General features: G+C 58.6%; 52 protein-coding genes and 1 pseudogene (1 of these 53 cut by a window edge). 24 read left to right on the top strand and 29 right to left on the bottom strand.

Translation table 11 applies throughout. The annotated features are described in order from the left end of the window. The 6 genes from ptsP to J3P75_RS22650 form a co-directional block, all read right to left on the bottom strand. Positions 1-1,124, bottom strand: the 5' portion of a protein-coding gene (ptsP, locus tag J3P75_RS22675; protein ID WP_434708253.1) for a phosphoenolpyruvate--protein phosphotransferase. Its footprint begins 1,390 nt before the window's first position; 1,124 of the gene's 2,514 nt are visible here — the first part of the coding sequence; the start codon lies at positions 1,122-1,124; its stop codon lies off the left edge, out of view. Positions 1,125-1,158: 34 nt separating this feature from the next. Continuing rightward, the gene (locus J3P75_RS22670; RefSeq protein ID WP_434708252.1) at positions 1,159-2,181 is read right to left on the bottom strand and encodes an SIS domain-containing protein; all 1,023 of its coding nucleotides are present in this window, start codon (positions 2,179-2,181) and stop codon (positions 1,159-1,161) included. Beyond that, entirely contained in the window at positions 2,162-3,268 is a 1,107-nt protein-coding gene (nagA, locus tag J3P75_RS22665; protein WP_434708251.1) for an N-acetylglucosamine-6-phosphate deacetylase, read from the bottom strand. The genes J3P75_RS22670 and nagA overlap by 20 nt, the downstream gene beginning before the upstream one ends. 28 nt (positions 3,269-3,296) lie before the next feature. Then, complete coding sequence (locus tag J3P75_RS22660; RefSeq protein WP_434708250.1) at positions 3,297-4,028, bottom strand: GntR family transcriptional regulator; 732 nt, start codon at positions 4,026-4,028, stop codon at positions 3,297-3,299. A 285-nt stretch (positions 4,029-4,313) separates the two neighbouring features. Next, a complete protein-coding gene (locus tag J3P75_RS22655) occupies positions 4,314-4,829 on the bottom strand; it encodes a L,D-transpeptidase family protein (RefSeq protein WP_090281908.1) in 516 nt (171 codons plus the stop codon). Positions 4,830-4,906: 77 nt separating this feature from the next. Beyond that, positions 4,907-5,458 (bottom strand): NUDIX hydrolase, encoded by a 552-nt coding sequence (locus tag J3P75_RS22650; protein ID WP_090281909.1) that lies wholly within the window; start codon positions 5,456-5,458, stop codon positions 4,907-4,909. 147 nt (positions 5,459-5,605) lie between these two features. Between J3P75_RS22650 and J3P75_RS22645 the strand changes: the two genes are divergently transcribed. From J3P75_RS22645 to purT, 5 genes are all read left to right on the top strand, one after another. Next, complete coding sequence (locus J3P75_RS22645; protein ID WP_434708249.1) at positions 5,606-6,205, top strand: CoA pyrophosphatase; 600 nt, start codon at positions 5,606-5,608, stop codon at positions 6,203-6,205. 45 nt (positions 6,206-6,250) lie between these two features. Then, the gene (locus tag J3P75_RS22640) at positions 6,251-6,775 is read left to right on the top strand and encodes a gamma carbonic anhydrase family protein (protein ID WP_434708248.1); all 525 of its coding nucleotides are present in this window, start codon (positions 6,251-6,253) and stop codon (positions 6,773-6,775) included. Further along, positions 6,772-6,981 (top strand): DUF1289 domain-containing protein, encoded by a 210-nt coding sequence (locus J3P75_RS22635; RefSeq protein ID WP_434708247.1) that lies wholly within the window; start codon positions 6,772-6,774, stop codon positions 6,979-6,981. Before J3P75_RS22640 ends, J3P75_RS22635 begins: the two co-directional genes overlap by 4 nt. A 226-nt stretch (positions 6,982-7,207) precedes the next feature. Beyond that, positions 7,208-7,675, top strand: coding sequence for a VUT family protein (locus J3P75_RS22630; protein WP_090281913.1), 468 nt, complete (start codon positions 7,208-7,210; stop codon positions 7,673-7,675). Between the two features lie 100 nt (positions 7,676-7,775). Next, positions 7,776-8,957: a formate-dependent phosphoribosylglycinamide formyltransferase gene (gene purT, locus J3P75_RS22625; RefSeq protein WP_434708246.1), complete on the top strand. Its 1,182-nt coding sequence runs from the start codon at positions 7,776-7,778 to the stop codon at positions 8,955-8,957. Positions 8,958-9,071: 114 nt separating this feature from the next. On the opposite strand, the gene J3P75_RS22620 is transcribed toward purT, so the two are convergent. From J3P75_RS22620 to J3P75_RS22610, 3 genes are all read right to left on the bottom strand, one after another. Next, positions 9,072-10,388, bottom strand: coding sequence for an MFS transporter (locus J3P75_RS22620; RefSeq protein WP_434708245.1), 1,317 nt, complete (start codon positions 10,386-10,388; stop codon positions 9,072-9,074). Between the two features lie 223 nt (positions 10,389-10,611). Further along, on the bottom strand, positions 10,612-11,853 hold the full coding sequence (locus tag J3P75_RS22615; protein WP_434708244.1) for a transporter associated domain-containing protein: 1,242 nt from the start codon (positions 11,851-11,853) through the stop codon (positions 10,612-10,614). Positions 11,854-11,864: 11 nt separating this feature from the next. Then, positions 11,865-12,677 (bottom strand): cytochrome C assembly family protein, encoded by an 813-nt coding sequence (locus J3P75_RS22610; protein ID WP_090281917.1) that lies wholly within the window; start codon positions 12,675-12,677, stop codon positions 11,865-11,867. A 210-nt stretch (positions 12,678-12,887) separates the two neighbouring features. On the opposite strand from J3P75_RS22610, the gene ffh reads away from it, so the two are divergent. The 5 genes from ffh to rplS all read left to right on the top strand — a co-directional run bounded on the left by ffh (position 12,888) and on the right by rplS (position 16,468). Then, the gene (gene ffh / locus J3P75_RS22605; RefSeq protein WP_090281918.1) at positions 12,888-14,264 is read left to right on the top strand and encodes a signal recognition particle protein; all 1,377 of its coding nucleotides are present in this window, start codon (positions 12,888-12,890) and stop codon (positions 14,262-14,264) included. A gap of 260 nt (positions 14,265-14,524) precedes the next feature. Beyond that, positions 14,525-14,776: a 30S ribosomal protein S16 gene (gene rpsP / locus J3P75_RS22600; protein WP_003185073.1), complete on the top strand. Its 252-nt coding sequence runs from the start codon at positions 14,525-14,527 to the stop codon at positions 14,774-14,776. 5 nt (positions 14,777-14,781) lie between these two features. Continuing rightward, positions 14,782-15,318, top strand: coding sequence for a ribosome maturation factor RimM (gene rimM, locus J3P75_RS22595; RefSeq protein ID WP_090281919.1), 537 nt, complete (start codon positions 14,782-14,784; stop codon positions 15,316-15,318). Between the two features lie 43 nt (positions 15,319-15,361). Beyond that, positions 15,362-16,072: a tRNA (guanosine(37)-N1)-methyltransferase TrmD gene (trmD, locus tag J3P75_RS22590; RefSeq protein ID WP_231988031.1), complete on the top strand. Its 711-nt coding sequence runs from the start codon at positions 15,362-15,364 to the stop codon at positions 16,070-16,072. A 45-nt stretch (positions 16,073-16,117) separates the two neighbouring features. Beyond that, positions 16,118-16,468, top strand: a complete 351-nt coding sequence (rplS, locus tag J3P75_RS22585; protein ID WP_003175895.1) for a 50S ribosomal protein L19 — start codon at positions 16,118-16,120, stop codon at positions 16,466-16,468. Positions 16,469-16,682: 214 nt separating this feature from the next. Here rplS and J3P75_RS22580 read toward each other — a convergent pair whose 3' ends face one another. Then, entirely contained in the window at positions 16,683-18,491 is a 1,809-nt protein-coding gene (locus tag J3P75_RS22580; protein WP_434708243.1) for a cation:proton antiporter, read from the bottom strand. Positions 18,492-18,599: 108 nt separating this feature from the next. Here J3P75_RS22580 and xerD point away from each other — a divergent pair, with 108 nt between their 5' ends. From xerD to J3P75_RS22545, 7 genes are all read left to right on the top strand, one after another. Further along, a complete protein-coding gene (gene xerD, locus J3P75_RS22575) occupies positions 18,600-19,496 on the top strand; it encodes a site-specific tyrosine recombinase XerD (RefSeq protein WP_394508521.1) in 897 nt (298 codons plus the stop codon). Positions 19,497-19,665: 169 nt separating this feature from the next. Beyond that, on the top strand, positions 19,666-20,397 hold the full coding sequence (gene dsbC / locus J3P75_RS22570; protein WP_203420873.1) for a bifunctional protein-disulfide isomerase/oxidoreductase DsbC: 732 nt from the start codon (positions 19,666-19,668) through the stop codon (positions 20,395-20,397). 131 nt (positions 20,398-20,528) lie between these two features. Next, positions 20,529-21,833 (top strand): homoserine dehydrogenase, encoded by a 1,305-nt coding sequence (locus tag J3P75_RS22565; RefSeq protein WP_090281924.1) that lies wholly within the window; start codon positions 20,529-20,531, stop codon positions 21,831-21,833. 107 nt (positions 21,834-21,940) lie between these two features. Further along, on the top strand, positions 21,941-23,350 hold the full coding sequence (gene thrC / locus J3P75_RS22560; RefSeq protein WP_090281925.1) for a threonine synthase: 1,410 nt from the start codon (positions 21,941-21,943) through the stop codon (positions 23,348-23,350). Between the two features lie 120 nt (positions 23,351-23,470). Beyond that, positions 23,471-24,844 carry a transporter substrate-binding domain-containing protein gene (locus J3P75_RS22555; protein WP_434708242.1) on the top strand — a complete coding sequence of 458 codons (1,374 nt, stop codon included), beginning with the start codon at positions 23,471-23,473 and terminating at the stop codon, positions 24,842-24,844. Between the two features lie 116 nt (positions 24,845-24,960). Then, positions 24,961-25,368: a response regulator gene (locus J3P75_RS22550; RefSeq protein ID WP_434708240.1), complete on the top strand. Its 408-nt coding sequence runs from the start codon at positions 24,961-24,963 to the stop codon at positions 25,366-25,368. 166 nt (positions 25,369-25,534) lie between these two features. After that, positions 25,535-25,816, top strand: coding sequence for a DUF3509 domain-containing protein (locus tag J3P75_RS22545; protein WP_203420876.1), 282 nt, complete (start codon positions 25,535-25,537; stop codon positions 25,814-25,816). Between the two features lie 176 nt (positions 25,817-25,992). Here J3P75_RS22545 and J3P75_RS22540 read toward each other — a convergent pair whose 3' ends face one another. Together J3P75_RS22540 and J3P75_RS22535 are read right to left on the bottom strand one after the other, a co-directional pair. Then, positions 25,993-26,973, bottom strand: a complete 981-nt coding sequence (locus J3P75_RS22540; protein ID WP_434708239.1) for a TIGR02285 family protein — start codon at positions 26,971-26,973, stop codon at positions 25,993-25,995. Continuing rightward, on the bottom strand, positions 26,900-28,099 hold the full coding sequence (locus J3P75_RS22535) for a CaiB/BaiF CoA transferase family protein (protein WP_434708238.1): 1,200 nt from the start codon (positions 28,097-28,099) through the stop codon (positions 26,900-26,902). The genes J3P75_RS22540 and J3P75_RS22535 overlap by 74 nt, the downstream gene beginning before the upstream one ends. A gap of 146 nt (positions 28,100-28,245) precedes the next feature. On the opposite strand from J3P75_RS22535, the gene J3P75_RS22530 reads away from it, so the two are divergent. The 3 genes from J3P75_RS22530 (at position 28,246) to J3P75_RS22520 (ending at position 31,925) form a co-directional block, all read left to right on the top strand. Beyond that, on the top strand, positions 28,246-28,788 hold the full coding sequence (locus J3P75_RS22530; protein ID WP_434591968.1) for a YaeQ family protein: 543 nt from the start codon (positions 28,246-28,248) through the stop codon (positions 28,786-28,788). A gap of 55 nt (positions 28,789-28,843) precedes the next feature. Further along, positions 28,844-30,553 (top strand): single-stranded-DNA-specific exonuclease RecJ, encoded by a 1,710-nt coding sequence (gene recJ / locus J3P75_RS22525; RefSeq protein ID WP_434708237.1) that lies wholly within the window; start codon positions 28,844-28,846, stop codon positions 30,551-30,553. Positions 30,554-30,818: 265 nt separating this feature from the next. After that, positions 30,819-31,925 carry an NADH:flavin oxidoreductase/NADH oxidase gene (locus tag J3P75_RS22520; protein ID WP_434708236.1) on the top strand — a complete coding sequence of 369 codons (1,107 nt, stop codon included), beginning with the start codon at positions 30,819-30,821 and terminating at the stop codon, positions 31,923-31,925. A gap of 181 nt (positions 31,926-32,106) precedes the next feature. Here J3P75_RS22520 and J3P75_RS22515 read toward each other — a convergent pair whose 3' ends face one another. Beyond that, on the bottom strand, positions 32,107-33,735 hold the full coding sequence (locus tag J3P75_RS22515; protein ID WP_434708235.1) for a glucan biosynthesis protein D: 1,629 nt from the start codon (positions 33,733-33,735) through the stop codon (positions 32,107-32,109). Positions 33,736-34,139: 404 nt separating this feature from the next. On the opposite strand from J3P75_RS22515, the gene J3P75_RS22510 reads away from it, so the two are divergent. From J3P75_RS22510 to J3P75_RS22500, 3 genes are all read left to right on the top strand, one after another. Continuing rightward, positions 34,140-34,325 (top strand): hypothetical protein, encoded by a 186-nt coding sequence (locus J3P75_RS22510; RefSeq protein WP_208938597.1) that lies wholly within the window; start codon positions 34,140-34,142, stop codon positions 34,323-34,325. Between the two features lie 217 nt (positions 34,326-34,542). Next, positions 34,543-34,788, top strand: coding sequence for an AbrB/MazE/SpoVT family DNA-binding domain-containing protein (locus J3P75_RS22505; protein ID WP_093106915.1), 246 nt, complete (start codon positions 34,543-34,545; stop codon positions 34,786-34,788). Continuing rightward, entirely contained in the window at positions 34,788-35,189 is a 402-nt protein-coding gene (locus J3P75_RS22500; RefSeq protein WP_332762742.1) for a type II toxin-antitoxin system VapC family toxin, read from the top strand. Before J3P75_RS22505 ends, J3P75_RS22500 begins: the two co-directional genes overlap by 1 nt. 97 nt (positions 35,190-35,286) lie before the next feature. Here the strand turns inward: J3P75_RS22500 and J3P75_RS22495 are convergent, their stop codons facing one another. The 5 genes from J3P75_RS22495 to ydcS all read right to left on the bottom strand — a co-directional run bounded on the left by J3P75_RS22495 (position 35,287) and on the right by ydcS (position 41,025). After that, positions 35,287-36,711 (bottom strand): gamma-aminobutyraldehyde dehydrogenase, encoded by a 1,425-nt coding sequence (locus J3P75_RS22495; RefSeq protein WP_434708234.1) that lies wholly within the window; start codon positions 36,709-36,711, stop codon positions 35,287-35,289. A gap of 140 nt (positions 36,712-36,851) precedes the next feature. Then, complete coding sequence (locus J3P75_RS22490; RefSeq protein WP_434708233.1) at positions 36,852-37,676, bottom strand: ABC transporter permease; 825 nt, start codon at positions 37,674-37,676, stop codon at positions 36,852-36,854. Beyond that, positions 37,666-38,586 (bottom strand): ABC transporter permease, encoded by a 921-nt coding sequence (locus J3P75_RS22485; protein WP_434711357.1) that lies wholly within the window; start codon positions 38,584-38,586, stop codon positions 37,666-37,668. Before J3P75_RS22485 ends, J3P75_RS22490 begins: the two co-directional genes overlap by 11 nt. A gap of 16 nt (positions 38,587-38,602) precedes the next feature. After that, entirely contained in the window at positions 38,603-39,640 is a 1,038-nt protein-coding gene (locus J3P75_RS22480; RefSeq protein WP_434708232.1) for an ABC transporter ATP-binding protein, read from the bottom strand. A gap of 233 nt (positions 39,641-39,873) precedes the next feature. Then, on the bottom strand, positions 39,874-41,025 hold the full coding sequence (gene ydcS, locus J3P75_RS22475; protein WP_434708231.1) for a putative ABC transporter substrate-binding protein YdcS: 1,152 nt from the start codon (positions 41,023-41,025) through the stop codon (positions 39,874-39,876). Positions 41,026-41,323: 298 nt separating this feature from the next. On the opposite strand from ydcS, the gene J3P75_RS22470 reads away from it, so the two are divergent. Beyond that, the gene (locus J3P75_RS22470; protein ID WP_434708230.1) at positions 41,324-42,046 is read left to right on the top strand and encodes a tellurite resistance TerB family protein; all 723 of its coding nucleotides are present in this window, start codon (positions 41,324-41,326) and stop codon (positions 42,044-42,046) included. A gap of 711 nt (positions 42,047-42,757) precedes the next feature. Here the strand turns inward: J3P75_RS22470 and J3P75_RS22465 are convergent. The 11 genes and pseudogenes from J3P75_RS22465 to J3P75_RS22415 all read right to left on the bottom strand — a co-directional run bounded on the left by J3P75_RS22465 (position 42,758) and on the right by J3P75_RS22415 (position 56,943). Beyond that, complete coding sequence (locus J3P75_RS22465) at positions 42,758-43,069, bottom strand: hypothetical protein (protein ID WP_434708229.1); 312 nt, start codon at positions 43,067-43,069, stop codon at positions 42,758-42,760. Positions 43,070-43,254: 185 nt separating this feature from the next. Further along, positions 43,255-43,806: a hypothetical protein gene (locus J3P75_RS22460; RefSeq protein WP_434708228.1), complete on the bottom strand. Its 552-nt coding sequence runs from the start codon at positions 43,804-43,806 to the stop codon at positions 43,255-43,257. A 211-nt stretch (positions 43,807-44,017) separates the two neighbouring features. Next, complete coding sequence (locus J3P75_RS22455; protein WP_434708227.1) at positions 44,018-44,281, bottom strand: hypothetical protein; 264 nt, start codon at positions 44,279-44,281, stop codon at positions 44,018-44,020. Between the two features lie 485 nt (positions 44,282-44,766). Beyond that, positions 44,767-45,195: an SMI1/KNR4 family protein gene (locus tag J3P75_RS22450; RefSeq protein ID WP_434708226.1), complete on the bottom strand. Its 429-nt coding sequence runs from the start codon at positions 45,193-45,195 to the stop codon at positions 44,767-44,769. A gap of 15 nt (positions 45,196-45,210) precedes the next feature. Next, positions 45,211-47,369: pseudogene (locus J3P75_RS22445) on the bottom strand (RHS repeat-associated core domain-containing protein); the annotation flags it as partial. Between the two features lie 88 nt (positions 47,370-47,457). Further along, the gene (locus J3P75_RS22440; protein ID WP_434708225.1) at positions 47,458-47,850 is read right to left on the bottom strand and encodes an Imm50 family immunity protein; all 393 of its coding nucleotides are present in this window, start codon (positions 47,848-47,850) and stop codon (positions 47,458-47,460) included. A 336-nt stretch (positions 47,851-48,186) separates the two neighbouring features. Further along, entirely contained in the window at positions 48,187-48,696 is a 510-nt protein-coding gene (locus J3P75_RS22435) for a DUF2247 family protein (RefSeq protein ID WP_434708224.1), read from the bottom strand. A gap of 3 nt (positions 48,697-48,699) precedes the next feature. Further along, positions 48,700-53,523: an RHS repeat-associated core domain-containing protein gene (locus J3P75_RS22430; protein ID WP_434708223.1), complete on the bottom strand. Its 4,824-nt coding sequence runs from the start codon at positions 53,521-53,523 to the stop codon at positions 48,700-48,702. Next, a complete protein-coding gene (locus tag J3P75_RS22425) occupies positions 53,520-54,263 on the bottom strand; it encodes a DUF4123 domain-containing protein (RefSeq protein ID WP_434708222.1) in 744 nt (247 codons plus the stop codon). The genes J3P75_RS22430 and J3P75_RS22425 overlap by 4 nt, the downstream gene beginning before the upstream one ends. Beyond that, on the bottom strand, positions 54,253-56,295 hold the full coding sequence (tssI, locus tag J3P75_RS22420) for a type VI secretion system tip protein TssI/VgrG (protein WP_434708221.1): 2,043 nt from the start codon (positions 56,293-56,295) through the stop codon (positions 54,253-54,255). The genes J3P75_RS22425 and tssI overlap by 11 nt, the downstream gene beginning before the upstream one ends. Before the next feature lie 132 nt (positions 56,296-56,427). After that, entirely contained in the window at positions 56,428-56,943 is a 516-nt protein-coding gene (locus J3P75_RS22415; protein WP_007949952.1) for an Hcp family type VI secretion system effector, read from the bottom strand. Positions 56,944-57,493 lie beyond the last annotated feature (550 nt).

Here is a 57,493-nt window from a genome sequence, read left to right as displayed (position 1 = left end):
GCGTGAGTCGCCGCGCGGCCTTGCTGGATCAATTGCTCTGCGGCGTCGAGCAGTGCCGGGTCTTCAAGCAGGGCCATGTGCGCGGCGAAGATCGCTTCTTCGTCGGCATTCCTATGCTTTTTCGCCTGGGCGAGGGTGGCGGCGATGTCGCTGCGCACCGCATCCAATGCCGCATCGAGAGCCGGTTGTTGCTGCGCCGGATCGTGGTTGCCCGCATCCGCCGGCAAGCTGATCGCGTTCAAGCGAAACAACGGCCCGGCGACCAGCCCCGGCGCCGCGCAGACACCGTGCAACACACCCGCCTCGGCCGGGCGTTTCGGTGGCGCTGTGCGCACTGGCGCTGGCGCGTGATGATCGTCGGGCAGCGCGGTTGCCAATGCGCTGAGCAAGGCTTGCAGCGCCGCTTCGGCATCCGCGCCCTGACAGCTGACCTGGACCTCGTCCTGCTCGCCAATCGCCAGACCCATCAGGCCGATCAGGCTGTTGCACGGCGCCGATTTACCGGCGAAGTGCAGCTGAGACTGACTGTTGAAACCCTGCGCAGTCTGGCGGATCAGCGCCGCCGGACGCGCATGCAGTCCACCGCGATGGGCCACGCGCACCTGTCCGCGAACCTCGGGGCCAGCGCTGGCTTCAACATTTGCCACCGAACCGTTGCGCGCGACGATGTGCAGCAACTGCTCGCCGACCTTCACCGCTTTGAGCGTGATCGGCCGCACCTGAAAGTCGTGGCTGTTGGTCAGGATCAGCAGGCTGACCAGACTTTTGCAGCGCTGGCCGACCTGGTCCTGATCGTAGCGCAACAACGGCTGGCCGAGGCTGACCCGCTGATTTTCGCTGACCAGCATCGAGAAGCCGGCACCGTTCAACTCAACGGTATCGAGGCCCAGGTGCAGAAGAATCTCGGCACCGTTGTCAGCGCGTACAGTAACGGCGTGAGCGGTGCGCGCGACGTGGATGATCTCTCCGGCGCACGGCGAGTACAGCGTGTCGTTGAGCGGATCGATGGCGATGCCGTCGCCCATCGCGCCGCTGGCGAACACCGCGTCCGGGACTTTGGCGAGCGTCAGCACCGGGCCGCTGAGCGGGGCGCTGAGGGTCAGCTCTTTATTGTTGTTGTGCATGGCTCGGTCTCATCAGGTGTGCAGTCAGGGGCATTCAGTGGGTGCGGGTCACTTTGCTCAAGTGGCGCGGCTGATCCGGGTCCATGCCTCGGGCCACGGCGAGGCCAGCGGCCATAACGTAGAAGCTCTGGATCGCCAGGATCGGATCAAGGGCCGGGTGTTCTGCGCGGCTCAGGGTCAGGTCACGCTCGGCCACGTCAACCGGGGCGGCCAGCAACACGCGGGCGCCGCGCTGGCGCATTTCTGCCGCGAGGCTCAACAGCCCGGCCTGTTCTGCACCGCGCGGGGCGAATACCAGCAGCGGATAATGTTCGTCGATCAGCGCCATCGGGCCGTGACGGACTTCGGCGCTGCTGAAGGCTTCGGCCTGAATCGCCGAGGTTTCCTTGAACTTCAGCGCCGCTTCCTGGGCGATGGCGAAACCGGCGCCACGGCCGATGACCATTAGCCGCTGGCAGTCGCGCAGCGCGTCGATGGCGGCGCTCCAGTCCTGGGTCGCGGCTTCGCGTAGTCCTTCCGGCAGGGCGTTGTGTGCCTGCAACAGTTCGTCGTCTTCTTTCCAGTGCGCGACCAGACGGGCGCTGGCGCTGAGGGTGGCGATGAAACTTTTGGTCGCGGCGACACTGCTTTCGGTGCCGGCGAGCAGCGGCACGCTGAATTCACACGCCGCTTCCAACGGCGAGTCGGCGGCGTTGACCATCGACACGCTCAACGCGCCACGTTTGCGCAACAGGCGCAGGCTGTTGACCAGGTCCGGGCTTTGACCCGACTGGGAAAAGGCGAACGCGACCTGACCGCTGACCTTCAATGGCGCCTGCTGCATGGTTACCACCGACATCGGCAACGACGCCACCGGTACGCCCAATTGCTGCATGGTCAGGTAGGCGAAATAGCTCGCCGCGTGGTCGGAGCTGCCCCGGGCCACCGTCATTGCCACTTGCGGCGGCTGACGGCGCAGACGCCCGGCGATCTCGATCAATTGCGGGTCGAGTTGTTGCAACTGGGCGTGCACGGCCTCGAACGAGGACAGCGCCTCCTCAAGCATTTTTGAAGTCAATGTCTTCTCCTTCGACCATGACAGCGGTCAGTGTGAGTGAGCGATCGAGCCGCACGCAGTCGGCCCAGGCGCCGGGGGCGAGGCGCCCGCGTTCGTTGAGGCCGAGGTAATCGGCGGGGAATTGCGACAGGCGCTGCGAGGCTTCGCTGATCGGCAGACCGATCTTCACCAGATTGCGCAGGGCCTGATCCATGGTCAGCGTGCTGCCGGCCAGGGTGCCGTCGGGCAGGCGCACACCGCCCAGGCATTTGGTCACGGTGTGGCTGCCGAGCTTGTATTCACCGTCGGGCATGCCGGCGGCGGCAGTCGAATCGGTGACGCAGTACAGGCACGGGATCGAACGCAACGCCACGCGGATCGCACCGGGGTGGACATGCAGCAAATCCGGGATCAGCTCGGCGTACTGCGCGTGGGCCAGCGCCGCGCCGACGATCCCCGGTTCGCGGTGATGCAGCGGGCTCATGGCGTTGTACAAATGTGTAAAGCTGGTGGCGCCGGCATTCAGCGCGGTAACGCCTTCTTCGTAGCTGCCGAGGGTGTGGCCGATCTGCATGCGGATACCGCGGCTGCTCAGCTCACGGATCAACTCGTCATGACCGGCGATTTCCGGCGCGATGGTGATCACCCTAATCGGCGCCAGTGCCAGGTATTCCTCAACTTCGGCCATCAACGCGGTGTGGGCGAAGTTCGGTTGCGCGCCGAGTTTGCCGGGATTGATGTACGGGCCTTCGAGGTGGACGCCGAGGACCCGCGCGGCGCCTTTCGGACGCTGCTCACAGAATTCTCCTACCTCTTTCAGAACGCTGGAAATCTCGGCACTCGGCGCGGTCATGGTCGTAGCCAGCAGCGATGTAGTGCCGAAACGCACGTGGGTTTTGCTGATGGTCTCGAAGGCGCTGGCGCCTTCCATGATGTCTTTGCCGCCGCCGCCGTGGACGTGCAGGTCGATGAACCCCGGCAGCAAGTACGGCAGGTCGTTATCGGCTGGGTCGCAGGGCTCGCCTTCGATCGCCACGATTTTGCCGTGGGCGTGGATCAGCCGGCCGCGAATCCAGCCGTCAGCGGTGAGGATGTTGTCTTCGGACATGATGTTTTCTCGGGTTCCGGCGCCGCTCTCAGCGGCGCAGCTCTGCGACAAAGTCGTAGTAGTCGTTGCGGCAATAGGTGTCGGTGACTTCGATCGGCGTGTTGTCTTCCAGATAACCGACCCGGGTCATCAGCAGCATGGCGGTGCCGGGGGCGATGCCGACCAGCGCGGCGAATTCGTCCGAGGCATTGATCGCCTGGATGTGCTGCAAGGCGCGGACGATCGGTTTGCCGATGCCGTCGAGGTATTCGTAAAGCGAATCGCCCACCGCTTGCGGCTTGGGCATGATCGAGGCGGGCAGGGTGCTCATCTCGATGGCCATCACCGTGTCGTCGGCTTTGCGCAGACGCTTCATGCGCGCCACCTTGTCGTTCGGCGACAGGCCGAGGCGGATCAGTTCTTCGTGGGTCGGCAGGGTGATTTCGCGCTCCAGCCAGTGCGAGCTGGGGACGAAGCCCTTGAGGCGGAGCATTTCGCTGAAACCGGAAAGCCGCGACAGCGGTTGTTCCAGGCGCGGTGTGATGAACGTGCCGGAACCTTGCAGACGGCGGATCAGGCCTTGCTCGAGCAGGACTTCCAGCGCCTTGCGTGCAGTCACTCGGGAAATCCCTAGCCCTTCACTGAGATTGCGCTCCGAGGGCATTGCCTGTTCGGCTTTCCATTGCCCGGCATGGATCGCCGCTTCCAGATTGCGCGCCAGTTGCAGGTACAGCGGCGTCGGCTGGGCGTCATCGGGGCGTAGGGCGTGGAGATCGTTCATGTAGGGCATTTCCGGCGCTGATATAGGATTGTTGTCGCTCGGTAGTCGGGCGAAAACTAATACCACTTGCATACCATGTCAACGCAGGGAAAAGCCGGTTTTAACGGTTGCCGGGGCCTTGGCTGGAGGGTGGGTTTCAAGTGGTATTAGTGGTGAGCGGGGAGCACAAAAAAAATCGCAGCCTGAATCAGCCCTGCCGGTGAGAGTGGTATCACCGGACAGACGCTGAAGCAGGCTGCGATTTTTTTGATTTATTTTTCGCGCCGACCGGCGGTCGCGCTGAAATTACGGACGAATCTCGATCATCGTGCCGTCCGGCACCAGGTTCCAGACTTCGCGCATGTCGACGTTACGCATGGCGATGCAGCCGTCGGTCCAGTCGAGGGTGTGGAACAACTGCTCCGGGTTGTCCTCGGAATCCGGCGTGCCGTGGATCATGATCATGCCGCCGGGCTCGACGCCTTCGCGGCGAGCGCGGGCCGAGTCGCTGATGTTCGGGTAGGAAATGTGCATAGACAGGTTGAATTTATCGCTGGTCTTGCGCCAGTCGATCCAATAGAAGCCTTCCGGCGTGCGTTTGTCGCCTTCGATCAGTTTCGGACCTTTCTTCGCGCCCTTGCCCAACGAAATGCGGTAGGTCTTCAGCGGTTTACCGTCGGTGATCAATTGCAGTTGATGTGCCGATTTGAGCACCAGGACTTTTTCGATCAACGGCGTATTCGACGGTGTCACGGTGGTCACGAATGACGCTTGCGAGACTGTGACGAATGACAGGCAAAACAGGGCAAGCAACCAGCGCATTGAAACAATTCCCCAAAAGTGACGCAGATACAGGTAGGACAGCGGTGTGTGGTCTTATCGGCCGGTGCGCGACGAAATCAAGTGATGGCTGGTTGCGCCAGCGGTGGAATCGATTCCGAACGCACCGGGTAACTTTCGACGCGCCGATCCGCGAAGAAGCATTCCAGCGTGCGCCCCACTGTGCGGAACGCCAGATCGTCCCAAGGGATATCGGCTTCGTCGAACAGTTGCACTTCGAGGCTTTCGGGGCCGGCGGCAAAATCCAGATCGACCAGCTCGGCGCGGAAGAATACGTGAACCTGACTGATGTGCGGCACGTCGATCAGCGTATAGATGCTCAGGTTGCGCACGCGGGCGCAGGCCTCTTCAGCGGTTTCACGCACGGCGGCCTGCTCGATGGTCTCGCCGTTTTCCATGAAACCGGCGGGCAAGGTCCAGTAGCCCAGGCGTGGCTCGATGGCGCGGCGACAGAGCAGCACCTGGCGACCCCAGGTCGGCACGCAGCCGGCGACAATATTGGGATTTTGATAGTGAATGGTCTGACAGCTTTCGCAGACATATCGCAGCCGCGAATCGCCTTCGGGAATGCGCTGGGTGACCGGGTTACCGCAGTGGCTGCAAAATTTCATGCTGAGGTTCCTGAATGCTGCGCCTATCTTGGCGTGCAGCGGTGCCGGTCGGCAAGTTGTCGTTTCGCGACACGACGGGTTTCGCGGGCTTGGGCGCTCGCATCGATTGGTGCATGATGCCGGGTAAGGTACCGATCGAGAACACTCATGCTGGATGAGCTACTGCATAGGGTAAGCAACCATACACCGCGCACGCTGGAGACCGACGCACGCTTTCCCGAGGCCGCCGTACTGGTGCCGATCACCCGCAGCGACGAGCCGGAACTGGTCCTGACCCTGCGGGCCAGCGGGCTCTCGACCCACGGCGGCGAAGTCGCCTTCCCGGGCGGTCGACGCGACCCGGAAGACCCGGACCTGATCTTCACCGCGCTGCGTGAAGCCGAAGAGGAAATCGGTCTGCCACCGGGGCTGGTCGAAGTCATCGGCCCGCTCAGTACGTTGATCTCTCTGCATGGCATCAAGGTCACGCCGTACGTCGGGGTGATTCCCGATTTCGTCGAATACCAGCCCAACGACGCCGAAATCGCTGCGGTGTTCAGCGTGCCGCTGGAGTTCTTCCGCAAAGACCCGCGCGAGCACACCCATCGCATCGACTATCAAGGCCGCAGTTGGTACGTGCCGAGCTACCGCTTTGGCGAGTACAAGATCTGGGGGCTGACAGCGATGATGATCGTCGAACTGGTCAATCTGCTCTATGACGCCAGAATCAACCTGCACGAGCCGCCGAAAAGCTTCATCAATACCTAGCCATCGTTCGAATGGCCCATCACCGCAAGCCCTGAGGACCACACCATGAAATACCGCCTGGGCGACGCCCGTGTCGAAACCCATCCACAGAGCTGGGTCGCCCCCAATGCCGTGCTGGTGGGCAAGGTCAGACTGGAAGAGGGCGCCAACGTCTGGTTCAACGCCGTGCTGCGCGGTGACAACGAACTGATCCTGATCGGCAAGAACAGCAATGTGCAGGACGGCACGGTGATGCACACCGACATGGGCTACCCGCTGACCATCGGTACCGGCGTAACCATCGGCCACAACGCCATGCTGCACGGCTGCACGGTCGGCGATTACAGCCTGATCGGCATCAACGCGGTGATCCTCAACGGTGCGAAGATCGGCAAGAACTGCATCATTGGCGCCAATTCGCTGATCGGTGAGGGCAAGGAAATTCCCGATGGCTCACTGGTGATGGGCTCACCGGGCAAGGTCGTGCGTGAACTCACCGAGGCGCAGAAAAACATGCTCGAAGCCAGCGCCGCGCACTATGTGCGTAACTCCCAGCGTTACGCCCGCGATCTGGCAGAGCAAGAACAATGACCACCGCTGAACGACCTGTTGCCTCGCCCTGCGTCAATATCTGTGCGCTGGATGAGGCTGACGTCTGTACCGGGTGCCAGCGTACCGTCGAAGAGATTACTCGCTGGAGCCGTATGAGCAACGACGAGCGCCGGGTGGTGCTGGGGTTGTGCCATGAGCGGGCGAAGGCCAGTGGATTAGTCTGGATGATCCATTCGAAATCGTGACCGACCTCAAAATGCCCTCACCCTAGCCCTCTCCCGGGGGGAGAGGGGACTGACCGAGGTGTTTTGCGTTATACGTTGACCAGAAACACCGAGTCGAACTCAGATTTTGAAACGCCCCCGATCTGCTCCCTTTCCCCCTCGCCCCTTGGGGAGAGGGCTGGGGTGAGGGGTGGCTCTTGACCTTGCGGTCCAGTAACCTGTGCGCCAAACCACCAGGTCACCCTCCATGATTTTCCTCATCGCCTACATCAGCAGCGTCGTGCTGATCAACTTCGCCTTCTCCACCGCACCGCACCTGGACATCATCTGGTCGGCCTGGGGCGGGCTGGTGTTCGTGCTGCGTGACATGGTGCAAACGCGCTTCGGCCACGGTGCAATCGTGGCGATGCTGGCGGCGCTGGTGCTGTCCTATGTCACTTCCGATCCATCCATCGCGCTGGCCAGTGCCACGGCGTTCGCTGTCTCCGAGTGCATCGACTGGCTGGTGTTCAGCATCACCAAACGGCCGTTGCGCGACCGCCTGTGGATAAGTTCGGCGCTGAGCATTCCCCTCGATACCTTCATCTTCTTCGGCATGATCGACCTGCTGACCCCGCCGGTGATCATCACCGCCCTGGCCTCGAAATTCGCCGGCGTTACCGCCGTGTGGCTGATCATGGCCTGGCGCGAGCGCAAACAGGCTGTCGCCAGCTGAAGCCAAACCCTCGGGTTCATGTAAAATGCCGCGCTTTCTCCCCATGGAAAGCGCGGCTGGCGTTGCTTTCCTCGATGATCCGCTGCTTTGAGGACCTGAGATGACCCGTATCGGAACTCCACTGTCGCCAACCGCGACCCGCGTATTGCTGTGTGGCTGTGGTGAGTTGGGCAAGGAAGTGGTGATCGAGCTGCAGCGCCTGGGCGTTGAAGTGATTGCCGTCGACCGTTACGCCAACGCGCCGGCCATGCAGGTTGCGCATCGCAGCCATGTGATCAACATGCTCGACGGCGCCGCCCTGCGCGCCGTGATCGAAGCCGAGAAGCCGCACTTCATCGTGCCGGAAATCGAAGCCATCGCCACCGCCACTCTGGTCGAGCTGGAAGCCGAAGGCTTCACCGTGATCCCGACCGCCCGTGCGGCGCAGTTGACCATGAACCGCGAAGGCATCCGTCGTCTGGCCGCCGAAGAACTCGACCTGCCGACCTCGCCTTATCATTTCGCCGATACCTTCGAGGACTACAGCAAGGCCGTTGAAGACCTCGGCTTCCCGTGCGTCGTCAAACCGGTCATGAGTTCGTCGGGCAAAGGTCAGAGCCTGCTGCGCAGCGTCGATGACGTGCAGAAGGCCTGGGATTACGCGCAAGAGGGCGGTCGCGCCGGCAAAGGGCGGGTGATCATCGAAGGTTTCATCGACTTCGACTACGAAATCACCCTGCTGACCGTGCGTCACGTCGGTGGCACCACGTTCTGCGCGCCGGTCGGTCACCGTCAGGAAAAGGGCGATTATCAGGAATCCTGGCAGCCACAGGCCATGAGCCCGGTAGCCCTGGCTGAATCCGAGCGCGTGGCCAAAGCAGTGACTGAAGCGCTGGGTGGTCGTGGCATCTTCGGTGTCGAGCTGTTTATCAAGGGCGATCAGGTGTGGTTCAGCGAAGTGTCGCCGCGCCCGCATGACACCGGTCTGGTGACGCTGATTTCCCAGGATCTGTCGCAATTCGCCCTGCACGCTCGGGCGATTCTGGGCCTGCCAGTACCGCTGATCCGTCAGTTCGGGCCATCGGCTTCGGCGGTGATTCTGGTGGAAGGACAATCGACCCAGACTGCATTTGCCAACCTCGGCGCCGCACTGAGCGAGCCGGATACGGCGTTGCGTCTGTTCGGCAAACCTGAAGTGAACGGCCAGCGCCGCATGGGCGTGGCGCTGGCGCGGGATGAATCGATCGAGGCCGCGCGGGCCAAGGCGACCCGCGCGTCTCAAGCGGTTGTTGTAGACCTCTAAACCGCGTCGCGCCGATCGCCAGCAGGCTGGCTCCCACATTGGATTGAGTGATCACAAAATTTGTGGCCAACCGATTACCCCTGTGGGAGCCAGCCTGCTGGCGATGCTGTTGAATCAGGCCACCTGATTCAGATCGTTATTCCTCGTTTCCTTCAGGCACAGCACCGCAATCAAGCTCAGCACCGCTGCCGCCGACACATACCCGCCTACATAACTCAAACCGCCCATCGCCACCAGTTTCTGCGCAAAGAACGGTGCCGCCGAGGCGCCGACGATCCCGCCCAGGTTGTACGCCGCTGACGCGCCGGTATAACGCACATGGGTCGGAAACAGCTCCGGCAACAGCGCACCCATCGGCGCGAACGTCACGCCCATCAAGAACAGCTCGATGCACAGGAACAGCGCCACGCCCCAGGTCGAGCCCTGCGTCAGCAACGGCTCCATCAGAAACCCGGAAAGCACCGCCAGCACGCCGCCAATGATCAGCACCGGTTTGCGCCCGTAACGGTCACTCGCCCAGGCCGACAACGGTGTGGCAGCGGCCATGAACAGTACGGCAAAGCACAGCAGACCGAGGAAGGTCTCGCGGCTGTAACCCAGCGTGGACACGCCGTAACTCAGGGAAAACACCGTCGAGATATAGAACAGCGCGTAGCACACCACCATCGCCGCCGCGCCCAGCAACGTCGGCGCCCAGTAATGGCTGAACAGCTCGACCAGCGGCACTTTCACCCGCTCCTGACGAGCAATCGCGTTGGCAAATACCGGCGTTTCATGCAGCTTGAGGCGTACATACAGGCCGACCATCACCAGCGCGGCGCTGAGCAGAAACGGAATGCGCCAGCCCCAGCTGCGGAACTGCTCGTCGTCGAGGGTCATGGCCAGGGTCAGAAACAGACCATTGGCGGCAAGAAAACCGATCGAAGGCCCGAGTTGCGGGAACATGCCGAACCAGGCGCGTTTGCCTTTCGGTGCGTTTTCCGTGGCCAGCAATGCGGCCCCGCCCCATTCGCCGCCCAGTCCCAAGCCTTGGCCGAAGCGCAGCACACACAGCAGAATTGGCGCCCATGCGCCGATGCTGTCATACCCCGGCAGGACGCCGATCAATGTGGTGCAGACGCCCATCAACAGTAGCGAGGCGACCAGGGTCGATTTGCGCCCGATGCGGTCACCGAAGTGGCCGAACAGCGCCGAGCCGAGCGGGCGGGCGAGGAAGGCGATGCCGAATGTGAGAAACGCCGAGAGCATCTGTGCGGTGCCCGACGTCTGCGGGAAGAACACCGGCCCGATCACCAGCGCGGCGGCGGTGGCGTAAACGTAGAAGTCGTAGAACTCGATGGCGGTGCCGATAAAACTGGCCGTCGCCACGCGGGTGGCGGAATTGGTCGGCTGGGCAGGCGCGCTGTCGCGCAAAGCGGTCGTGGTGGTCATGCGGTGATCCCTGACAGTCATGAGCTCCGTTGGAGCGAATTATTATGGTCGAACACCCAGGGATGTGGGGTAGGGCGCGAGCGCTGTTTCGAGTAGGAACAGTCGTCGGTTTGCAACGGAAACAGTCGCGATCCGTGGCGTGCCGGGTAAGCACAGGGATCGACGGCGCTTGGGTAAGCTCGGCGATTATAGGAAGCGCGCTAACGATTGAACAAGAGGCGATCTAGCGTGCCGGTACCAGGGCCGGCACAGAGGCGGTCAGCCAGATCAGCACTTTGCTCACGCGGTTGTCTTCGGTCTCGAGGATTTCCAGGCGATAACGGCCGATTTTCAGGCAAACCGCGCTTTCCGGAATGGTTTCCAATGCCTCGGTCACCAGCCCGTTAAGGGTTTTTGGCCCGTCGCTGGGCAGGTGCCAGCCCAGGCATTTGTTCAGTTCGCGGATCGACGCCGCACCATCAATCACCATGCGCCCGTCGGCTTGCGGGTGGATGTGCGGGTTATCGAGGCTGTGCTCGCTTTCGAATTCGCCAACGATCTCTTCGAGAATGTCTTCCAGCGTGACGATGCCGAGCACCTCGCCGTATTCATCGACCACCATGCCCAGGCGCCGCTGCTGCTTGTGGAAGTTCAACAGTTGCAGTTGCAGCGGGGTGCTTTCCGGAACGAAGTACGGTTCGTAGCTGGCTGCCAGCAAGGCTTCGCGCGTCAGATCGCCGTTGCTCAGCAAGTGGCCGACCTGACGGGTGTTGAGTACCGCTTCGACCTGGTTGATGTCGCTGTGAAACACCGGCAGGCGCGTGCGTTCGTTATGGCGCAGTTGCTCGATGATCGCTTCGATCGGATCGTCGAGGTTGATACCTTCAACGTCACTGCGCGGCACCAGAATGTCGTTGACCGTGATGTTGTCCAGCGCGTGAATCCCGGAGGCCGGGTGTGCGCGAACCGGATGCTCGGCATCGTCGTGGCGGTCGGCCGGCACGTCATCTTCGCTGTGCTGAACGACTTGAGCCTTGCGCACGAACGGGCTCATCAGCAAACCGCTGAGGCGGCTCAACAGCCAGGCCAACGGATAGACGATTTTCAGCGGCACCGTAAGCAGGGTATTGCCGAGCGCCAGCACGGCATCGGGATAACGCTGTGCCACGCTGCGCGGGAAGTAATCGGCGAACACCAGCAGGATGGCGCCGACGCCGAGGCATGCTGCCCAGGGGCCGTTTTGCGCACACAGGAAAATCGCCAGCAAGGTGGCAATCACCACCGCCAGCGCGCGGCACAGGGTGTTGCACAGGATCAGGCTGTCGAGCGGGAAGTTCAGCTTGGCCAGCGGCTTATCGCTGGCGCGCGAGGCGGTGCGCTGCGCGAGCAAATGCTGTTGCGCGATTTCGACGGCGGTAAACAGCCCTGACCAGACAATCAGCAGAGCGAATACCGCGAGCATCGGCCCCAGGGGCAAACCGTCCATTTATACGCTCGTCAGATGTGCAGAATGTATTCGCGAACCAGTTTGCTGCCGAAATACGCCAACATCAGCAGGCAGAAACCGGCGAGCGTCCAGCGAATCGCCTTGTGGCCACGCCAGCCGAGACGATTGCGCCCCCACAGCAGCACGCTGAACACGATCCACGCCAGGCAGGCCAGCAGGGTCTTGTGCACCAGATGCTGGGCGAACAGGTTCTCGACGAACAGCCAGCCGGAGATCAGCGACAACGACAGCAGCGTCCAGCCGGCCCAGAGGAAGCCGAACAGCAGACTTTCCATGGTTTGCAGTGGCGGGAAGTTCTTGATCAGCCCGGACGGGTGCTTGTGTTTGAGCTGGTGGTCTTGCACCAGCAGCAGCAAGGCCTGGAACACCGCGATGGTAAACATGCCGTAGGCAAGGATCGACAGCAGGATGTGGGCGAGAATGCCCGGTTCTTCATCGATGATCTGCACCGTGCCGGTCGGCGCGAATTGCGCCAGCAGCACGGTGATCGCGCCGAGCGGGAACAGCAGCACCAACAGGTTCTCTACCGGTATGCGGGAACAGGCGAGCAATGTCAGTGCGATCACCGCTGCGGCGATCAGGCTGGAGGCGCTGAAGAAGTCCAGGCCCAGGCCGATCGGCGTCAGCAGATGAGTCAGCAGGCTGGCGCCGTGGGCGACGACGGCGAGCACGCCGAGGCTGACCAGCAGGCGCTTGTTCGCCTTGGCGCCAGTGGCCAGACGGGTGCTTTGATACAGGGTCGCAGCGGCATACAGGAGGGCGGCGGCGAGGGTGGTCAGTAAGCTGGGTGACAAGGGGAGCATAAATCCTGATGGGCGGGCCCGAAAGACGCTGAGTTTGGCATAGAACCGCCGCGACACGAAAGACTCGGCAAGCTGACAGCGAGGTGTGCGCCGGACGCAGTCTTCGCTATAATCCGCGACCTGCCCACGCCGCAGGCTCGCCGAGCACATGTTGATTCCGGTCTGGGCCGCCATTATCCCGGTCTGTACAGGGCCTGAAAGGATCGCGCAATGTTTGAAAACTTAACCGACCGTCTCTCGCAGACGCTGCGCCATGTCACCGGCAAGGCGAAGCTTACCGAGGACAACATCAAAGACACCCTGCGTGAAGTGCGCATGGCGTTGCTCGAAGCCGACGTCGCGCTGCCGGTGGTCAAGGACTTCGTCAATTCGGTCAAGGAACGCGCCGTCGGCACCGAGGTGTCGCGCAGCCTGACGCCGGGCCAGGCGTTCGTGAAGATCGTCCAGGCCGAACTCGAAAGCCTGATGGGCGCGGCCAACGAAGACTTGAACCTGAGCGCCGTGCCGCCAGCGGTCATTCTGATGGCCGGTCTGCAGGGTGCCGGTAAAACCACCACCGCCGGCAAACTCGCGCGCTTCCTTAAAGAGCGCAAGAAAAAGTCGGTCATGGTCGTGTCGGCGGACGTTTACCGTCCGGCGGCGATCAAGCAGTTGGAAACCCTGGCCAACGATATCGGCGTGACGTTCTTTCCGTCCGACCTGAGTCAGAAGCCGGTCGACATCGCCAGCGCCGCTATTAAAGAAGCCAAACTGAAATTCATCGACGTGGTTATCGTCGATACCGCCGGTCGTTTGCACATCGACGAAGAGATGATGGGCGAGATCAAGGCGTTGCACGCCGCGATCAACCCGGTCGAAACGCTGTTCGTGGTCGATGCCATGACCGGCCAGGACGCCGCCAACACGGCCAAGGCCTTCGGTGATGCGCTGCCGCTGACCGGCGTGATCCTGACCAAGGTCGACGGCGACGCCCGTGGCGGTGCCGCGCTGTCGGTGCGTGCCATCACTGGCAAGCCGATCAAGTTCATCGGTATGGGCGAGAAGAGCGAAGCGCTCGATCCGTTCCATCCCGAGCGTATCGCCTCGCGCATCCTTGGCATGGGCGACGTGCTCAGCCTGATCGAACAGGCCGAAGCGACCCTCGACAAGGACAAGGCCGACAAACTGGCCAAGAAGCTGAAGAAGGGCAAGGGCTTCGACCTCGAAGACTTCCGTGATCAGCTACAACAGATGAAGAACATGGGCGGCCTCGGCGGGCTCATGGACAAGCTGCCGAGCATCGGTGGCGTCAACCTGTCGCAAATGGGCAATGCCCAGAACGCCGCAGAGAAGCAGTTCAAACAGATGGAAGCCATCATCAACTCGATGACCCCGGCCGAGCGCCGCGATCCGGAGCTGATCAGCGGTTCGCGCAAGCGCCGTATCGCCATGGGTTCCGGTACTCAGGTGCAGGACATCGGCCGCTTGATCAAGCAGCACAAGCAGATGCAGAAGATGATGAAGAAATTCTCCGCCAAGGGCGGGATGGCGAAAATGATGCGTGGCATGGGCGGCATGTTGCCCGGCGGCGGCATGCCGAAAATGTAAGACAGGACACCAAGACTTCGCCGGTCGTCGCACCGGCGCAGACCCTGCAAGGACGCAGGATCAACAGCAAACCCGCACTCGGCGGGAGCTGACTGGCCGTTTTCATCGACGGCTCTCATGCAAATCTGCACGGCATGCCACAGGCGCCGGAAAAAGTCATTTGCAAATATCCGGATATTCCTTAGAATATGCGGCCTTTCGGGCACCCATGCCCGCTGTGCATTTAGATTTGCAGCACCGACTACAGGAACGATGTTCACATGCTAACAATCCGTCTTGCCCTTGGCGGCTCCAAAAAGCGCCCGTTTTACCACCTGACCGTAACCGACTCGCGTAACCCGCGTGACGGCTCCCACAAAGAACAGGTTGGCTTCTTCAACCCTGTTGCCCGTGGTCAGGAAATCCGTCTGTCCGTGAACCAAGAGCGCGTAGCCTACTGGCTGAGCGTTGGTGCACAGCCTTCTGAGCGCGTTGCTCAGTTGTTGAAGGAATCTGCCAAGGCTGCGGCCTGAGCAATATGAACGCGACGCCTGCTGTTGCCGATGATTTGATCGTTATTGGCAAAATTTATTCTGTTCATGGCGTTCGCGGCGAAGTGAAGGTGTATTCCTTTACTGATCCGACTGAAAACCTGTTGCAGTACAAAACCTGGACGCTCAAGCGCGAAGGCAATGTCAAACAGGTCGAGCTGGTCAGTGGACGCGGGAGCGACAAGTTCCTGGTCGCCAAGCTCAAGGGTCTTGATGATCGTGAAGAAGCTCGTCTTCTGGCCGGTTACGAGATCTGCGTGCCGCGCAACCTGTTCGCTGAATTGACCGAAGGCGAGTACTACTGGTACCAGCTGGAAGGTCTGAAGGTCATCGACACCCTTGGGCAATTGCTCGGGAAAATCGATCATCTTCTGGAAACCGGCGCCAATGATGTAATGGTCGTCAAGCCTTGCGCTGGCAGCCTGGATGATCGCGAACGCCTGTTGCCGTATACCGGGCAATGCGTGTTGGCCGTCGACCTGGCCGCGGGCGAGATGAAGGTGGATTGGGACGCGGACTTCTGACGTGGCTAACTTGCGCGTTGAAGTGATCAGTTTGTTTCCCGAGATGTTTTCCGCCATTGGCGATTACGGCATCACCAGTCGTGCGGTCAAACAGGGGCTCTTGCAGCTGACCTGTTGGAATCCGCGAGATTACACGACGGATCGGCATCACACTGTGGACGATCGCCCGTTTGGCGGTGGTCCGGGCATGGTGATGAAGATCAAGCCCCTGGAAGATGCTCTGGTTCAGGCCAAGGCAGCAGCCGGGGAGGCGGCGAAGGTGATTTACCTGTCCCCGCAAGGCCGTCAACTGACTCAGTCGGCGGTACGCGAGCTGGCACAATCGGATGCATTGATCCTGATTGCCGGCCGCTATGAAGGCATTGACGAGCGCTTTATTGAGGCTCATGTCGATGAAGAGTGGTCGATTGGCGACTATGTACTGTCTGGCGGCGAGCTGCCGGCGATGGTCCTGATCGATGCGGTTACACGACTGCTGCCTGGAGCTTTAGGGCATGCGGATTCCGCTGAGGAAGATTCCTTTACGGATGGTCTGCTGGATTGCCCGCACTACACCCGACCGGAGGTGTATGCGGATCAGCGTGTTCCCGACGTGTTGCTAAGTGGCAATCACGCGCATATCCGGCGTTGGCGTTTACAGCAGTCCCTTGGTCGGACCTATGAACGACGCGCCGATCTTCTGGAAAGCCGCTCGCTTTCTGGAGAAGAGAAGAAGCTGCTCGAGGAATACATCCGCGAGCGGGACGATAGTTAACAACGTATCGATGGTAGATCGAACGATTTACCTTAGGAGCACAGCATGACCAACAAAATCATCCTTGCACTCGAAGCAGAGCAGATGACCAAAGAAATCCCTACCTTTGCCCCGGGCGACACCATTGTCGTTCAGGTGAAAGTGAAGGAAGGCGATCGTTCCCGTCTGCAAGCGTTCGAAGGCGTTGTCATCGCCAAGCGTAACCGCGGCGTGAACAGTGCGTTCACCGTCCGTAAAATCTCCAACGGTGTTGGCGTAGAACGTACTTTCCAGACCTACTCGCCGCAAATCGACAGCATGGCTGTCAAGCGTCGCGGTGACGTACGTAAAGCCAAGCTGTACTACCTGCGCGACCTGTCGGGTAAAGCAGCTCGCATCAAGGAAAAACTGGCTTAAGTCCAGCTTCCGATGCAGAAAAAAGCAGCCTTCGGGCTGCTTTTTTGTTGCCTGCGTTTTGTGCTGCAAAGGTCTTCAGTCTATCCGTGTCCGAGTTGCGGCTTTCGCGAGCAGGCTCGCTCCCACAGGGGAGAACGCATTCCAAATGTGAGATTTGCTCACACACGGGAACGCATGCTCAATGTGGGAGCGAGCCTGCTCGCGAATCGATCTGTCAGGCGCTGGAAGCTTCCGGTTGTATCAAGGCCAGCAACGTCCACCCCGCCCCCGGCTTCAGAGCCGTTTCCGGCGTCACCACATGCACCCAGCCACTGTCATCGCGCATGAACAGCAACGTCGCACGACTGCCATGCAGCCCGCGGTAATCCTCCCAGCCAAAGCCGTCCGTCAACGTTGTGCTGTACAGCTCGGCGCCCTGGCCCATTTGCCCGGCCAGTTTCGAATAGGTCAGGGCCTCACTGCCCAGTTGATTGCCGCGATGCTCCAGACTCGCCCGATGCTTGTCGCTACGCCGACTCTCATGTCCGCTGGCCAGACCAAACAAACGCTGATGGCCGAAGTCATGACGAAAGCGCATCGCCGCCAATGTGTTGAGTTCACCCGACGGCGACAGCGCGAGCAAATGCCCCAGCCCGACCAGATCCAGATGTGCATCGGCGTGCTGCGAGGCCGGGTTGCCGAAGTAGGTCGGCAAACCTTCCATGCGCGCCGCACGAATGTTTTCCCAGCTCGAGTCGGTCAGCAGCACGCGACTGCCCAGCTGTTGCAATGATTTGCCCAGTTCTCGCGCCGGGCCGTTGGCGCCGACGATCAGGAAGCCACTCGGCGCTGGTTCCGCGACTTTTAGCAAGCGTGCCAGCGGGCGCGCCGTCGCACTTTGCAGGACCACCGTGCCGATAATGACCGCGAACGTCAGCGGCACCAGCAACAGCGCACCTTCATGGCCGGCTGCGTCCAGGCGAATGGCGAAAATCGCCGACACCGCAGCCGCGACGATTCCGCGTGGGGCAATCCAGCACAGCAGCGCGCGTTCACGCCAGCTCAGGCTGGAGCCCGCCGTACTGAGCAGCACGTTCAACGGGCGGGCGACCAACTGGATCACCAACAGCAGAATCAACACCAGCGGCCCCAGCCCGATCAGCGCATTCAGGTCGAGCCGCGCCGCCAACAGGATGAACAACCCGGAAATCAGCAATACGCTGAGGTTTTCTTTGAAGTGCAGGATGTGCCGCACATCCACGCCTTTCATGTTCGCCAGCCACATGCCCATCAGCGTGACCGCCAGCAAACCGGACTCATGCATCACCGCGTTGGCGGCAATAAAGATCCCGAGCACCGCGGCCAGTGAGGCAAGGTTGTGTAGATATTCCGGCAGCCATTGTCGGCGGATCACCGTGCCGAGCACCCAGCCGCCGACAATGCCGAACGCTGCACCGCAGACAATCACCCCACCGAAGGTGAACAGGCTCTGCTTGAGGCCATGGCCTTCGGCGCTGGCAATAATGAAGCTGTACACCACCACGGCGAGCAGGGCGCCGATCGGGTCGATGACGATGCCCTCCCAGCGCAGAATGTTGGCGATCGAGGCTTTCGGCCGCACCACTCGCAGCATCGGTACGATCACCGTTGGGCCGGTGACGAGCGTCAGGCTGCCGAACAGGATCGCCAGCATCCAGTCGAAACCGAGCAGAAAATGCGTGGCGACTGCGATGACGATCCAGGTCGAAATCGCCCCGACCGTGACCAGTCGATGGACGACGCTGCCGATCTCTTTCCACTCCGATAGATGCAGAGTCAGACTGCCCTCGAACAGAATCAGCGCGACCGCCAGCGACACCAGTGGCATCAACAGCGGGCCGAACATTTCCTGCGGATCGAGCCAGCCAAGCACCGGGCCGACGAGGATACCGGTCAACAGCAGAAACAGAATCGCCGGCAACTTCAGGCGCCAGGCCAACCACTGGCAACCGAGCGCTGCCGCGCCAATCCCGCCAAATGCCAATAGAATTTGCTGCTCGTTCATTGAGGCTCCCTGTTCCTTGATTTAGCGGGCTATGAAAGACTAGCGCCCATTCCTACAGTTCACTCGACATTCGCGCGCAGACATTTACGCTGCGCACCCTGAGCGCCCATGCCTGCCATCGACCATCCGCTGATTGACCAATTCCTCGACGCTTTATGGCTGGAAAAAGGCCTGTCCGACAACACCCGCGGCGCCTACCGCAGCGATCTGGCACTGTTCAATGGCTGGCTACAGGAGAAAAACCTCGAGCTGATCAACGCCGGCCGCGAGCTGATCCTTGATCATTTGGCCTGGCGCCTGGAGCAGAACTACAAACCGCGCTCCACGGCCAGATTCCTCTCCGGTGTGCGTGGCTTTTATCGCTATTTGCTGCGGGAAAAACTGATCAGTGTCGACCCGACCTTGCGCGTCGACATGCCGCAACTGGGTAGGCCATTGCCCAAGTCGCTGTCAGAGGCCGACGTCGAAGCGTTGCTCAAGGCCCCGGACCTGAGCGAAGCCATTGGCCAGCGTGATCGCGCCATGCTCGAAGTCCTCTATGCCTGCGGCTTGCGCGTGACCGAACTGGTCAGCCTGACGCTGGAGCAGGTCAACCTGCGCCAGGGTGTGCTGCGGGTGATGGGCAAGGGCAGCAAGGAGCGGCTGGTACCGATGGGTGAGGAGGCGATCGTCTGGGTTGAGCGCTACATGCGCGACGGGCGTGGCGAATTGCTCGGTGGGCGGCCCAGCGATGTGTTGTTTCCCAGCCAGCGCGGCGAACAGATGACCCGCCAGACCTTCTGGCACCGGATCAAGCATCAGGCCAAGGTTGCCGGCATCAACAAATCGCTGTCACCGCACACCCTGCGTCACGCATTTGCCACGCACTTGCTCAACCACGGCGCGGATTTGCGCGTGGTGCAGATGTTGCTCGGCCATAGCGATTTGTCCACAACGCAAATCTACACCCACGTCGCGCGCGCGCGCCTGCAGGACCTGCACGCCAAACACCACCCGCGCGGCTGAACACACAACCCTTGTGGGAGCGAGTCGTCCTGAAAGTGTAGCGACCGGCGCATTCGGCCACCGTGGCCTTATGTGTTAGGCTTTGCCGGTTTGCACGATGGGCGGTTATGACCCGGTGTTCCGGCACGGGCGTTCTGATCGTTCCATTTGTCCGCCTTCAGGAGTTCTCATGCGTCTGACCCAGATTTTCGCCGCCGCAGCCCTTGCGTTGGTCAGCACCTTTGCCGCCGCCGATGACGCGGCCGACAAAGCCATTCGTCAAAGCCTGGAAAAGCTCGAACTCGAGGTTCCGGTCGAAAGCATCAGCGCCAGCCCGCTGCCGGGCATGTACGAAGTCAAGCTCAAGGGCAGCCGCGTGCTCTACGCCAGTGCCGACGGCCAGTACATCGTTCAGGGCAACCTGTACCAACTGGCGAACGGCAAACCGGTCAACCTGACCGAGAAGACCGAACGTCTGGGCATCTCCAAATTGATCAACGCCATCCCGGTGGCCGAGACCGTGGTTTATCCGGCGGTCGGCGAAACCAAATCGCACATCACCGTATTCACCGACACCACCTGCCCGTACTGCCACAAACTGCACGCCGAAGTGCCGGAGCTGAACAAGCGCGGCATTGAAGTGCGTTATGTGGCGTTCCCGCGTCAGGGCCTGAATTCGCCGGGCGATGAACAGCTGCAAGCGGTGTGGTGCTCGAAAGACAAGAAAGCTGCCATGGACAAAATGGTCGATGGCAAGGAAATCAAGGCCGCCAAGTGCGATAACCCGGTTTCCAGGCAGTTCGCCCTCGGTCAGTCGATCGGCGTGAACGGCACACCGGCCATCGTTTTGGCCGACGGACAAGTCATTCCGGGCTACCAGCCTGCGCCACAAGTCGCCAAACTGGCGCTGGGCGCGAAGTAATTCGCATCGTCACGGTCCGCCGCTGACGATCATGGTCCGGCAGCCACATCGCCGGGCCATCAATAGAGAGCCGCGAGCACGCGGTTGTTTTCCGGCCGACCCTGCGTCGGCCGTTTTATGGGGAGTTCACAGTGAATCCGGTCAAAGTAGGCATCTGTGGGTTAGGGACCGTCGGTGGCGGTACCTTCAACGTACTTCAGCGCAACGCCGAGGAAATTGCTCGTCGTGCCGGGCGTGGGATCGAAGTGGCACAAATTGCCATGCGCACGCCAAAGCCTCAGTTCCAGACGACCGGTATTGCGATTACCAACGATGTCTTCGAAGTGGCCACGAACCCTGAGATCGACATCGTCATAGAGCTGATGGGCGGCTACACCGTTGCCCGCGAGCTGGTACTCAAGGCCATCGAGAATGGCAAGCATGTGGTCACCGCGAACAAGGCGCTGATAGCCGTTCACGGTAATGAGATTTTCGCCAAGGCACGCGAGAAAGGCGTGATCGTGGCATTCGAAGCCGCGGTGGCCGGTGGCATTCCGGTGATCAAGGCGATTCGTGAAGGCCTGTCGGCCAACCGCATCAACTGGGTTGCGGGGATCATCAACGGCACCGGCAACTTCATCCTCACCGAAATGCGCGAGAAGGGCCGTACGTTCGAAGACGTGCTGGCCGAAGCGCAGGCGCTGGGTTATGCCGAAGCCGATCCGACCTTCGACGTCGAAGGCATCGATGCGGCGCACAAGCTGACCATCCTGGCCTCGATCGCGTTCGGTATTCCGCTGCAGTTCGACAAGGCCTACACCGAAGGCATCACCAAACTGACCACCGCTGACGTCAACTACGCCGAAGCGCTGGGCTATCGCATCAAGCACCTGGGTGTGGCGCGCAGCACTGCCGCCGGCATTGAATTGCGTGTGCATCCGACGTTGATCCCGGCCGATCGCCTGATCGCCAACGTCAACGGGGTGATGAACGCGGTGATGGTCAACGGTGACGCGGCCGGTTCGACGCTGTTCTACGGCGCTGGTGCCGGCATGGAGCCCACCGCGTCGTCGGTGATCGCCGACCTGGTCGACGTGGTGCGTGCAATGACCTCCGACCCGGAAAACCGCGTACCGCACCTGGCCTTTCAGCCGGACTCGCTGTCGGCGCATCCGATTCTGCCGATCGAAGCCTGCGAAAGCGCTTATTACCTGCGCATTCAGGCCAAGGACCACCCGGGCGTTCTCGCTCAGGTGGCGAGCATCCTGTCGGAGCGCGGCATCAATATCGAATCGATCATGCAGAAGGAAGTCGAAGAGCATGACGGCCTGGTGCCGATGATCCTGCTGACCCACCGCGTAGTCGAGCAGCGCATCAACGATGCGATCGCCGCCCTTGAAGCACTCGCAGGCGTTGACGGCCCGGTCGTACGGATCCGCGTCGAACATTTGAACTAAAAAAGCAGCGGCAAGCTTCGAGCTGCAAGCGGCAAGAGAGAAGCAGTCTGGCTTTACTTGCGACTTGCAGCTAGCAGCTTGCAGCTCAAACCGAAGGTTTGAAAAAAATGCGATATATCAGTACTCGCGGCCAGGCACCGGCCCTGAATTTCGAAGAAGTCCTGCTGGCCGGTCTGGCCACGGACGGCGGTCTGTACGTCCCGGAAAACCTGCCGCGTTTCACCCAGGAAGAAATCGCTTCCTGGGCCGGTCTGCCGTATCACGAGCTGGCCTTCCGGGTGATGCGCCCGTTCGTGACCGGCAGCATTCCCGACGCCGATTTCAAAAAGATTCTTGAAGAAACCTACGCGGTCTTCGCCCACAGCGCAGTGGCGCCGTTGCGTCAGCTCAACGGCAATGAATGGGTGATGGAGCTGTTCCACGGCCCGACCCTGGCGTTCAAGGACTTCGCCCTGCAACTGCTGGGTCGCCTGCTCGACTACGTGCTGGAAAAGCGCGGCGAGCGCGTGGTAATCGTCGGCGCTACCTCGGGTGATACCGGTTCGGCGGCCATCGAAGGCTGCAAGCACTGCGAAAACGTCGACATTTTCATCCTGCACCCGCACAACCGGGTTTCGGAAGTGCAGCGCCGGCAGATGACCACGATCGTTGGCGAGAACATCCATAACATCGCCATCGAAGGCAACTTCGACGACTGCCAGGAAATGGTCAAGAACAGCTTCGCCGACCAGAGCTTCCTCAAAGGCACACGTCTGGTGGCGGTGAACTCGATCAACTGGGCGCGGATCATGGCCCAGATCGTCTACTACTTCCACGCCTCGCTGCAGTTGGGCGGGCCGGCGCGTTCGGTGTCGTTCTCGGTGCCGACCGGCAACTTCGGCGACATCTTCGCCGGGTACCTGGCGCGCAACATGGGCCTGCCGATCAACCAGTTGATCGTCGCCACCAACCGCAACGACATCCTGCACCGCTTCATGAGCGGCAACCAGTACGTCAAGGAAACCCTGCACGCCACGCTGTCGCCGTCGATGGACATCATGGTCTCGTCGAACTTCGAACGCTTGCTGTTCGACCTGCACGGTCGCAACGGTGCGGCGATCGCCGGGTTGATGGACTCGTTCAAGCAGGGCGGCGGTTTCAGCGTTGAACAGGAGCGCTGGACCGAAGCGCGCAAACTGTTCGATTCGCTGGCGGTGGACGATGCGCAAACCTGCGAGACCATCGCCGAAGTCTATGCGCAGACCGGTGAGGTGCTGGATCCGCACACCGCAATCGGCGTCAAGGCCGCGCGCGAATGCCGTCGCAGCCTGGACATCCCGATGGTGATCCTCGGCACTGCGCATCCGGTTAAATTCCCCGATGCAGTAGAGAAAGCCGGTGTAGGAAAAGCGCTCGAACTGCCTGCACATCTTTCTGATTTGTTTGAGCGAAACGAGCGCTGCACCGTTTTGCCGAACGAGCTGAAAGCCGTACAGGCCTTTGTCAGCCAGCATGGCAACCGCGGCAAGCCCCTGTAAGCCCCTAAAAGCTGTCACATTTTGAAGCCCGTCTCCTGACGGGCTTTTTTGTTTTCGCTGCCACACTGCTCGGGTTTTCACCCACGCAGGACGGGTGAGTCGATCACGAAGGAAGTGGCAATGCTGTTTGATAGAGGTTTGAAACCGGCACTGATTGGGGTGTTGTTGTGCGGATTGCTGGGGTTGATGCGTTGCAGCGTGGCGGCGCAACTGACGCTGCACGGCGATGCCGCGGCGCACAACGTACAGCCCGTCGAACTGGCTGCACACGAGCGCGAGTGGATTCGCGATAACCCCACGGTCACCGTGGCGTCGTTGCAATACCCGTTGTATCTGTTTCAGGACGAACACGGCCAGTGGAGCGGTTTGAACAACGATGTGCTCAAGCGGGTGACGGCGATGACCGGCTTGCAGTTTGTACACCAGGAATCGTTCTCCACCGATCACATGCTCGAGCGCCTGCAGAGCGGCGCGGCGGATATCAGTACGACGTTGGCCGTGAGTGAGGAGCGCAAGGCGTTTCTCGATTACAGCCACGCCTTCGGTGGGGCGGGGTGGGTTTTTGTCGGACGCGCCGAAGCGCCGCGGCTGGAGTCTTTCGAGCAACTGGCCGGACGCAGGCTGGTGCTGCCGGCCCGGCATGCCCTGGAAGACACGATCAGGCGCGACTTCCCGACCATCGAGATTCATTCGGTCAAGACCTACGCCGAGGCGCGAGCATTGGTCGAAAGCGGCGAAGCCTACGCCACCATCGAAAATGAAATCGGCGCGCAGCTTTACCCGTTGGGTCTGCTCAAGGTCGGCGGGCTGGTGGAGGGCAAGTGGGAGGCGGACAACCTCGCGGTGCGCAAAGGTATGCCGGAGCTTTTGGGAATTCTCAACAAGGCTCTGGAGGCCTTTCCGCCTGCCGAGCTGCGCGCGATCCGCTTGAAATGGCTGGAAGGAATAGCACCGGTGCCCGTGCCCGGCGTCGGCCAGCAACTGCTCGAATGGGCGTGCTGGGCCATGGGCGGGCTCGGCGTGTTCGGTTTGCTGTCACTGGTGTGGAATCGGCGGCTGACGGCGGTGATCAAGCTGCGCCGTGCGGCGGAAAAGGATCTGGGCGATCAACTGGCGTTTCAGCACGCATTGATCGACGCCTTGCCTGACCCGGTATTCGTCCGCGATCTGCACGGGCGCCTGATCACCTGCAACCGCAGCTATGAGGAGGCGCTGTCGGTGCGCCTGGATCAGGTCACCGGGCGCTTGCTGATCGAACTCGACACGCTGCCCGAAGCCACGGCGTTGATGCTCCATGAGGAGTTCATGCTGCAGTTGCGCACGCGCAAGTCGCGCTTCAGCAAACGCCGCTTGCAGTTCAATAACGGCCCGCGCGAGGTCTATCAATGGACCGTGCCGTTCTACAGCGCCGATGGCAAATTGCGCGGGTTGTTGGGCGGCTGGACGGACATCTCTCAGCGCCGGGCGGAGAGCGGGTGTCAGTGTCCACAATGAAGATGGGAAATGTCCTATAAGACGCGGCTACTTTTCCGATGGGAGGCTTAGGACGGCTGGCCTAGAGTGACAACCACTGCGGTGAGAGTCCGCGATTGTCGCTCCAGAGGTCGCTTATGCGCTCGCTTAAAGTCCTGATACTTGAACCCAATCCGTTCCAGCTGATGGCGTTGCACCAGATGCTCAATGCCGTCGGCATCTATGACGTCCTCACCGCACCGTCGCTGGCAGCGGCCTTGGGGTCGCTGGAATACCGCGGCGTGGTCGACATTGCCATCTGCGATCCGCAATTGAAGGGCGGTGATGGCCTGGCGCTGATGCAGCACCTGGCGGCTCGCCAGCAAGCGCGTGCAGTGATTCTGCTGGGGGCTGTCGCACCGAGTCTGCTCAATGATCTCGAGCCACTGCTGGACGAGCACGGCGTGCGTTTGTTGGGGCGCCTGCAGACGCCGGTATCGGCAGTGCTGATGCGAGGTTTGCTCGACAGTTATCTGAGCGCGGCAGCATCGCCACTCGGTGTGTAAAGCGTATGGCAGTTTTTCTGTCATCTTCGCCGGGCATGCTCTGCCAGACCGGTGACCCTGCGACAGGGAGGCAATCGATACGCAGAACTTTCTTCCCGGGCCGGTGGTCATTTATGGTGTACACGCCCCAGGCGCACAGTTTTCGGACTATTGAGTGGAGATCGAGATGGAAAGTATCAGTCTATTGCTCGGTGAGGCTCTGAGCCCGTATCAGGTTTCGTTGACCCCCAGCGGCCGCCATGGCCAATGCCTGGTGACGCTGAAGAACAGTCACGGCGCCATCGTGGTGGAGCGCGAATTCAATCAGGCGCAATTGACCGACAAGCGCCTGCTGACCGATGTCGTCGATGGTCTGCACCGTGACGTGCTGATCGCTGAAGGCCGGCTCGAACCCTGCGTGATCGCGGCCTTGCGCAACGCCGCGCTGGACAAGCGGGCAGCGCTGTAAAGATGAAATTTTTTTTGTGGGAACCTTCCTGCATTCCTGTCAGTCAGACCCCATAACAGCAGGATCAAGCATTGTGCTCCGGTGCTTGTCGCTTGCTGCTACGGGTCTTTATGTAGGCCACGTTTAACCCCGAGTCGTCTCCCCACTTCTCGGGGTTTCTTTTTGCCTGCGATTATTCATTGCGCGGCCTGGTGGTCGAAAAATACGCGGGCCTGTTGCAGATAGTCCGCCCGCCGCTCCGGGTCGAGCCAATCGGCGTACAGCTGATTGAGCGGTTCGTGGGGCAGGGTGCGCAGCAGACCGTTGATCTCGGCGATGGCCCGACGTCCTTCGGCGGAGTTGGAGCACGCCACATGCCCGGAGAGATATTTCTGCGTACCGCGAATCGGGTAGAACGCCAGTTCATCCTCGGCAATCTGCGCCTGCGTGGCCTGATAGCGGATCTCCGGCCAATAACCGAGCACCACCTGCAAACGACCCAGACGCTGCATCGATAGCAGGTTGCTCAGCGCGTCGTTGCCGTAGTGTGGCGTCAAGGCGCCGCGCGGCGCCTGCTGCAAGAGGCTGTCGATGACCTCGCCATAGCTGCGTTCGGCGACGATGCCGACCTTGCGCTCAGGCGCCGCAAGCAAAGCCGCCAGATCGACTTCACCTTCCACCAGGTACGGCGCGAGAACGCCGCGATCCTTTTTGCGCACCACCAGACCGTTGCTCACGGCGCGGATCGCCGGTATCGAATAGACAATCCACTGCGCACGCTCCTTGCTCCACAGAAGCGCCGGATCGCAGGCAAACGAGTGTTCCTGAAGCATTTGCAAACCGCGGGCGCGATTGACCCGCAGCATTGTGTGCTCGTATTGCGGCATCCCGGCAATCAGCTGTGGCAGCAAATGATCGATGACGCCCTGACCCTTTTTCGGGCCTTCGAAAATGGTCATCGGCGGCAGGTCGCGCAACAACCAGATCAGCGTCGGTTTTGCCTGCGCTGCGCCTGACAGCGTGAGCAGGCACAGCAAGCCGAACAGCCGCCACGTCCACCCGGACCGGGCGCGATTGGCAGGCGAGGGCAGTCGGCGCTTCAGCTTAAATGGCTCCGTCTTCGCGTAACCTGGCGATCTGCTTTTCGTCGTAGCCAAGGTCTTGGAGTACCTGCGCATTGTGCTCACCCAGTTGCGGTCCGACCCATTCGGAACTGCCGGGTGTCTCGGACAGTTTCGGCACGATGCCGGGCATCTTGAAATCCTTGCCGTCGGGCAATTTCGCATGCAGGAACATTTCTCGCGCCAGGTATTGCGGATCGCTGAACATGTCCTCGGCGCTGAAAATCCGGCTGGCCGGCACTTCGGCCTGATTGAGCAGGTCGAGCACGGTTTGCAGTGGCAGCGAATTGACCCAGCGATCGATCACTCCGTACAGCTCGTCGCGGCGGCTGTCGCGTCCGTCGTTGCTGGCCAGCGCCGGGTCGTTGGCCAGGTCTTCACGACCAATGATCAGCATGAAGCGTTTGAAGATCGCATCGCCGTTGGCACCAATCTGCACATGCTTGCCATCGGCGCTGGTGTGAATGGAGGAGGGCGTGATGCCCGGCATGATGTTGCCACTGCGCTCGCGGATGAAGCCGAACACATCGAACTCCGGCACCATGCTTTCCATCATCGCGAAAATCGCTTCATACAGCGCGACATCGACAACCTGGCCGAGGCCACCGTTGACTTCGCGGTGCCGCAGCGCCATCAGCGCGCCGATCACGCCCCACAGCGCGGCAATCGAGTCGCCGATGGAAATCCCGGTGCGCACGGGCGGCCGGTCTTCGAAACCGGTGATGTAACGCAAACCGCCCATGGATTCGCCGACCGCGCCGAAACCGGGCTGGTCTTTCATCGGCCCGGTCTGGCCGAAACCGGACAGGCGCACCATCACCAGTTTCGGGTTCAGCGCGTGCAGGGTGTCCCAGCTCAGGCCGAGTTTTTCCAGCACGCCGGGGCGGAAGTTTTCGATCAGAATGTCGGCTTCGCCGAGCAGTTGTTTGAGGATTGCCAGACCGTCCGGGTGCTTCAGGTTCAGCGTCAGCGATTTCTTGTTGCGCGCCTGGACAAACCACCACAGCGAGGTGCCTTCATAGAGCTTTCGCCATTTGCGCAGCGGGTCGCCACCGTCGGGTGATTCGATCTTGATCACTTCGGCGCCGAACTCGCCGCAAATACGCGAGGCAAACGGCCCGGCAATCAATGTTCCCAATTCAATGACTTTCAGACCCGAGAGCGGTTTGCTGGTGAACGGCATGCGAGATCCTGTAGGACAAGGCTGAGCGGATACAGCGTTTTAACATAGCCGGCCGTCAGACGCCGCAGCTTGATCGCCATCAACTCGATGATTGCCTACCGCATCGGTTAGACTTGCCGACTTTCCTCGTATCAAGAAGCCCGTTCATGGCCCAGCCGTCCACTACCTATAAATTCGAACTGAACCTCACCGACCTCGACCGCAGCGTCTACGAGAGCGTCAAGCAGACTATCGCCCGTCACCCTTCGGAAACCGAAGAGCGCATGACCGTGCGCCTGCTGGCCTACGCCCTCTGGTACAACGAGCAGTTGTCGTTTGGCCGTGGTCTGTCGGACGTCGATGAACCGGCCTTGTGGGAAAAAAGCCTGGACGACCGCGTCCTGCACTGGATCGAAGTCGGCCAGCCGGATTCCGATCGCCTGACCTGGTGCTCGCGCCGCACCGAGCGCACCAGCCTGCTGGCCTACGGTAGCCTGCGCGTTTGGGAGACCAAGGTGATTCCGGCGATCAAGAACCTGAAAAACGTCAACATCGCCGCCGTCCCGCAGGAAGTGCTGGAAACCCTGGCCAAGGACATGCCGCGCGTGATCAAGTGGGACGTGATGATCAGCGAAGGCACGGTCTTCGTCACCGATGACCGCGGTCAGCACGAAGTCCAGTTGCAATGGCTGCAAGGTGAGCGCGGCTGATCCTGCGCCAGCACCGGAATAATCCCACGTAACCAAGAGAAGTCTCCGTCACCCCATGCGTATCGAACCTCGTCAATTGCCCGCCACGCTGCCCTTTCTGGGTGATCTGCCACCGCTGCTGACCCGCCTGTATGCGGCGCGGGGCGTGCAGTCCGAGGCCGAGCTGGACAAGAGTCTGACGCGGTTGATTCCGTACCAGCAACTCAAGGGCATCGGTGCCGCCGTCGACCTGCTGGTGACCGCGCTGGAGCAACGCCAGCGCATCCTCATCGTCGGCGACTTCGATGCGGACGGCGCCACGGCCAGCACCGTTGGCGTACTGGGTTTGCGTCTGTTGGGTGCGGCCCATGTCGATTATCTGGTTCCGAATCGTTTCGAATATGGCTATGGCCTGACCCCGGAAATCGTCGACGTCGCGCTGACCCGCGAGCCGCAATTGCTGATCACCGTGGATAACGGCATCTCCAGTGTCGAAGGCGTGGCCGCGGCGAAACGCGCCGGCCTGAAAGTACTGATCACTGACCATCACCTGCCCGGCGATGAGTTGCCGCAGGCCGATGCGCTGGTCAACCCGAACCAGCCGGGCTGCGAATTCCCGAGCAAGGCGCTGGCCGGTGTCGGCGTGATTTTTTACGTGCTGATGGCGTTGCGTGCGCGCCTGCGCAGCCTCGGCTGGTACGAGAGCAAGCCGCAACCGAACATCGGCGAACTGCTCGATCTGGTGGCGCTCGGCAGCGTCGCCGACGTGGTGCCGCTGGATGCCAACAACCGCATTCTGGTGCATCAGGGGCTTGAGCGGATTCGCGCCGGGCGGGCGCGACCTGGGATCAAAGCGATTCTGGAAGTCGCCAAGCGTGACGCCGCGCGTATCACCTCTACGGATCTGGGTTTTATTGTCGGCCCGCGTCTCAACGCGGCCGGGCGTCTGGACGACATGAGTCTGGGCATCGAATGCCTGCTTACCAGCGATGCCAATCTGGCCCGGGAAATGGCCGCGCAACTGGACGGCATGAACCAGGACCGTAAATCCATCGAGCAGGGCATGCAGCGTGAAGCGCTGGCGCAGCTCAAGGACTTGCCGGTGGAGTCGATGCCGTTTGGTCTGTGCCTGTTCGACCCGGAGTGGCACCAAGGCGTGATCGGCATCCTCGCCTCGCGAATGAAAGAACGTTATTTCCGTCCGACCATTGCGTTCGCCGATGCCGGCGATGGCCTGCTCAAGGGCTCGGGTCGTTCGGTGCAGGGTTTCCATATCCGCGATGCGCTGAGTGTGGTCGCCGCCCAGCATCCAAATCTGATCGCCAAATACGGTGGCCACGCAATGGCGGCCGGTCTGACCCTGACGCAGGAGAATTTTCCGTTGTTCGCCGAGGCCTTCGACGCCGAAGTGCGCCGGCAACTTCGCGAAGACGACCTGACCGGACGCATGCTCACCGATGGCACCCTGGCGGTCGAAGAATTCCACCTCGAACTGGCCCGCGCGCTGCGCCATGCCGGGCCGTGGGGCCAGCACTTTCCGGAACCGGTGTTTCATGGCGTGTTTCAGTTGGTCGAGCAGCGCGTGGTTGGCGAGCGGCATTTGAAAGTGGTGCTCAAAAGCGAATGTGGCTCGGTGAAGCTCGATGGCATTGCGTTTGGTATTGATCGTGATGTCTGGCCAAATCCGACGATTCAGTGGGTGGAACTGGCTTATAAGCTCGATGTGAACGAGTTTCGTGGCAATGAGACTGTGCAGTTGATGATTGCTCATATTGAACCGCGTTAAGCCCTTCGCGAGCAGGCTCACTCCTACAGGTCCGGTGTTGTCCTTGGGGGAGCGAGCCTGCTCGTGAAAGCGTCCTTCACACACTGAATCACTCTGAACCCTCCTTCTTCCCGCGTTGTCGACTAGGCTCTAAGCACTGCTTGATTGGCCTTGTGACGTCTTGTCGAATTTTTGCCCGCGGGGGCGGGTGCCGCACCTTTTTCTGTCACTCGTCGACTTTTCAAACAGAACCCTGGAGCCTGCCCACTGATTCGAGAGGTGCCCCATGAGTCTGCTGCTTGAACCTTTTACCCTGCGCCAACTGACCCTGCCCAACCGCATCGCCGTCTCGCCGATGTGCCAATACTCCAGCGTCGGCGGCTTGGCCAACGACTGGCATCTGGTGCACCTGGGCAGTCGCGCGGTGGGCGGTGCCGGTCTGGTGTTTACCGAAGCCACGGCGGTAACGGCCGACGGGCGGATCACCGCCGAAGACCTTGGCCTGTGGAACGACGAACAGATCGAACCGCTGCAACGCATCACCCGCTTCATCACTTCCCAAGGCGCAGTCGCCGGCATTCAATTGGCCCACGCTGGACGCAAGGCCAGCACCCATCGGCCGTGGATCGGCAAGCACGGCAGCGTCAAACCCGAAGAGGGTGGCTGGACCCCGGTCGGGCCGTCGCCGATCGCTTTCGATCCGCAGCACACGCAACCCAAACAGCTCGATGAAGGGCAGATCGCCGCCGTCATTCAGGCTTTCGTCGATGCCGCCAAACGCGCATTGACGGCGGGTTTCAGCGTGGTCGAGGTGCATGCTGCGCACGGTTATCTGCTGCACCAGTTTCTTTCGCCGCTGAGTAATCAGCGCCAGGATCAGTACGGCGGGTCGTTCGAAAATCGTATCCGGCTGGTGTTGCAAGTCACCGAAGCGGTGCGGGCGGTGTGGCCGGAAGAGCTGCCGGTGTTTGTTCGGGTGTCCGCCACCGACTGGGTGGAAGACGGCTGGAACCCGGATGAAACCGTGGAGCTGGCGCGGCGCCTGCACACGCTGGGGGCCGATCTGATTGATGTGTCCTCGGGCGGTACGGCGGCCAATGCGGAAATCCCGGTCGGGCCGGGTTATCAAACGCGTTTTGCCGAGCGGGTGCGTAAAGAGTCAGGCATTGCCACTGGCACCGTAGGCATGATTACCGAGCCGGCGCAGGCCGAGCATATTTTGCGTACCTGTCAGGCCGATATCATTTTCCTTGCCCGGGAATTGCTGCGTGATCCGTACTGGCCGCTGCATGCCGATGATGATCTGGGCGGGCGCAAAGCGGTGTGGCCGGCGCAGTATCAGCGCGCGACGCACCGGGATCAGCCGATTCATGAGTCTGATTTGCGGGATTGAGTCAGTCGAGATAAAGCAAAAAGCCCCGAGCCGGTGAGGGTCGGGGCTTTTTTGTGTCCTGAAAATCATCGGTTGCCTGGTCTGGCGCTATCGCGAGCGGGCTCACTCCTACAATTTGAAATGCGATCCACTGTAGGAGTGAGCCTGCTCGCGATGAGGCCCCATCTGGCGCCTCAAATCCTCAAGGGTATTTGCGCTTGTCCGGCGCCGGCGGGAAGTACTGGTACAACCAGGTTTCGCTCAACGTGCGGTCATTGGTGCGGATAAACAGGCGCAGTTCCACCGGCTCGACACTGTCACTGGTCGGGTACCAGTCGAAGAGGATCCGGTATCCCTTGATGTCATCCAGCACCAGCACGCTGAAGTCCTGCACCTTGCCGTTCGAGCAGGTCACCACTGGTTCGATCCCGGTGCCCTGCGGCAAGCGCTCGAGACCGCCACCGGTGAAGTCCACGGCAAAGCGTCGCGCCCACACCTTCGGGTAATGCTCGCCCGGCGCCCATCCCTCTGTGAAACCACCCATGCCGGAACGGGTCGCGTGCACCCGCGCCAACGGCGTGCCCACGGGCGGTAAGGCGCTCCAGTAGAGCTTGTAGCCGTAATTCAGCGAATCGCCGGCAGCCACCGGTTTCTTCGGCGTCCAGAACGCCACGATGTTATCCAGGGTCTCGCCGGTCGTAGGGATTTCCAGCAGATCGATCGAGCCTTCGCCCCATGGGGTCGTCGGTTCGACCCACAGGCTCGGGCGCTTGCTGTACCAATCGACCGTGTCCTGATAGTTGGCGAATTCGTGGTCGGTCTGCACCAGACCGAAGCCCTTCGGATCCTTGTCGGCAAAGGCGTTGAATTGCAGGGTGGCCGGGTTGTTCAGCGGGCGGCAGATCCACTCGCCGTTGCCGCGCCACATGGCCAGGCGATCGGAGTCGTGGATTTGCGGGTGAATGGTGTCGCACATGCGCCGCTCGTGGGTGCCGCAGCTGAACATGCTGGTCATCGGCGAAATGCCCAACTGTTCGATGGCGGTACGCGCATTGATGTGCGCGTCGATTTCCATCACCACGCGTTCGGCCTGGCAATCGATATCAAAGCGATAGGCACCGGTGGCGCTCGGCGAGTCGAGCAAGGCGTAGACCACAAAACGCGTGGCGTTCTTGTCCGGCGTCTCGAACCAGAATTTGGTGAAGTCGGGGAATTCTTCGCGTTTCTTGGCGTAGGTGTCGATCGCCAGTCCGCGCGCCGACAGGCCATATTGGCCACTCGCATCGACGGCACGGAAATAACTCGCGCCGAGAAACGACACCACGTCATGCCGATCCAGTTCCGGTGCCTTGAACAATTTGAACCCGGCGAAACCCAGATCGCCTTTCAACTGCTGGGTGTCGACCGAAGTATTCTCGTAATTGAACAGCGCCGGGCGGAAATGCACCTCGCGCGCCAGGCGCGTCTTTGGATCGACGCTGTACATGCGCACCGGCTGGCGGAAACCCATGCCGACGTGAAAGAACTGCACGTCCAGCTGACCCTTGTTTTCCTTCCACAATGAATGCTCGCCGTCATAGCGGATCGCGTTGAAATTCTGCGGCGTCATCGTCGCCAGGGTTGGCGGCAATACCTGTTTCGTATCCTGATAGGCGCTGCCGGCCAGTTGCTTGGCCTGACGCTTGAGCGCTTCGAAATCGAACGCCTGCGCCTCGCCATCGGCGGCGCCGCCATTGGCCGCCCAGGCACGCGTGGCCAGCAGGCCAGTGGCCGAAAGACCGGTGTAAGCCGCAATGGCCATGGACGCTTTGAGCAAATTCCTGCGATGCATATATACAACCTGTCGTGTGCAATCCCGTGCCGTTCCTGGCACGTAGCGGATCGGAAATTACGGTTCGGTCATGCCTTCGGCCAAACGCAACGGACTATAAACAGATGCCCGCTAGCTTAATCGGTTCGATTGTCGAGCAAAAAGCCTTGTTTGCGTGCCGTCAGCTGGCAATGAAACAAGACATGTCTGTAATTTTTCTGACAGGGTCCTCTGATTTAAAGGGTATAACTGCTTTTTTCGATTAATTACTCTAAAAACTGCTTTTCAGCGCCGATTTAATTCCTATTCTATGGGCAAGACCGGATACAAGCCTTCGTGTCGGCGGGGCACACGACACTGCTCAAAAGAGGCAGGGCGATGTGAGGTTCAGCAGTTTCTTGACTCATCAGAGAAGGACATCGTCCATGGCAAAAATACACGGCATCACCGAAATGTTAGGGATCTTTCCTTGCTTGGGCCTCGGGCGCAGAAGACGCCGGCTCAGTTCGGAAGAATTGAAGCTGGTTGAACGTTATCGAGAGCTTTCCGAGAATGACCGGATTGCGATGAGGTATCTGGTGGATGCGATGCGGAGTGTTTCGCGGTTCTAACGTGAAAACTGAAAAGGGAGCGGGTTGCAAAGCCCGCCCCCTTTTTTTGAAGCGAACACATCGCGCGTTAGCCACAGTTCAATGGAGGGCATGCAGGCAGGTTTTGAAGTAGGCGTTTCCTTCGAGTTGAGGGGAGAGTTCCTACAATATGTGGCGGTTGCAGATCCCGGTAGCAGGTATTACGTTGTTCATACGAGTAATACTCTTGGAGCACCACATGACGACAACCATGACGAGCAAGGGCCAGGTCACTATTCCGAAACCAATACGTGACGCCCTTCAACTGACGCCGGGCTCGGCCGTTGAGTTCAGTGTCAATGAACAGGGCGAAGTGGTTTTGCACAGTGCCAGACACGCTGGAGAGCAGACAACGGCACCGGATCGATTTGATGCGGTTCGTGGCAAGGCGGACATCAAGTGGCGAACCGATGATTTGATGGCGTTACTTCGGGGTGATGATTGATGGTTCTGGTCGACACCAACGTATTGATCGACGTTCTGGAGGACGATCCTGTTTGGGCTGAATGGTCTATTCAGCAACTCCGGTCGCAGTCATTGATCCATGATCTGGTGATTAACCCAATCGTTTACGCAGAACTGTCGCAGACGTTCTCAACTTTCGAGACCCTGGATGAGGTGGTTAATCAGCTAGGGCTGGTCGTGCAGGAAATTCCGCGGCCTGCACTTTTTCTGGCCGGCAAGGCGTTTGTACGCTACCGGAAAGTGGGTGGTGGCAAGCAAAACGTGCTGGCGGATTTCTTTATCGGAGCACATGCAGCGGTGAAGAAGCTGCCGTTGTTAACCAGGGATTCCAAGCGGTATCGTAATTACTTCCCCTCGGTCCAGTTGATTACGCCCTCCTGATTATTTAATGGGGGCTGCCGCAATCGCCAGCAGGCTGGCTCCGGCATTTAGAATGCGTTTCCTCTGTGGAAGCCAGCCTGCTCGGAAGTTGTTGCCCTCAGTGCTTGAACATCACATGCCGAACCGTGGTGTAGTCCTCCAGCCCATACATCGACATGTCCTTGCCGTACCCGGACATTTTCTGACCGCCGTGGGGCATTTCGCTGACGAGCATGAAGTGCGTGTTGACCCAGGTGCAGCCGTACTGCAGCCGAGCTGACAGACGATGCGCGCGGCCTGTGTCGGCGGTCCAGACGGAGGAGGCGAGGCCGTAGTCGGAATCGTTGGCCCACTCCAGCGCTTGTGCTTCATCGGTAAATTTGGTCACCGAAACCACTGGGCCGAACACTTCACGGCGGACGATCTCGTCGTCCTGCTGCGCATCGGCGAGTACCGTCGGTTCGAAGAAGAAGCCATTACCTTCGACAGCCTTGCCGCCGCTGATCAAGCGAATGTGCGGCTGCGCGACGGCGCGCTCGACGAAAGCGGCGACGCGGTCGCGGTGTTGTGCGGTGATCAGCGGGCCCAGCTCGGTGGAGGGATCATCCTGCACACCGTATTTGATCGTGCTGACCGCCGCGCCGAGTTTCTCGACGAACTTGTCGTAAATCCCTTGCTGCGCGTAGATCCGGCACGCGGCGGTGCAGTCCTGCCCGGCGTTGTAGAAACCGAAGGTCCTAATGCCTTCCACCGCCGCGTCGAGGTCGGCGTCGTCGAAGATGATCACCGGTGCCTTGCCACCCAGTTCCATGTGCATGCGTTTGACGCTGTCGGCTGTGCTGGAAATGATGTTCGACCCGGTGGCGATCGAACCGGTCAGCGACACCATGCGCACTTTCGGATGGCTGACCAGTGGACTGCCGACGGTAGCGCCCCGGCCGAACACCAGATTGAGTACACCGGCCGGGAATATGTCCGACGCCAGTTCGGCCAGACGCAACGCCGTCAGCGGGGTTTGTTCCGACGGCTTGAGCACCACGGTATTACCGGCGGCCAGCGCCGGGGCGATTTTCCAGGCGACCATCATCAGCGGGTAATTCCACGGCGCGATGGAGGCGATCACCCCGACCGGATCGCGACGGATCATCGAAGTGTGTCCGGGCAAATATTCGCCAGCGGCCGAACCGCTCATGCAACGGCTGGCGCCGGCGAAGAAACGGAACACATCGGCAATCGCCGGGATCTCGTCGTTGAGTGCGGCGCTGTAGGGTTTGCCGCAATTGTCGGATTCCAGTTTCGCCAGTTCCTCGCCATGGGCTTCGATGGCGTCGGCGAGCTTGAGCAACAGCCGCGAGCGGTCTTTCGGCGCGGTTTGCGACCACTCGGCGAAAGCGTTGTCGGCGGCGCGCACGGCGGCATCGACCTGGGCTTCGCTGGCTTCGTTGATGTCCACCAGCACATCGCCCCGCGCCGGGTTGAGCACCGGTTGTGCAGGGCCATCGCCGTTGACCAGTTGGCCGTTGATCAAGAGTCGGGTTTGCATGGTTTTGTCCTCTATTGTTCTGCCGAAACCGGTTTGAAAACTGTGGGAGCGAGCCTGCTCGCGAAGGCGGTGTGTCAGGCAACATCGATGCGGGATGTGACGGCCTCTTCGCGAGCAGGCTCGCTCCCACAGGGCGTTATTCATTTGTCGCCGCTACCGGCAACGCTCTCGCCCCCGCGCGTCAGGTAATACGCCCCCAAAATTGGCAACATGGTCACCATCATCACCAGCATCGCCACGACGTTGGTCACCGGCACATCCCGTGGTCGACTGAGCTGGTTCAACAGCCACAACGGCAACGTGCGTTCATGCCCGGCGGTAAACGTGGTGACGATGATTTCATCGAATGACAGCGCAAACGCCAGCATGCCGCCAGCGAGCAAGGCTGAGCCGAGGTTCGGCAGAATGATGTAGCGGAAGGTCTGCCAGCCGTCGGCGCCGAGGTCCATCGAGGCCTCGATCAGGCTGTGCGAAGTGCGGCGCAGGCGAGCGATGACGTTGTTGTAGATGATCACCACACAGAAGGTCGCGTGGCCGACGATGATGGTGAACATGCCCGGTTCGATCCCCAGCGTCTTGAACGTCGCCAGCAAAGCGATGCCGGTGATGATCCCCGGCAGCGCAATCGGCAGGATCAGCATCAATGAAATGCCCTGTTTGCCGAAAAAATCCCGCCGGTACAAAGCCGCCGACGCCAAGGTGCCAAGGACCATCGCGATCAACGTGGCGATGGCGGCGATCTGCAGCGACAGCTTGATTGCCTCCAATACGTCCGGCCGCGAAAACGCCACGCTGAACCAGCGCAGGGTGAAGCCCTTCGGCGGAAAACTGAACGTGGCCTCTTCAGTGTTGAAGGCGTAGAGGAAGATGATCAGGATCGGAAAGTGTAAGAACACCAGTCCGCCCCAGGCTGCGATTTTTAAACCCAGAGACGCACGCCCTTGTGCTGAAGCGTCAGAGTGCATCGAAAGCCCCCAGTCGTTTGACGATGGACAGGTAAACCGCGATCAGCACGATCGGCACCAGGGTGAACGCCGCGGCCATCGGCATATTTCCAATCGCACCCTGCTGCGCGTACACCATGCTGCCGACAAAATAACCCGGCGGCCCGACCAGTTGCGGCACGATGAAGTCGCCCAGCGTCAGCGAAAAAGTGAAGATCGAACCTGCGGCAATCCCCGGAATCGACAGCGGCAGGATGACTTGCATGAAGGTCTGACGCGGCTTGGCACCGAGGTCGGCCGAAGCCTGCAGCAGCGACGGCGGCAGACGTTCCAGCGAGGCCTGGATCGGCAGAATCATGAACGGCAACCAGATATAGACAAACACCATGAACCGCCCCAGATGCGAGGTCGACAACGTGCTGCCACCAACCTTGGGAATCCCCAGAATTAACTGCAACACCGGCTCCAGCCCCAGGTGCTGGACGAACCACTGCGCGACGCCGCCCTTGGCCAGCAGCAACGTCCACGCATAGGCCTTGACGATATAACTGGCCCACATCGGCAGCATCACGGCGATGTAGAAAAACGCCTTGGTCTTGCCCGTGGTATAGCGCGCCATGTAGTAGGCAATCGGGAACGCGACGATGGCGCTGGCGATCGACACGGCGATGGCCATGCTCAGGGTGCGCAGGATGATGTCGAAATTGGAGGGCTGAAACAGCGCGGCAAAATTGGCCAGCGTCAGGTCAGGCGTCACCGCCATGGTGAAGTCGTCGAAGGTGTAGAAACCCTGCCACAACAGCATCAGCAACGAGCCCAGATAGATCGCCCCGAACCACAGCAGCGGCGGCACCAGCAACATCGACAGATACAGGTTCGGCTTGCGGTAGAGCAGGTCGGAGAACCTGCGCAACGGTGGCGACGAAGTCATCGCGAGCGAGCTCATTTCATACCCCGCTGGCCACGGTGTCGTGCAGCGCGATCATCGCTTCCCGTGCCCAGCGTGCGCTCAGACGCTGGCCGGTCTGTAGCTGTACGCCGCTGTCGAGCCACTGGTTGTTGGCCTGGCTGATGCTCAGGGTCTGGCCGTTTTCCAACTGCAATTCATAGCGCGTGGCGCTGCCCTGATACTGGATATCGTGCAGCAGGCCGCTGACTTCGATTTCATGGCTGGCCAGTGGGCCTTCGGCGAAACGCACGTGTTCCGGGCGGATCGAAAACGGCTGTGGATGGCCGCTGATTTGCCGCGCCAGATCGCCGCGAATCACATTCGAGGTACCGACGAATTCGGCGACAAACGTGGTGCTCGGTTTCATGTACAGATTGCGCGGACTGTCGACCTGCTCGATGCGGCCCTTGTTGAACACCGCGACGCGATCAGACATCGACAGCGCTTCGGTCTGATCGTGGGTGACGAAGATGAACGTGATGCCGAGCTGGCGTTGCAGCTTCTTCAGCTCGCTTTGCATCTGCTCGCGCAATTTCAGATCGAGTGCGCCCAACGGCTCGTCGAGCAACAGCACGCGCGGGCGATTGACCAACGCGCGGGCGAGGGCGACACGCTGACGCTGGCCGCCAGACAACTGCACCGGTTTGCGTGAGCCATAGCCGCCGAGCGCGACCATGTCCAAAGCTTCTTCGGCACGCTGGTGGCGCTCGGCTTTGCCCACGCCTTTAACCTTCAAACCGTAGGCGACGTTGTCGAGCACATTCATGTGCGGGAACAATGCGTAATCCTGAAACACCGTGTTGACGTCGCGTTGATACGGCGGCAAACCGGCGGCTTCGGCGCCGTGAATGCGGATCGAACCAGCGCTCGGTTGCTCGAAACCGGCGATCAGGCGCAGGCAGGTGGTCTTGCCCGAGCCGGAAGGGCCGAGCATGGAAAAGAACTCACCGTCCTCGATATCGATGGACACCCGGTCAACGGCCTTCACTTCACCGAATTGCCGGGAAACGTTGGTGAACTGGACTGCAAGCGTCATGGTGCGGTGCTCCGGAAAGGCGAGGGCCGCCGTGGCGGCCGTCCTGAAACCGTGAAATATCGCGGCGAACGCGCTCTGCTTTTAGCTCCCTCTCCCTCCGGGAGAGGGCTGAGGGCAGCGGTTTCTGCCATTGCTCTGGATTCAGGGGCAAGATCAAAAGCCACCCCCTCACCCCAGCCCTCTCCCCCAGAGGGGCGAGGGGGAAAGGGAGCCGACCGCGTCGCTGTTTAAACCTAGCGCCCGCCCATAATCGCAATGTAATCCTGCGTCCAACGGCTATACGGCACAAACTTGCCACCCTCAGCCTGCGGGGTTTTCCAGAAAGCGATCTTGTCGAACTGGTCGAAACCATTGGTCTCGCAGCCCTCGGCGCCAAGCAGTTCGCTCTCTTTACACGCCGCTGGCACCGCCGGCAGCGAACCGAACCACGCCGCCACATCGCCCTGGACCTTCGGCTTCAGCGACCAGTCCATCCACTTGTACGCGCAGTTCGGGTGCTTGGCCTCGGTGTGCAGCATGGTTGTGTCGGCCCAGCCCGTGGCGCCTTCTTTCGGGATAGTCGACGCGATCGGCTGCTTCTCGTTGATCAGGCCGTTGACCTGATACGGCCAGGCGCCGGAAGCGACCACCCCTTCGTTTTTGAAATCGCTCATCTGCACCGTGGTGTCATGCCAGTAGCGGTGGATCAACGGCTGCTGCGCGCGCAACAGATCGAGCACGGCTTTGTACTGATCTTCGGTGAGTTGATACGGATCCTTGATGCCCAATTCAGGCTTGGTCGATTTCAAGTACAGCGCCGCATCGGCGATATAGATCGGGCCGTCATACGCCTGCACGCGTCCCTTGTTCGCCTTGCCATCGGGCAGATCCTGCGCGGCGAACACCACGCTCCAACTGCTGGGCGCCGTCTTGAACACATTGCTGTTGTACATCAAAACGTTCGGCCCCCATTGGTACGGGGTGCCGTAAGTCTGGTGGTTGACCACGTACCACGGTGCATCTTTGAGGCGCGGGTCGAGGGACTTCCAGTTCGGGATCAACGCCGTGTTGATCGGCTGTACACGCTTGCCAGCGATCAACCGCAGCGACGCATCGCCGGACGCAGTGACCAGATCGTACCCGCCCTTGGCCATCAGGCTGACCATCTCGTCGGAAGTCGCGGCGGTCTTGACGTTGACCTTGCAACCGGTTTCCTGCTCGAAACCGCTCACCCAGTCATACGCCTTGTCGCTCTCGCCACGCTCGATGTAACCCGGCCACGCCACGATATCCAGCTGACCTTCGCCAGCGCCGACAGCCTTCAGCGGCTCTGCAGCCTGCAGGCTGGCGCTGGCCAGCACGGCCGTGGTGATTGCACTGAACAGTGCGGTCTTGTGCACGAACATGGTTGATCCCTCTTCTTCATATTATGGTCGGGGCAGTGGTGAACGCGGTGCAGCGTGCCGTGGGCGGCTTGTTATTAGCGTAGTCAGAGATGGCCGTGGCGGGGCGGGCGCCTCTCGACCTTAGCGATGAAGATTTCGCGCTGGGCTGAAGTGTAGATCGGTTTTTTCAAGGTCAGCCGCAGACTTCGATTCCGAATGCGAGCAACATCTCGAAGCACACTCGCGCGGTCGCTTCGGGCACTTTCGCACTAGGCTGAGGGCCTTATAGATCCGTATAACCCCTGTTTGGAGGCGGAACATGAACACCCGTGGATTGCTCGATCAACTGCTCAAATCCGGCCAGGATCTGCTGCAGAACAAGGCTGGCGGCGCATCGAACAAATCGGCTGCCGGCGGGCTGGGCGGCCTGCTCGGCGGCTCGTCAGGCGCCAGCGGCCTCGGCGGCCTGCTCTCCGGCGCAGGCGGAGGCGCACTGGCGGCCGGTGCCATGGGCCTGCTCCTCGGCAACAAAAAAGTGCGCAAGGTCGGCGGCAAAGTCGCCATCTACGGCGGCCTCGCCGCACTCGGCGTGCTGGCCTACAAGGCCTACGGCAACTACAACGCGCAAAAAGGCAGCGCCCCCCAAAACGAACCGCAAACCCTCGACCGCCTGCCACCGGCACAAGTCGAACAACACAGCCAGGCCATCCTCAAAGCCCTGGTCGCCGCCGCCAAAGCCGACGGCCACATCGATGAGCGCGAGCGCGAACTGATCGAAGGCGAATTCAGCAAACTCGACAACGACCAGGAACTGCAACACTGGCTCCACGCCGAACTCAACAAACCCCTCGACCCCACCGACGTCGCCCGCGCGGCGAGCACGCCGGAAATGGCGGCAGAGATGTACATCGCCAGCGTGATGCTGGTGGATGAGGAGAATTTTATGGAGAAGAGCTACCTGGATGAACTGGCGCGGCAGTTGAAGCTGGAGCCGGGGTTGAAGGTGGAGTTGGAGAGGCAGGTGCGGTTGGCGGGTGGGTGAAGTTCTGGGGGGAAATCGCAGCGTTGAGTTGCGATTTTTCCGTATGCGGGATGGAGAAAACCAGAATTAGACAAATGAGAAAGACAAATGGGGACAGATTTATTTTTAGGTTTAGGAAATAAATCTGTGCCACTTTTCTAAAAACATGTTGGGTTTCGTCTAACAGATTAGAGGTTCTCTATGTTGGTTGGGCCACCGTCATCAATGAGTTTCCTCATGCGATGATTATAGAGTTCAAGGTCTTGAGCATCATTGTTGGCTTCGATTGTTTCTCCCAGAAAAGCCATGATATGTGAGATTGTCTGTTTTTCACTTTCAGTCGCGTCGCGAACGAGATCAAATCCGTCTTTTTACAAGAAAGGGTGTTTGTTTCTTAGGTAATAATAGCAGCCAATGTTTTCAAGCAAGTCACTGGCGTCATTTTTTGTAAGCTCAACCGAATTTAAGTATTCGCTAAATGCATCTTTCAATATTTCGATCGAAGTTTCTAGTGGTTCTAAATAGGTGCACAGTCCTTGCCAATTTATGATATGCAACTGGGTTCCCCAGTCAGGGTCTCTTGTGAAAAAATGGCCATTACCTTTGAAGTAGTCAGGGAATTGATTTTTGTTCAAAGCTATTTCAAAGTTTGGTGTCATTGAGGTTGTTCTCAGTTGTCAAGTTGGCTTGGCAAGCAATCTTTACTCATTTTAGTTTATTATTTCGGGCTGATCAAAATCTAATTGTATCTACATTGTCAATATGCGCGGTTAGCTTTTCCAGAAAAGCCTTTTCGCTGCTGAAGTTGTTGTTAGTAATCATATCTAAGAACCAAGTGGAGTCTAAAATTGTAAATATTTCAGTCCACTCTGGACTTCTAGCTTTCCATTCGGGTATGACGTTCGCGGCAAAGCCGTGACCTTTGCCTTGGGATAAGTGAAAATAGTTTTCTTCGAATGAGTAGCCTATAATTTTCGGCCAGTGCGAGCTGTGCGGAAGATTTGGCTCCATATCCTTCCTAGCAATCACATAAAAAATTCTCATCGTTCTTCCGGAAGTATCCGTGATTTGTCGAAGTTGGCTGTGCGTGGGGTTGGGTGGATTTTTTTGCTCCGCTGTCACACTTTCTAATGAGTGCTTAAACTAAGGGCTAAATTTTGGGTTTGTTCAACAGGGCATGTCATGTTTCAGTGCACGGTGGCGTAAAAATTTAGCATTATACGCTCTGCTCAAAAAAATTCGAGATTAAGCACGCAACCCTTCAGTTTTAACCGCTTGATCTCGTCGTCGAACTTGTATTTTGGCAATTCTTTGTTTTTTATATCGTACTGCTGTCTAAGGAGGCGAAATAATTTCCCTGTATTTTTTTTGCTTTGATCATCAAGGCTTTCAATTAGGTCGTAATTACTGGCTGACAGAAACGCGATTTTGTTTTTAAGTGTGTAGTAAGCGCTTATGTTTGAAAACAATGCCTCTGCATCTGAATAGTCTTCTTTTGAATGTTTTGCGTAATCTTCGAATATGGTCGTTAACAGGCTTTGTGCCGCTTTTTGATTTTTTAAAACTCCGCACATTTCCTGCCAGTTGCTGATGAAGAGATGGTCTCCCCAGTCGGATCCACGGGAAAAATATTTTCCATTCCCTTTAAAAAAGTCAGATGTTTCGTGAAGTTCTAAAGCCGTTTCAAAAGTAGTCTTCATTGTACTTTTCCCAGTCATCAAGGTTTTTTCATGCAACGTTCCAATGTCAATGCTTTGATGAGCTTTTTTTGAATCACGCATTTGTGAATTCGGAACCTCAGGATGCTCTATCTTCGGAATATACCGCTGTCATTATTTTCCTAAGTACGGTTGGCTGTCAGTTAGAGTTAGCAGTCCAAGTCAAAAGCATGCGACTGTGAAAGGCCGCAATTGGCTGAACCGAGATACCTATCCCGAAAAAGGGCTAGAGCTTTTCCGAGAAAATAGCAAGTTCGGGTCGCCAGAAGATTTTTTAGGTCGCAACTCCGCGGTCTGCGCCTGGCTTGAACATGAGAGATTCGTCTTCTTGTCTAGCTTTACAGCGCTCTACAAAAATCAGTGCTGCGGACGGATCTTTAAGAAAGAGTTCGTACGACTCTTTGCTTATTTCGTAATACTCATCATAGTCAACCAAGCGGTTGCTAACATGGATAGAAACATAATACTTTCCACTAACTGCTTCTATTCCTATGGTAAATCGCTCGTCTGTATTGATAAAAGTGTCATTGAATTTCATGATCATCCTCTTATAAAGACAGTGGTGATATTTCAAGTTTTGGTGCAAGCGGGCCTTTAGCGTCGACTATTGCTTCAATGTTTCCATCTGGCAACTTTCCACCCGGGATCCATAGGTCGTTAGCGCCGGCTTCATTTCCTGATGGAATTCTTGGTTCAAGTCCGCGTTCGTTTTCGATTTCAGTGATCAGAAGGAATGATAATTATTTTTCGGCTGGGGCGTTCCTTGAGTTAAGTTATAATTACGGTAGCACTGATCGCTATGACGACAGTCTGGCCGAGTATAATCATAGTGCCGGACGCCTTTATTGAGCCATTGTTTGGGTCTCGCTTTTCATAGCGAACATCAGCATCGTGTAGTAGCTGTGAAAAAAGAAACTTCGCTATTTCTAAATAAGGTTAAATGCACTGTGTCACTCACAACTACCTAGCATGATGTACGCAAAGTCGGAGAGGGGATGCGCACGGTTGTTTTCGTCCCTTTTTCTACTCACTCCATAAACCAATAAAATCATCAAAGTTATTAGAGACTAAGTGGGTTTTACTTGAGTTTGGGTCAAAAATTTCAACCGTAATTGAGGGGGTATTGAAATTCAGGCAAACAAGGTAACCGCCCGCATCCCGTGCGATAGGAACCAATCCATTCGGAAGCCCTGGGGGTTTTCCTGCCCCTGAGTACCATGAGATGGTATACGGGGTTGCGTCGGGCGAGAATGAAAAGAACTCGCTTATGCAAGTTCCTTCGTCGTCATATGAAAATGAAGACACCTCAGGAGAGGCTTCGTCGGAATATTTAACTAAGTCCAAGTAGGACTCTGGGAAAATTACACCAAGTCGTTTTTCTACTTGGGAAATCGTATTGGCATCCACTGAGGATCTCTGTTCAATCCCGAAAGTACTCCAGTCAAACTTCATGCCAGCCCTCCGTAATTATTTCTTTCCATCCGCAAAGCCCCCTTTGTTTCCGGGGTGGAACATCTTCTGCCAAAGAGCATTCCATTGAGGACCTTTCGATTGTTCATGTTGATAGCGCCATACCAGCTGGAGTGTATCCGTTCCCGGTACGTGATGCCATGTGACTTCCTTGCCAGGGCTAATGCCTTTGGTAGGTATCTTGGTGCCCTTTACACGTCTGACTCCAGGCACCATGGTTTCCATTATTTTATTAAAATCTGCATCAGTATCGGCTGACTTTAAGAGGCTTTCGTTTGCAACCTTAAAATGTTCTGCGCGGTTGGGAACCGCTAGCACATCCGGGCCAATTTTGGTCTCGTATAAAACGCTATATGCGTGGGGATCCAATGGCGTCGCCAAACCGCTTAGTGCTTCATTACGGTTTGCTGCAACCGGATCCACTGCTCCGGCAGTTTCTGCCTTGCCTCCATCCGCCTCTAGGCACTCCAATCCCAACGGATCCACCCAGATAGTGGGGTTAGGGACGTATTGGTAGTTGTTCAACCCTCCTGCAAGTTTGAACGGATCCGGCGTCAGAAACCGCCCAGTTCCCGGGTTGTAGTAACGATGGCGGTTGTAATGGAGCCCGTCTCCGCATCGAAATACTGACCTTGGAATCGCAGAGGGTTGTCGATTTCATTGACATCCAATGCCACGACGTTGCCATAGGCGCGGTACTTCGCCGACCACATGATTTCGCCGCTGTAGTCAGTCAGTTCCTGTGGCGTGCCGAGGTGGTCGAGTTGGTAATAGAACGGGGCCGCTTTTAGCGGGCCTTCGCCGTCGAGCATTGCCAGCGGGCGGAAAGTGCCCGGTTCGTAGATGTAGCTGCGGTAGCGGTTCTCGGCGCTTTCAGCGATGAGGCGTTCGCCTTGCCACAGAAACTCGGTGACGTGACCGTCGACGTTTTTTTCAATGCGACGGCCAAAGGCGTCATATTTGTAGGTCGCTGTGCTGCCACCAGGCAGGCTGACGCCGATCAGGCGGTGCTGGCAGTCGTAGCGGTATTCGGTGATGAGTTTTTGTCCGGCGCCGCGACGCTCACGGATCAGATTGCCGTAGGCGTCGTAATCGTAATGGCGGTCGCCCTGCATGAGCAGGCGATTGCCTTTTACGTTGGCGAGATTCGCAACAGGCAGGTCATTTTGTCCGAGGAGGTTGCCTGCCGGGTCATGGGCGAAGCTCTCTGGCATGGCGCCGCGCACGCTGATCAGGCGATCCAGCGGGTCGTAGTGATAGCTGCGGTTGCCTTTGCGGCTGTCGTCGATGCCGGCGAGGTTGCCGTTGGCGTCGTAGTTGTAGCGACGCTGCAACAGGTGTTTTTCCCGCTGGCTGACGCTGTGCGCTTGGAGGCGGCCCTGTTCATCGTACTGGTATTGGCTTAGCAGCAAGCCTTGCTGACGCTGCTGTTCACGACCGGCGCTGAACTGGTGAGTGGTCAGGCGAGAACCATTGAGATCGATACTGCTTAAGCGCCCGCCGGACAAATGTCGGTAGTCGAGGGTGCTGCCGTCCGGCAGGCGGCAGTGGCTGAGTTGGCCAACGCTATCGTACTGGTAGCGCAGAGTGCCCCAGCCTTGGTGTTCCTCGATGAGTCGATCTTGCAAATCGTATTTGTAGGCGAGCGGCCAGTGGCCGTCGTCAACGTTAACGAGGCGGCCAAGCGCGTCGTAGCTGTAGTGAATCTCTTCGCCGTCGGGTAGCGTTTTTACAAGCAAACGGCCTGCGGCATCACGCTGATATTCGGTGACCAGTTCGCTGCCGTCGTCGCCGAACTCGGTTTTCTTCAGCAGTTGGCCGTTGAGGTCGTACTCGTAGGCAGTCCGACGACCATCGAAGCCGGTCTCCTGTTGAATCAGGCCGTTGGCGTAGTAATCAAGGTGATAGTGCTCGCCGCGCTCGTTTTCAATTTCAGTGAGCAACAGGCGCGAGTTGTCGTAGCGGTAGCGCAGTTGGCTGCCGTCCGGATTGATGCGGCGGCTGACGAGGTGAAGATTGTCGGCGTATTCGTAGCGGGTGATACGGCCAAGTTCGTCACGTTCAGCAGTGACATTGCCGTAGGCGTTGTAGCTGAATGCGCGAGTGGCGCCGCCGGGCAGGGTGACCTGGGTCAGGCGGTCGAAGGCATCCCGTTGTTAATGAGTAATGGCGCTCATCTTTGCGAGGTGATCCTCCGCCTGCACATTACTCATTTTGATGCCGGAATAATTTACTTCTTAAATATTACTCTTCAGCGTTGAGATAGGCAGAGGGGCCGCAGAGCAAAGGATGCTTTGTCGTGAACTCAATAACTGATTCCTCATTAGCTGCGCGGACTAGGTAGCTTTCGTATTCATTTTTTATCGTTACGGCTAGATTTTTTTTTGTGGGAATGTTTTTTATAAAAACTCCCTCGATATTGCTGCAGTTAAGGCCGATCCTGCAGGTATTGAACCCCGATTGCTTCCATTTTATAGGAGGTTCCTTAGGGTACTCTTTGATATCGAATTCGAGGATTATTGTTGGTCTGTTGTTGTCAATGTTTAGGGAGAGTAGCGTTACCTCACCGATAGGGATCGGACTACTGAAAATTCTATTAAAGAATGAGCTTCCGTCTAAGTCGTTCCAGAAAAACATTTTTTGTCCTTAAAGTAATAGTGATCTTTTGCGCCGAGTACGTTGCCTATTTGGGATTTAATTTTAATGATTGTTTTGGACCTTCGGCGCGCGTGAAATGATATTTTCTTATAAGAATGGATTATCCCTAACTATTCAGAACGCTCTCGCTAACTCTATCCGTTGTTCTTGAATGCTTGTTCTATTGTGTTTTCCTTTTATAGGAAAAAAGGAAGAAAATGGGGCGGACTTGTTTTCGGATTTTTAGTTTGAAAATAAAGCTGTCCCCTTTTTTGTTTAACTCGGATTTCATGAGTTTTGCATATAAAAAAGTGTCAGATAGCTGAGCGAGTTTAGCTATTTTTTGTAATGGTTTCTTTCATGTGAAAAAAGTTTTTCGTATTCGGAAATGACGTTTTTCCAGTTCGCGTAAAGTCTTTCTTCTGAGCCTACCTCGCCCTCGGGTAAAGGCATATATCTAACAATCGATGAGATGTCTTCTGGGTAGTCCAGGTCGGCATATAGTTCTTCGATTTTTTCAAGAGGATCCGAAAAAAGACCTTTGTTTTCAAAAAGATAAGAAAGTAGCAAATATATCCAAGGTTGTGAGATCCTTTCCTCTTTTTCCGTTGACTCATTACTCGCTAGAGATTCTAAATAGTCCCGGGCCAGGTATAGCTCTTGCTGCTCTAGTGTAGAAAGCTCATAAGCTTTTTTCGGTGATGAAGTTGTCAGCGTATTGCAAGCGAAGCTAGAAATACCTTGGTTGTCGATGTAACCTTTCTCAAGTCCATACAAAAGTTCACTCCAAGTCAGCCATGGCGTTTTGGAAAAAACATAGTTTCCGTCAAGTGGTAATAGAGACAATTTCTACCTCGGAAGTTTTGAAGGGATTTGATTGGGAGTGCCGGTTATTTTTCCGTTAGGGATAAATCTTTGATGCGTCAATTCCATCTTGGTATTGATGATCCACTCGAAAATACCGGCTTTGTCATTCATCGTTCCAGGCATCTGTGTAAGCGTATTGTTAGTACCATCCCCACCTCGAAGGGGAAATACTCTACCCTTATCTGGTATTTGATCTACAACATAGCTTGGTGCTCGATGCATCGGGTCTTCTTTTAGTGCGCTGCCGACGGGCTGTGCTGCTTTGATTTCATCAGCGGCATAACTTGCCCGGAGCCGTTCATAAAGAGCCGAATTGTAGCCAGATTGATCCTTAGCCTTGGGTAAAGGCGGCGCTCCTTCGTCAACAGTAGCTTCAAGGGGAGGAGCCTTTACACTATTCGCTGGTGGCGTATTGTCGCCAGGACAATTATTCAACCCCAACGGATCCACCCACCCCGTAGGGTTAGGCACGTACTGGTAGCTATTCAACCCACCCGCAAGCTTGATCGGGTCCGGCGTCAAGAACCGTCCAGTCCCCGGATTGTAGTAGCGGTGGCGGTTGTAATGTAAGCCTGTCTCGGCGTCGAAATACTGACCCTGGAAGCGCAGCGGGTTATCGATTTCGTTGACGTCCAGCGCTGCGAGGTTGCCATAGGCGCGATACTTCGCCGACCACATGATTTCGCCGCTGTAGTCGGTCAGTTCCTGCGGTGTGCCGAGGTGGTCGAGTTGGTAGTAGAACGGGGCCGCTTTTAGCGGGCCTTCGCCGTCGAGCATCGCCAACGGGCGGAAGCTGCCCGGCTCGTAGATGTAGCTGCGATAGCGATTTTCTGCGCTTTCGGCGATCAATCGCTCGCCTTGCCAGAGAAATTCAGTGGTGTGGCCGTCGACGGTTTTCTCGATGCGGCGGCCAAAAGCGTCGTATTTGTAGCTTGCGGTGCTGCCACCCGGCAGGCTGACGCCTATCAGGCGGTGCTGGCAGTCGTAGCGGTATTCGGTGACGAGCTTTTGGCCGGTTCCGCGACGTTCGCGAATCAGGTTGCCGTACGCGTCGTAGTCGTAGTGGCGGTCGCCCTGCATGAGCAGGCGATTGCCTTTGACGTTGGCGAGTTTGGCTGCGGGCAGGTCATTTTGTCCGAGGAGGTTGCCTGCCGGGTCGTGAGCGAAGCTCTCTGGCATGGCGCCGCGTACGCTGATCAGTTGGTCGAGTGGATCGTAGTGATAGCTGCGGTTGCCTTTGCGGCTGTCGTTAATACCGGCGAGGTTGCCGTTGGCATCGTAGTTGTAGCGACGCTGGAACAGATGTTTGTCCCGTTGGCTGACGCTGTGGGCCTGTAGTCGGCCCTGTTCATCGTATTGGTATTGGCTAAGCAGCAAGCCTTGTTGGCGCTGTTGCTCGCGGCCTGCATTGAATTGGTGGCTGGTCAGGCGTGAACCGTTCAGGTCGATGCTGCTCAGGCGTCCACCGGACAAATGACGGTAATCGAGCGTGCAGCCATCCGGCAGACGGCAGTGGCTGAGTTGGCCGACATTGTCGTATGCGTAACGCGTGGTGCCCCAGCCCTGATGCTCGGTGATCAAGCGATCTTGCACGTCGTATTCATAAGCGAGCGGCCAGTGGCCGTCGTCTACGTTAACGAGGCGGCCAAGCGCGTCGTAGCTATAGTGAATCTCTTCGCCGTCGGGTAGCGTTTTTACGAGCAAGCGGCCTGCGGAATCGCGCTGGTATTCGGTGACCAGTTCGCTGCCGTCGTCACCAAACTCGGTTTTCTTCAGCAACTGGCCGTTGAGGTCGTACTCGTAGGCAGTCCGACGACCGTCAAAACCGGTTTCCTGTTGGATCAGGCCGTTCGGGTAGTAATCGAGGTGATAGCGTTCGCCGCGCTCGTTTTCAATCTCCGTGAGGTTGAGTTGCGAGTTGTCGTAGCGATAGCGCAGTTGGCTGCCATCCGGATTGATCCGGCGGCTGACGAGATGCAGATTCTCGGCGTATTCGTAACGGGTGATACGGCCGAGTTCGTCGCGTTCGGCGGTGACGCGGCCATACGGATTGTAGGTAAACGCGCGTGTGGCACCGCCGGGCAGGGTGACCTGGGTCAGGCGGTCGACGGCATCCCATTGGTAATGAGTGATCGCACCGAATTCATCCTGGCGGGTTATTTGCCGGCCGAGCGCATCGTAGCGGTACTTGCGTTGACCGCCGTCCGGCAGGCGCTCTTCCAACAACTGGCCGAGGTTATTCCAGCCCAATTGATGACGACTACCGTCGGGGTGGCGGATTTCCAGCAAGCGCCCTTGGCGATCATAGCTGTAAAAGGTCTCGTTGCCATCAGGATCTGTTTGTTGGGTGACGTCGCCCTGTCGGTTGCGCTCGTATTTCCAGCGCGCCTTGCCGCGCTGGACATCAATAAGTTGGCCGTTGAAATAGTTGTAACGCGTCGGAATATCTTCCGGAGGAATTACCGCAATCAAGCGCCCTGCATCGGTGTACTGGTATTCGGTGATAGCCCCCATAGGGTCTTTGACCGCCACCAGTCGACCTTGGTCGTCATAAACGTTTTGCGTTTCACCGCCGTCGGGGGCGATCTCACTGACCAAGCGTGCATTTTCGTCATGCACATAGACCAGTTCACTACCGTCAGCGTTATAGACGGTGACTGAACCTTTGTCGTCCCACTCGTAGCGCGCTTCCATCTGTGCATAGTTTGCCCAGTGACGTACGCAGCGAGAAAGCTTGCCTTCTCGCTCCCATTCCCAAAAGAAGCTGGCGCCCCCTGCCATCTGCCGTTCGAGAATGACGTGTTGATCGTTGTAGCGGTAATGCTCGGTTTCGCCGACCGCATTGGTAGAGGAGATGAGCTGATTGACGGTGTTGTATCGGTAGGTGACGAGGGTCTGAATCGTCAGCCATGGATCCTGGCGTTCGCCGCGCTCGTTATATTCGGAACGTTGTTGCTGTTGATCGACAGCAACAATGTGTCTGTCTTCGTAACGCAGTAGCAGGGCGCGGCCTGCGCCGTTATCTATCCGTTGGATACGGTCAACGAAGTCATAACTGATATGCAGTCGGTTTTCGTAAGCATCGCTGATTGTGGTCAGACGCCCGGCGCGGAAATGGTAAAACCGCGTTCTTTCCCCGGCCTGGGTCAAAATGAGTTCGCCGGGTTCACTGCCCAGATAAATCACTGCCTGAGCCAGACTGTTGGTGATGGCCGGGCGCTGCTCAGTTGGCATCGGGAAGCGTGTCTGGCGATTCTCGTTATCAGTCCACAGCACACCTTCATCGTCGAGCTGCAAACGATGGGACAGTGAATGGCTCCAGCCATGGCCGAGGCGACTGTCGATCTCTACCGCACTGCTGCGATACAGGCGCGTCCACTCAAATGGCAGCAGGCCGCCCAGTCCGCCATCGGTCAGAGTCAGCAATTCTTCGCCCGTCACCATCGACACCGGTTCGCCGTTGGAACAGGTTTTATCGACGCATTGTGCGGGTTCATCGGCTGGGTTTTTCGATTGCTTCGGCGCGTTGTCAGTCGGTTCTACCTGCTCGATGCGCGAGGCTGGCTCTTCTTTTTTCCGTGCCTGAATCTGCGCATCGGATTCCACTTTTCCGCCAGTGACCGGTGGCTTGCTTTTCGGAGCTGTGGCCGTTTCTGCAGGTTTGGGAGCGGCAATCTGAACGTCCGCTTTGCGTGCCGGATTGAATTTCGAATCACCATTGAGCAACAACGGTTTCGATGCATCGGTATGTGGCGTCGCTTTGGACTTGCTGACTTTCATCAGCATTCCGGTGAAGTCTTCAATCAGCTTTATGACTTTGCCGCTGCTTTGCACCCCTTTGACGGCTTTTGTACCCACGCGTACGGCCAAGCCGAGGCCACCGGTCAATACAACGCCGATCAGAATGTTCAGCAAGAACTCTGTCGACATTTGCGCCAGCACTTCGGTACACGTCTGCGGCGGCAGCATCTTCACCCAAGCCACGATGGCCGCGACGTAGATCCACATCAGCGGCTCATCGCTAGCGATCAACAAAGCAGTGTGAATAGCGTCGGCAGAGGCGTCGTAGATCTTCTTGATCTGTTCTTCAGTGAAAAAATTTTTCAGTTTTTCGTAGTTTTCGCGCGGATGGGCGATGAGGTCGTAAAGGCTCTTGATATCGCCCCACAGGCCCATGATCGCTTTCATGAAGCCTTCCCACGCGGCTTCCAGCTCTTGCAATGCGCGACCACCGAGGGATGCATCGGTATGTGTCTGCCAGAGCGGCAGGAAGCTGGTGCTCCATTCGGTTTGTAGCCAGCCGCCCAGCTCGCCGATCACACCTTGATACGAGTTGAACAGGCTATTGATCTGTGCCGGTGTGGGATTGGGGAAGAAAGTAATTTTGTATTGCTGATTGGGTTTGAGCCCGGAAACTTCAAGAATCCCCGTTGCGTCGATGGTTTTGTTGATGGTGGGGCCGACGTCGTTCTTGCCGATGAAGCGGCCATCAACAACGGGCGTCAACTGAACTGGAGTATTGCCAATCGGCACGAAGCGCGCGGACTCGAAGCTATGAACCAGGACGAGTTTGCCGTTCGCGGGGCAGTTGGCATAAAGGGTATTTTCCTTTTTGCTGTCCTTGTCCGCCGTGCCGACTTCGTCGCCGACTTTGAATTGTTGTTCTGCGTCCAGAATTCCGCCGTACCAGGCTTCGGCATGCTCGCGATAGTCCTTCAGGCATTTCTTGAAATCGTTGATGATGGCCTGAGCATCGGGTTGTTTTGCTGTGAGACCGCCAACGATCCCGCCCATTAAAACGCTCATGCCACCACCTCTTTTTCCAAATAGGCCTTTAGCAGCCCGGTAAAGTTTTCTTCCGTGAGCGGCGTACGCTTAACAAAGCGCGCCACTTTTTGCTTCAGGTTTGATTCAGGGAAGGAGAAATACAGATCGGCGTGTTCCTCCTGCAACCACTGCATCATGTTGCCAATAACGGTTGATGGATTTTCTGCCATCAACCCATCCAGCAGTTCCTTCGGCACCTCCCACCACGGCCAGTCCCGCACCTTCGGTACAACCCGCGTCCCAACCTCCAGCGCCTGACCATTAATCAGATACCGCTCAAACACCGGCAGCACTTCACCGGCCTTTTCCCCCAGTCCATGCAGAATCGGATAGATATGACGCCCATCCCAAAACCGGAAAAACACCTCGGTCCCATCCGGCATCTTCACCTGCGTCAGGCTGCGCAGATGCTCGAACACTTCGTTCGGCGCTGAACGCGACACCGCCAGCCAGCCCCAGTCGAGGGCGTCGGTTTCGGCGATCCAGGGCAGGAATGCCGAGTTCGGTTTGAGTTCGGTGACGTAGGGCATCACCGGTTGCCAGGTGGCGTAGGGCGTGCCGCCCCAGATCGGCAGGAGCTGGGCGGTGGGTTCGGTCAGGTACAGGGTTTTCAGGGCGTCGGTATCGCTCGCTGCACTGATCACCAGATACAAACGCTCGCCACTCTGCAACGGCTGTTGCGCCAGCCAGTCCTTGGGGGTGATTCGATCAGATGGCACAGGCACCTGCCTTGCATTTTTCGCATTCTTCGCAGAATGGCGCGTTGCGTTTGAGGGTGTTGATTTGCGCTGGGGTCAGGACCTGGCCAGCCTTGTCGGCATCCGCCTGTTTCAGCACGCCGGGCATCAACGGCGCGGCGCCCGTACCAACGCCGGGGCTGCCGCCGGAGTTCATGTTGATCACCGGGCCGCTCATCGTTACGCCGCCGGCGTCGATCTTGATGAAGCTGCCGCCGCCGACCAGGGTCAGTTCTGCGCCGGCTTCCATGACCACTTTCATGCCGCTGCTGAGGTGGATTTCCTGGCCTGCATCGATGAACTGGCCGGTGCCGATCTTGATGTGCTGGTTCACGCCGACGGTGAGGTGGTCGTTGGCGCGGGTTTCGACTTTGCGGTCGGCGTAGACGGTGTGGTGTTCTTCGGCCTTGAATTCGCTGTAGCTGTTCTGCTCGACGGTGTCGTGGCGTTCGTTGCCGACGCGGATCTTCTGGTCGTGCTCGATGTTTTCGTCCCAGTCACGCTGGGCGTGCAGGTAGATCTGCTCCTGGCCTTTTTTGTCTTCGATGCGCAGTTCGTTGTAGCCGCCACCGCCCATTGAGCTCAGGGTCTTGAAGGTGCTGCGGGTCTTGTTCGCCGGCAGGGCGTACGGGACGGTGTTTTCCTTGTGGTACAGGCAGCCGCTGATCAGCGGTTGATCGGGGTCGCCTTCAAGGAAGGTGACCAGCACTTCCATGCCGATGCGCGGGATGGCGATGCCGCCGTACTGGGCGCCGGCCCAGGCGCTGGAGACGCGCAGCCAGCAACTGGTCTTGTCGTCAGCCTGGCCTTCGCGGTCCCAGTGGAACTGGACTTTGACGCGGCCGTATTCGTCGCAGTGGATTTCTTCGCCTTTCGGGCCGGTGACCACGGCGCTCTGGCTGCCGAGGATGCGCGGTTTCGGGTGGCGCAGCGGTGGGCGATTGGGTACGTCCCACGGCGTGGCCTGGAAACGGTTGCGGTAGCCTTGGTGGAAATCGTCTTTCAGCGCGGTGGTGTCGCTGGTCACCGACTCTTCGAGCACCTGCGGCTGTTTGCCTTCGTGCAGGACTTCGGTGAGCAGCCACAGATCATTCCACTTAGGCTTAGGGTGTTCGGCCAGGGCGAGGAAGTGACCGCTGACGAGCAATGGCTGATCGCTCTTGCCTTCGGCGAGCTGGAAGTCGCTGCGATGGCGTTCGAGGGCGCGTTTGGCCAGGTGTTTGCCGCGTTCACGATCGATGAAACGGCCCGGGTAATCGTAGTCTTCGAGGTCGGGCAGGGCGTCGCCACGGTTTTCGCTTTCCAGGGTCAGGCGCGGTTTTTCGAAGTCGTAATCGCGGCGCGTGGTGCGGCTGGTGCGGGTTTCCAGTCGCAGGTCGAAGCGCTTGATCACCGGATCGCTGGCGACCATGCCGGAATCTTGCTGGTAGGCCACCGGCTTGAGTTTCGGGAACACCGTCTGGTCATCGCCGAACACCAGTTTGTGCGCCGTGGCGCTGTGCTGGAAGTGGTAGTGAATGCCCTCTTCTTCGCACAGGCGCTGAATGAAATGAAGGTCCGATTCGTCGTACTGCACGCAGTAGATGCGTTCGGGATAGATCGAGCCGGTCTTGAATTCGTAGGCATTGCTTTGGATGCCGTGCTCTTCGAGGACCATGCCGATGATTTTCGGCACGCTGAGGTTCTGGAAGATGCGCTGGTTGATGCGGTGCGCGAGGTAGGACAGTTGCGGGCGCAAAGTCACCGAGTAACGGGTCAGGCGCTTGCCCGAATCGCCTTGCGCGGCGCGGTAGATCTGGCCATGAATGCCGCTGCCGTCAGGCGACAGCTGCAAAAAGGCCGGTTTGTGCAGCAGGGTTTCGAGGTCCAGCGCCGGCTGCTCACTGACCAGCTCCACCTCGAAGACAAAAGGCTGGCTGATGGCTTCCCGACCGGTGAGGGTAAACACCTGGAAATCAGCGGAAAGACCTTCGATGGTCAGGGCAAAGTGGGTTTCATTGGCCGGCGCGAACATCCCTTGTTCCTCGTGCTGTACAGCGGCGCTCGTCGACGCCCGCAAAAGCGGGTCAACGTACGCGAAATTCTGGAGGGGCGTAAACAACATCGACCAGCAGAGCTGGCCGATGCTTATAACGATCAGCCGTAATTAAACGACTGGAGCACGCCAGTCATCGGAACCCGAAGTACCGGATACTTCGTGGGTCCAGGTGATTTTGCGGTAGGTGAACTGCACTTCTTCCAGGTGGGTGAAGTGCGCGTTGCCTGGATCCTGGCAGTTGTGCATTTTGTTGTTGATGGCGACGATGATCGCGTCTTCCAGTTTGGTGGTGTAGTAGTGCTCTTGGGTGCCTTGCGCCGAAGTGCGGTACCACTGGATAACGATTTCGCTCATGCGCTCGCCGGAAGTCAGTGCTGCTTGCAGCAGTGGCGAAGCCTTGTCGTAGACCTTGGTGATCACAACTGGCTTGTGAACGCGCTGACCGGTTGGCTGACCGGATTGCGGGTCACGCGGGATGATCACGTCGTGGGTGAAAGCCTGAACCATGACCTGGTCTTCGTGGCCTTCCTGGTAGGTGTTGCCTACGGAGTCAGCGGTGAATGCGCCTGCAGTGATCAGGCCTTGTTTTTCGCCGGTAACCGACATGTACGCTGGTGTTGCCATGGGGTGCTCTCCTTGCGGATAAATTTAAGGTGCCCGGGAGGCGAAATCGCCCGGTGGGTGCCTGACTGTTATCAAGGAGCGTGCCAGGTTTGCTGAAGTGCCCGGGCGGCGGGAGCGGAGCCGTGGTTTGGGGGCGCTTGGGGCGATTTTCAGCGTGGAAATCAGAAGAAAGTGCGCAAGAAGTTGCGCAGTACTGCGCAACTTCTTGCGCACTTGGCTGCAGGCCTTGCCCGGCGTGGTCTGCAGAGGATTTACCTGCTGAAATATTACGACCTACTGCGCAACTTCTTGCGCAGTAGGGTATTTTTCGAGACCGTGGTGTCTGCTTCGCGAGCAGGCTCACTCCTACATGGGATTTGTGTAAGGTCCCGGCGCTTGCGTCCACCGCGAAACCTGGGAGCGAGCCTGCTCGCGAAGGCGTCTGTTCAGGCGAATCATTGTTGACTGACTCACCGCTATCGCCAGCAGGCTGGCTCCCACAATGGATTCGTGTGTTGCCCCGGCGCTTGCGTCCACTGCGAAACTGTGGGGCCTCAGTTTGGTGGCAGCC

It is taken from the genome of Pseudomonas sp. R1-1, assembly GCF_051132135.1.
Lineage (GTDB): Bacteria > Pseudomonadota > Gammaproteobacteria > Pseudomonadales > Pseudomonadaceae > Aquipseudomonas.
Note: the sequence above shows the minus strand (reverse complement) of the source record. Positions and strands in the feature narration are given on the sequence as shown.

Coding starts and splice junctions, on each gene's coding strand:
- J3P75_RS22495 (WP_434708234.1), bottom strand. CDS start 36,711: ATGCAAACCCGACTCTTGATCAACGGCCAACTGGTCAACGGCGATGGC.
- J3P75_RS22490 (WP_434708233.1), bottom strand. CDS start 37,676: ATGCACTCTGACGCTTCAGCACAAGGGCGTGCGTCTCTGGGTTTAAAA.
- tssI (WP_434708221.1), bottom strand. CDS start 56,295: ATGTTCGCGCCGGCCAATGAAACCCACTTTGCCCTGACCATCGAAGGT.
- J3P75_RS22515 (WP_434708235.1), bottom strand. CDS start 33,735: ATGCATCGCAGGAATTTGCTCAAAGCGTCCATGGCCATTGCGGCTTAC.
- J3P75_RS22530 (WP_434591968.1), top strand. CDS start 28,246: ATGGCCCAGCCGTCCACTACCTATAAATTCGAACTGAACCTCACCGAC.
- J3P75_RS22630 (WP_090281913.1), top strand. CDS start 7,208: ATGATTTTCCTCATCGCCTACATCAGCAGCGTCGTGCTGATCAACTTC.
- purT (WP_434708246.1), top strand. CDS start 7,776: ATGACCCGTATCGGAACTCCACTGTCGCCAACCGCGACCCGCGTATTG.
- J3P75_RS22510 (WP_208938597.1), top strand. CDS start 34,140: ATGGCAAAAATACACGGCATCACCGAAATGTTAGGGATCTTTCCTTGC.
- recJ (WP_434708237.1), top strand. CDS start 28,844: ATGCGTATCGAACCTCGTCAATTGCCCGCCACGCTGCCCTTTCTGGGT.
- J3P75_RS22440 (WP_434708225.1), bottom strand. CDS start 47,850: ATGTTTTTCTGGAACGACTTAGACGGAAGCTCATTCTTTAATAGAATT.
- rpsP (WP_003185073.1), top strand. CDS start 14,525: ATGCTAACAATCCGTCTTGCCCTTGGCGGCTCCAAAAAGCGCCCGTTT.
- J3P75_RS22470 (WP_434708230.1), top strand. CDS start 41,324: ATGAACACCCGTGGATTGCTCGATCAACTGCTCAAATCCGGCCAGGAT.
- J3P75_RS22615 (WP_434708244.1), bottom strand. CDS start 11,853: ATGGACGGTTTGCCCCTGGGGCCGATGCTCGCGGTATTCGCTCTGCTG.
- J3P75_RS22485 (WP_434711357.1), bottom strand. CDS start 38,586: ATGACTTCGTCGCCACCGTTGCGCAGGTTCTCCGACCTGCTCTACCGC.
- J3P75_RS22620 (WP_434708245.1), bottom strand. CDS start 10,388: ATGACCACCACGACCGCTTTGCGCGACAGCGCGCCTGCCCAGCCGACC.
- trmD (WP_231988031.1), top strand. CDS start 15,362: ATGTTTTCCGCCATTGGCGATTACGGCATCACCAGTCGTGCGGTCAAA.
- J3P75_RS22655 (WP_090281908.1), bottom strand. CDS start 4,829: ATGCGCTGGTTGCTTGCCCTGTTTTGCCTGTCATTCGTCACAGTCTCG.
- J3P75_RS22415 (WP_007949952.1), bottom strand. CDS start 56,943: ATGGCAACACCAGCGTACATGTCGGTTACCGGCGAAAAACAAGGCCTG.
- J3P75_RS22645 (WP_434708249.1), top strand. CDS start 5,606: ATGCTGGATGAGCTACTGCATAGGGTAAGCAACCATACACCGCGCACG.
- thrC (WP_090281925.1), top strand. CDS start 21,941: ATGCGATATATCAGTACTCGCGGCCAGGCACCGGCCCTGAATTTCGAA.
- J3P75_RS22505 (WP_093106915.1), top strand. CDS start 34,543: ATGACGACAACCATGACGAGCAAGGGCCAGGTCACTATTCCGAAACCA.
- J3P75_RS22540 (WP_434708239.1), bottom strand. CDS start 26,973: ATGCGCAGGTACTCCAAGACCTTGGCTACGACGAAAAGCAGATCGCCA.
- J3P75_RS22465 (WP_434708229.1), bottom strand. CDS start 43,069: ATGAGAATTTTTTATGTGATTGCTAGGAAGGATATGGAGCCAAATCTT.
- J3P75_RS22555 (WP_434708242.1), top strand. CDS start 23,471: ATGCTGTTTGATAGAGGTTTGAAACCGGCACTGATTGGGGTGTTGTTG.
- J3P75_RS22545 (WP_203420876.1), top strand. CDS start 25,535: ATGGAAAGTATCAGTCTATTGCTCGGTGAGGCTCTGAGCCCGTATCAG.
- J3P75_RS22430 (WP_434708223.1), bottom strand. CDS start 53,523: ATGAGCGTTTTAATGGGCGGGATCGTTGGCGGTCTCACAGCAAAACAA.
- J3P75_RS22610 (WP_090281917.1), bottom strand. CDS start 12,677: ATGCTCCCCTTGTCACCCAGCTTACTGACCACCCTCGCCGCCGCCCTC.
- J3P75_RS22650 (WP_090281909.1), bottom strand. CDS start 5,458: ATGAAATTTTGCAGCCACTGCGGTAACCCGGTCACCCAGCGCATTCCC.
- J3P75_RS22635 (WP_434708247.1), top strand. CDS start 6,772: ATGACCACCGCTGAACGACCTGTTGCCTCGCCCTGCGTCAATATCTGT.
- J3P75_RS22520 (WP_434708236.1), top strand. CDS start 30,819: ATGAGTCTGCTGCTTGAACCTTTTACCCTGCGCCAACTGACCCTGCCC.
- J3P75_RS22450 (WP_434708226.1), bottom strand. CDS start 45,195: ATGAAGTTTGACTGGAGTACTTTCGGGATTGAACAGAGATCCTCAGTG.
- nagA (WP_434708251.1), bottom strand. CDS start 3,268: ATGTCCGAAGACAACATCCTCACCGCTGACGGCTGGATTCGCGGCCGG.
- J3P75_RS22460 (WP_434708228.1), bottom strand. CDS start 43,806: ATGCGTGATTCAAAAAAAGCTCATCAAAGCATTGACATTGGAACGTTG.
- ydcS (WP_434708231.1), bottom strand. CDS start 41,025: ATGTTCGTGCACAAGACCGCACTGTTCAGTGCAATCACCACGGCCGTG.
- J3P75_RS22480 (WP_434708232.1), bottom strand. CDS start 39,640: ATGACGCTTGCAGTCCAGTTCACCAACGTTTCCCGGCAATTCGGTGAA.
- J3P75_RS22455 (WP_434708227.1), bottom strand. CDS start 44,281: ATGAAATTCAATGACACTTTTATCAATACAGACGAGCGATTTACCATA.
- J3P75_RS22580 (WP_434708243.1), bottom strand. CDS start 18,491: ATGAACGAGCAGCAAATTCTATTGGCATTTGGCGGGATTGGCGCGGCA.
- ffh (WP_090281918.1), top strand. CDS start 12,888: ATGTTTGAAAACTTAACCGACCGTCTCTCGCAGACGCTGCGCCATGTC.
- J3P75_RS22500 (WP_332762742.1), top strand. CDS start 34,788: ATGGTTCTGGTCGACACCAACGTATTGATCGACGTTCTGGAGGACGAT.
- J3P75_RS22660 (WP_434708250.1), bottom strand. CDS start 4,028: ATGAACGATCTCCACGCCCTACGCCCCGATGACGCCCAGCCGACGCCG.
- rplS (WP_003175895.1), top strand. CDS start 16,118: ATGACCAACAAAATCATCCTTGCACTCGAAGCAGAGCAGATGACCAAA.
- xerD (WP_394508521.1), top strand. CDS start 18,600: ATGCCTGCCATCGACCATCCGCTGATTGACCAATTCCTCGACGCTTTA.
- rimM (WP_090281919.1), top strand. CDS start 14,782: ATGAACGCGACGCCTGCTGTTGCCGATGATTTGATCGTTATTGGCAAA.
- J3P75_RS22535 (WP_434708238.1), bottom strand. CDS start 28,099: ATGCCGTTCACCAGCAAACCGCTCTCGGGTCTGAAAGTCATTGAATTG.
- dsbC (WP_203420873.1), top strand. CDS start 19,666: ATGCGTCTGACCCAGATTTTCGCCGCCGCAGCCCTTGCGTTGGTCAGC.
- J3P75_RS22550 (WP_434708240.1), top strand. CDS start 24,961: ATGCGCTCGCTTAAAGTCCTGATACTTGAACCCAATCCGTTCCAGCTG.
- J3P75_RS22640 (WP_434708248.1), top strand. CDS start 6,251: ATGAAATACCGCCTGGGCGACGCCCGTGTCGAAACCCATCCACAGAGC.